The 54976-nt window shown below is 74.2% G+C and carries 54 protein-coding genes and 1 tRNA gene (1 of these 55 only partly in view); 34 read left to right on the top strand and 21 right to left on the bottom strand.

Features of this window, described 5'->3' with window-relative positions:
- The 3 genes from ACIRRH_RS08280 to ACIRRH_RS08270 form a co-directional block, all read left to right on the top strand.
- A protein-coding gene (locus ACIRRH_RS08280) for a threonine/serine exporter family protein (protein ID WP_403063412.1) crosses the window boundary here: on the top strand, window positions 1-1778 show its 3' portion. It extends 22 nt beyond the left edge of the window; the window shows 1778 of its 1800 coding nt (coding positions 23-1800); its start codon lies beyond the left edge, outside the window; the stop codon is at window positions 1776-1778.
- Between the two features lie 89 nt (window positions 1779-1867).
- Entirely contained in the window at window positions 1868-2947 is a 1080-nt protein-coding gene (locus ACIRRH_RS08275; RefSeq protein WP_403063409.1) for a hypothetical protein, read from the top strand.
- 279 nt (window positions 2948-3226) lie between these two features.
- Complete coding sequence (locus tag ACIRRH_RS08270; RefSeq protein WP_403063406.1) at window positions 3227-4477, top strand: C40 family peptidase; 1251 nt, start codon at window positions 3227-3229, stop codon at window positions 4475-4477.
- A 40-nt stretch (window positions 4478-4517) separates the two neighbouring features.
- Here ACIRRH_RS08270 and ACIRRH_RS08265 read toward each other — a convergent pair whose 3' ends face one another.
- Window positions 4518-4841: a hypothetical protein gene (locus ACIRRH_RS08265; protein ID WP_403063403.1), complete on the bottom strand. Its 324-nt coding sequence runs from the start codon at window positions 4839-4841 to the stop codon at window positions 4518-4520.
- A gap of 125 nt (window positions 4842-4966) precedes the next feature.
- Here ACIRRH_RS08265 and ACIRRH_RS08260 point away from each other — a divergent pair, with 125 nt between their 5' ends.
- Complete coding sequence (locus tag ACIRRH_RS08260) at window positions 4967-5488, top strand: GNAT family N-acetyltransferase (protein ID WP_403063400.1); 522 nt, start codon at window positions 4967-4969, stop codon at window positions 5486-5488.
- Between the two features lie 41 nt (window positions 5489-5529).
- On the top strand, window positions 5530-6810 hold the full coding sequence (locus ACIRRH_RS08255) for a GNAT family N-acetyltransferase (protein ID WP_403063397.1): 1281 nt from the start codon (window positions 5530-5532) through the stop codon (window positions 6808-6810).
- Window positions 6811-6878: 68 nt separating this feature from the next.
- Here ACIRRH_RS08255 and ACIRRH_RS08250 read toward each other — a convergent pair whose 3' ends face one another.
- On the bottom strand, window positions 6879-7679 hold the full coding sequence (locus tag ACIRRH_RS08250; protein ID WP_403063394.1) for a TetR family transcriptional regulator: 801 nt from the start codon (window positions 7677-7679) through the stop codon (window positions 6879-6881).
- A 181-nt stretch (window positions 7680-7860) separates the two neighbouring features.
- Between ACIRRH_RS08250 and ACIRRH_RS08245 the strand changes: the two genes are divergently transcribed.
- A complete protein-coding gene (locus tag ACIRRH_RS08245; protein WP_403063391.1) occupies window positions 7861-8439 on the top strand; it encodes a GNAT family N-acetyltransferase in 579 nt (192 codons plus the stop codon).
- Between the two features lie 57 nt (window positions 8440-8496).
- Here the strand turns inward: ACIRRH_RS08245 and ACIRRH_RS08240 are convergent, their stop codons facing one another.
- Together ACIRRH_RS08240 and ACIRRH_RS08235 are read right to left on the bottom strand one after the other, a co-directional pair.
- Window positions 8497-8976 (bottom strand): macro domain-containing protein, encoded by a 480-nt coding sequence (locus ACIRRH_RS08240; protein ID WP_403063388.1) that lies wholly within the window; start codon window positions 8974-8976, stop codon window positions 8497-8499.
- 9 nt (window positions 8977-8985) lie between these two features.
- Window positions 8986-10350, bottom strand: a complete 1365-nt coding sequence (locus ACIRRH_RS08235) for an MFS transporter (RefSeq protein ID WP_403063385.1) — start codon at window positions 10348-10350, stop codon at window positions 8986-8988.
- Window positions 10351-10465: 115 nt separating this feature from the next.
- On the opposite strand from ACIRRH_RS08235, the gene ACIRRH_RS08230 reads away from it, so the two are divergent.
- Window positions 10466-11452, top strand: coding sequence for a LysR family transcriptional regulator (locus ACIRRH_RS08230; protein ID WP_403063382.1), 987 nt, complete (start codon window positions 10466-10468; stop codon window positions 11450-11452).
- 60 nt (window positions 11453-11512) lie between these two features.
- Here the strand turns inward: ACIRRH_RS08230 and ACIRRH_RS08225 are convergent, their stop codons facing one another.
- Complete coding sequence (locus tag ACIRRH_RS08225; protein WP_403063379.1) at window positions 11513-12127, bottom strand: YceI family protein; 615 nt, start codon at window positions 12125-12127, stop codon at window positions 11513-11515.
- A 183-nt stretch (window positions 12128-12310) separates the two neighbouring features.
- On the opposite strand from ACIRRH_RS08225, the gene ACIRRH_RS08220 reads away from it, so the two are divergent.
- The 8 genes from ACIRRH_RS08220 to ACIRRH_RS08185 all read left to right on the top strand — a co-directional run bounded on the left by ACIRRH_RS08220 (window position 12311) and on the right by ACIRRH_RS08185 (window position 20203).
- The gene (locus ACIRRH_RS08220) at window positions 12311-15538 is read left to right on the top strand and encodes an SNF2-related protein (RefSeq protein ID WP_403063376.1); all 3228 of its coding nucleotides are present in this window, start codon (window positions 12311-12313) and stop codon (window positions 15536-15538) included.
- Window positions 15535-15753 carry a hypothetical protein gene (locus ACIRRH_RS08215; protein WP_224283308.1) on the top strand — a complete coding sequence of 73 codons (219 nt, stop codon included), beginning with the start codon at window positions 15535-15537 and terminating at the stop codon, window positions 15751-15753. The genes ACIRRH_RS08220 and ACIRRH_RS08215 overlap by 4 nt, the downstream gene beginning before the upstream one ends.
- Before the next feature lie 33 nt (window positions 15754-15786).
- Window positions 15787-16728: an RNA polymerase sigma-70 factor gene (locus ACIRRH_RS08210; RefSeq protein WP_403063373.1), complete on the top strand. Its 942-nt coding sequence runs from the start codon at window positions 15787-15789 to the stop codon at window positions 16726-16728.
- Window positions 16729-16762: 34 nt separating this feature from the next.
- Window positions 16763-17860, top strand: a complete 1098-nt coding sequence (locus tag ACIRRH_RS08205; RefSeq protein WP_403063370.1) for a MerR family transcriptional regulator — start codon at window positions 16763-16765, stop codon at window positions 17858-17860.
- Between the two features lie 50 nt (window positions 17861-17910).
- Window positions 17911-18714, top strand: a complete 804-nt coding sequence (locus tag ACIRRH_RS08200) for an alpha/beta fold hydrolase (RefSeq protein WP_403063367.1) — start codon at window positions 17911-17913, stop codon at window positions 18712-18714.
- 92 nt (window positions 18715-18806) lie between these two features.
- Window positions 18807-19214, top strand: a complete 408-nt coding sequence (locus ACIRRH_RS08195; RefSeq protein WP_403063364.1) for a helix-turn-helix domain-containing protein — start codon at window positions 18807-18809, stop codon at window positions 19212-19214.
- A 2-nt stretch (window positions 19215-19216) separates the two neighbouring features.
- Window positions 19217-19732, top strand: coding sequence for a hypothetical protein (locus ACIRRH_RS08190; RefSeq protein ID WP_403063361.1), 516 nt, complete (start codon window positions 19217-19219; stop codon window positions 19730-19732).
- Window positions 19733-19849: 117 nt separating this feature from the next.
- Window positions 19850-20203, top strand: coding sequence for a DUF2516 family protein (locus ACIRRH_RS08185; protein ID WP_224283314.1), 354 nt, complete (start codon window positions 19850-19852; stop codon window positions 20201-20203).
- Window positions 20204-20308: 105 nt separating this feature from the next.
- Here the strand turns inward: ACIRRH_RS08185 and ACIRRH_RS08180 are convergent, their stop codons facing one another.
- Window positions 20309-21802: a PP2C family protein-serine/threonine phosphatase gene (locus ACIRRH_RS08180; RefSeq protein WP_403063358.1), complete on the bottom strand. Its 1494-nt coding sequence runs from the start codon at window positions 21800-21802 to the stop codon at window positions 20309-20311.
- Window positions 21803-22037: 235 nt separating this feature from the next.
- Between ACIRRH_RS08180 and ACIRRH_RS08175 the strand changes: the two genes are divergently transcribed.
- A complete protein-coding gene (locus ACIRRH_RS08175; protein ID WP_224285170.1) occupies window positions 22038-22601 on the top strand; it encodes an O-acetyl-ADP-ribose deacetylase in 564 nt (187 codons plus the stop codon).
- A gap of 249 nt (window positions 22602-22850) precedes the next feature.
- On the opposite strand, the gene ACIRRH_RS08170 is transcribed toward ACIRRH_RS08175, so the two are convergent.
- Window positions 22851-23684 carry a class I SAM-dependent methyltransferase gene (locus tag ACIRRH_RS08170; RefSeq protein WP_403063354.1) on the bottom strand — a complete coding sequence of 278 codons (834 nt, stop codon included), beginning with the start codon at window positions 23682-23684 and terminating at the stop codon, window positions 22851-22853.
- Window positions 23685-23900: 216 nt separating this feature from the next.
- Between ACIRRH_RS08170 and mshA the strand changes: the two genes are divergently transcribed.
- Together mshA and ACIRRH_RS08160 are read left to right on the top strand one after the other, a co-directional pair.
- Window positions 23901-25271 carry a D-inositol-3-phosphate glycosyltransferase gene (gene mshA / locus ACIRRH_RS08165; protein ID WP_403063709.1) on the top strand — a complete coding sequence of 457 codons (1371 nt, stop codon included), beginning with the start codon at window positions 23901-23903 and terminating at the stop codon, window positions 25269-25271.
- Between the two features lie 70 nt (window positions 25272-25341).
- Window positions 25342-25878 carry a YbjN domain-containing protein gene (locus tag ACIRRH_RS08160; RefSeq protein ID WP_403063351.1) on the top strand — a complete coding sequence of 179 codons (537 nt, stop codon included), beginning with the start codon at window positions 25342-25344 and terminating at the stop codon, window positions 25876-25878.
- Window positions 25879-25887: 9 nt separating this feature from the next.
- On the opposite strand, the gene ACIRRH_RS08155 is transcribed toward ACIRRH_RS08160, so the two are convergent.
- Window positions 25888-27192 carry an MDR family MFS transporter gene (locus tag ACIRRH_RS08155; RefSeq protein WP_403063348.1) on the bottom strand — a complete coding sequence of 435 codons (1305 nt, stop codon included), beginning with the start codon at window positions 27190-27192 and terminating at the stop codon, window positions 25888-25890.
- A 149-nt stretch (window positions 27193-27341) separates the two neighbouring features.
- Between ACIRRH_RS08155 and ACIRRH_RS08150 the strand changes: the two genes are divergently transcribed.
- Together ACIRRH_RS08150 and ACIRRH_RS08145 are read left to right on the top strand one after the other, a co-directional pair.
- Window positions 27342-28100, top strand: a complete 759-nt coding sequence (locus ACIRRH_RS08150; RefSeq protein ID WP_403063345.1) for a phosphoglyceromutase — start codon at window positions 27342-27344, stop codon at window positions 28098-28100.
- 277 nt (window positions 28101-28377) lie between these two features.
- Window positions 28378-28974: a lytic polysaccharide monooxygenase gene (locus tag ACIRRH_RS08145; protein ID WP_403063342.1), complete on the top strand. Its 597-nt coding sequence runs from the start codon at window positions 28378-28380 to the stop codon at window positions 28972-28974.
- Window positions 28975-29050: 76 nt separating this feature from the next.
- Here ACIRRH_RS08145 and ACIRRH_RS08140 read toward each other — a convergent pair whose 3' ends face one another.
- Both ACIRRH_RS08140 and phoU read right to left on the bottom strand, forming a co-directional pair.
- Window positions 29051-29227: a hypothetical protein gene (locus tag ACIRRH_RS08140; RefSeq protein ID WP_224282645.1), complete on the bottom strand. Its 177-nt coding sequence runs from the start codon at window positions 29225-29227 to the stop codon at window positions 29051-29053.
- A 203-nt stretch (window positions 29228-29430) separates the two neighbouring features.
- Window positions 29431-30120, bottom strand: a complete 690-nt coding sequence (phoU, locus tag ACIRRH_RS08135; protein ID WP_224282644.1) for a phosphate signaling complex protein PhoU — start codon at window positions 30118-30120, stop codon at window positions 29431-29433.
- A gap of 306 nt (window positions 30121-30426) precedes the next feature.
- On the opposite strand from phoU, the gene ACIRRH_RS08130 reads away from it, so the two are divergent.
- Together ACIRRH_RS08130 and ACIRRH_RS08125 are read left to right on the top strand one after the other, a co-directional pair.
- Window positions 30427-31824 (top strand): sensor histidine kinase, encoded by a 1398-nt coding sequence (locus ACIRRH_RS08130; RefSeq protein WP_403063338.1) that lies wholly within the window; start codon window positions 30427-30429, stop codon window positions 31822-31824.
- A 2-nt stretch (window positions 31825-31826) separates the two neighbouring features.
- Window positions 31827-32522 carry a response regulator transcription factor gene (locus ACIRRH_RS08125; protein WP_031069385.1) on the top strand — a complete coding sequence of 232 codons (696 nt, stop codon included), beginning with the start codon at window positions 31827-31829 and terminating at the stop codon, window positions 32520-32522.
- A 102-nt stretch (window positions 32523-32624) separates the two neighbouring features.
- On the opposite strand, the gene ACIRRH_RS08120 is transcribed toward ACIRRH_RS08125, so the two are convergent.
- Window positions 32625-33287 (bottom strand): DUF461 domain-containing protein, encoded by a 663-nt coding sequence (locus ACIRRH_RS08120; RefSeq protein ID WP_403063335.1) that lies wholly within the window; start codon window positions 33285-33287, stop codon window positions 32625-32627.
- 427 nt (window positions 33288-33714) lie between these two features.
- Between ACIRRH_RS08120 and ACIRRH_RS08115 the strand changes: the two genes are divergently transcribed.
- The 7 genes from ACIRRH_RS08115 to ACIRRH_RS08085 all read left to right on the top strand — a co-directional run bounded on the left by ACIRRH_RS08115 (window position 33715) and on the right by ACIRRH_RS08085 (window position 40762).
- Window positions 33715-34197 carry a CarD family transcriptional regulator gene (locus tag ACIRRH_RS08115; protein WP_014136563.1) on the top strand — a complete coding sequence of 161 codons (483 nt, stop codon included), beginning with the start codon at window positions 33715-33717 and terminating at the stop codon, window positions 34195-34197.
- 310 nt (window positions 34198-34507) lie between these two features.
- The gene (gene ispD / locus ACIRRH_RS08110; protein ID WP_403063706.1) at window positions 34508-35263 is read left to right on the top strand and encodes a 2-C-methyl-D-erythritol 4-phosphate cytidylyltransferase; all 756 of its coding nucleotides are present in this window, start codon (window positions 34508-34510) and stop codon (window positions 35261-35263) included.
- A complete protein-coding gene (gene ispF, locus ACIRRH_RS08105; protein WP_049657183.1) occupies window positions 35253-35753 on the top strand; it encodes a 2-C-methyl-D-erythritol 2,4-cyclodiphosphate synthase in 501 nt (166 codons plus the stop codon). Before ispD ends, ispF begins: the two co-directional genes overlap by 11 nt.
- A gap of 141 nt (window positions 35754-35894) precedes the next feature.
- Window positions 35895-36290: a PPOX class F420-dependent oxidoreductase gene (locus ACIRRH_RS08100; RefSeq protein WP_403063330.1), complete on the top strand. Its 396-nt coding sequence runs from the start codon at window positions 35895-35897 to the stop codon at window positions 36288-36290.
- A gap of 95 nt (window positions 36291-36385) precedes the next feature.
- Window positions 36386-37780 carry a cysteine--tRNA ligase gene (gene cysS / locus ACIRRH_RS08095; protein WP_403063327.1) on the top strand — a complete coding sequence of 465 codons (1395 nt, stop codon included), beginning with the start codon at window positions 36386-36388 and terminating at the stop codon, window positions 37778-37780.
- A gap of 137 nt (window positions 37781-37917) precedes the next feature.
- A complete protein-coding gene (gene rlmB, locus ACIRRH_RS08090) occupies window positions 37918-38907 on the top strand; it encodes a 23S rRNA (guanosine(2251)-2'-O)-methyltransferase RlmB (protein WP_403063324.1) in 990 nt (329 codons plus the stop codon).
- Between the two features lie 283 nt (window positions 38908-39190).
- Entirely contained in the window at window positions 39191-40762 is a 1572-nt protein-coding gene (locus ACIRRH_RS08085; RefSeq protein ID WP_403063321.1) for a DoxX family protein, read from the top strand.
- 151 nt (window positions 40763-40913) lie between these two features.
- Here the strand turns inward: ACIRRH_RS08085 and ACIRRH_RS08080 are convergent, their stop codons facing one another.
- The 3 genes from ACIRRH_RS08080 to ACIRRH_RS08070 all read right to left on the bottom strand — a co-directional run bounded on the left by ACIRRH_RS08080 (window position 40914) and on the right by ACIRRH_RS08070 (window position 43550).
- Window positions 40914-41726, bottom strand: a complete 813-nt coding sequence (locus tag ACIRRH_RS08080) for an NDP-sugar synthase (RefSeq protein WP_403063318.1) — start codon at window positions 41724-41726, stop codon at window positions 40914-40916.
- 111 nt (window positions 41727-41837) lie between these two features.
- Entirely contained in the window at window positions 41838-42293 is a 456-nt protein-coding gene (locus tag ACIRRH_RS08075) for a hypothetical protein (RefSeq protein ID WP_403063315.1), read from the bottom strand.
- A gap of 165 nt (window positions 42294-42458) precedes the next feature.
- Window positions 42459-43550 carry an ABC transporter ATP-binding protein gene (locus ACIRRH_RS08070; protein ID WP_403063312.1) on the bottom strand — a complete coding sequence of 364 codons (1092 nt, stop codon included), beginning with the start codon at window positions 43548-43550 and terminating at the stop codon, window positions 42459-42461.
- Between the two features lie 283 nt (window positions 43551-43833).
- Between ACIRRH_RS08070 and ACIRRH_RS08065 the strand changes: the two genes are divergently transcribed.
- A tRNA-Thr gene (locus tag ACIRRH_RS08065) sits at window positions 43834-43907 on the top strand.
- Between the two features lie 62 nt (window positions 43908-43969).
- On the opposite strand, the gene ACIRRH_RS08060 is transcribed toward ACIRRH_RS08065, so the two are convergent.
- The 6 genes from ACIRRH_RS08060 to ACIRRH_RS08035 form a co-directional block, all read right to left on the bottom strand.
- Window positions 43970-45175 carry a sensor histidine kinase gene (locus ACIRRH_RS08060; protein WP_403063309.1) on the bottom strand — a complete coding sequence of 402 codons (1206 nt, stop codon included), beginning with the start codon at window positions 45173-45175 and terminating at the stop codon, window positions 43970-43972.
- A complete protein-coding gene (locus ACIRRH_RS08055; RefSeq protein ID WP_403063306.1) occupies window positions 45172-45981 on the bottom strand; it encodes a response regulator in 810 nt (269 codons plus the stop codon). Before ACIRRH_RS08055 ends, ACIRRH_RS08060 begins: the two co-directional genes overlap by 4 nt.
- Window positions 45978-46826: a hypothetical protein gene (locus tag ACIRRH_RS08050; RefSeq protein WP_403063303.1), complete on the bottom strand. Its 849-nt coding sequence runs from the start codon at window positions 46824-46826 to the stop codon at window positions 45978-45980. Before ACIRRH_RS08050 ends, ACIRRH_RS08055 begins: the two co-directional genes overlap by 4 nt.
- A gap of 131 nt (window positions 46827-46957) precedes the next feature.
- Window positions 46958-47686, bottom strand: a complete 729-nt coding sequence (locus ACIRRH_RS08045; RefSeq protein ID WP_403063300.1) for a class F sortase — start codon at window positions 47684-47686, stop codon at window positions 46958-46960.
- Window positions 47687-47768: 82 nt separating this feature from the next.
- Complete coding sequence (locus ACIRRH_RS08040; protein WP_403063297.1) at window positions 47769-48206, bottom strand: hypothetical protein; 438 nt, start codon at window positions 48204-48206, stop codon at window positions 47769-47771.
- Window positions 48207-48565: 359 nt separating this feature from the next.
- On the bottom strand, window positions 48566-49381 hold the full coding sequence (locus ACIRRH_RS08035; RefSeq protein ID WP_403063294.1) for a hypothetical protein: 816 nt from the start codon (window positions 49379-49381) through the stop codon (window positions 48566-48568).
- A 202-nt stretch (window positions 49382-49583) separates the two neighbouring features.
- Here ACIRRH_RS08035 and ACIRRH_RS08030 point away from each other — a divergent pair, with 202 nt between their 5' ends.
- The 3 genes from ACIRRH_RS08030 to ACIRRH_RS08020 all read left to right on the top strand — a co-directional run bounded on the left by ACIRRH_RS08030 (window position 49584) and on the right by ACIRRH_RS08020 (window position 51922).
- Entirely contained in the window at window positions 49584-50849 is a 1266-nt protein-coding gene (locus ACIRRH_RS08030; protein ID WP_403063291.1) for an MFS transporter, read from the top strand.
- A 168-nt stretch (window positions 50850-51017) separates the two neighbouring features.
- Window positions 51018-51251, top strand: a complete 234-nt coding sequence (locus ACIRRH_RS08025) for a hypothetical protein (RefSeq protein ID WP_403063289.1) — start codon at window positions 51018-51020, stop codon at window positions 51249-51251.
- 122 nt (window positions 51252-51373) lie between these two features.
- Entirely contained in the window at window positions 51374-51922 is a 549-nt protein-coding gene (locus ACIRRH_RS08020; protein ID WP_403063287.1) for a methylated-DNA--[protein]-cysteine S-methyltransferase, read from the top strand.
- Window positions 51923-51950: 28 nt separating this feature from the next.
- On the opposite strand, the gene ACIRRH_RS08015 is transcribed toward ACIRRH_RS08020, so the two are convergent.
- Window positions 51951-53021, bottom strand: a complete 1071-nt coding sequence (locus tag ACIRRH_RS08015; protein WP_403063285.1) for an ATP-grasp domain-containing protein — start codon at window positions 53019-53021, stop codon at window positions 51951-51953.
- A 328-nt stretch (window positions 53022-53349) separates the two neighbouring features.
- Here ACIRRH_RS08015 and ACIRRH_RS08010 point away from each other — a divergent pair, with 328 nt between their 5' ends.
- On the top strand, window positions 53350-54768 hold the full coding sequence (locus tag ACIRRH_RS08010) for a family 2B encapsulin nanocompartment shell protein (RefSeq protein WP_403063282.1): 1419 nt from the start codon (window positions 53350-53352) through the stop codon (window positions 54766-54768).
- The last annotated feature ends 208 nt before the right edge of the window (window positions 54769-54976 follow it).

Here is a 54976-nt window from a genome sequence, read left to right as displayed (position 1 = left end):
GTGCGGGCAAGCGGGCGAGGGGAGGCCGGGCGGTCCGACAGGCGCGGCAGGCACCCCCGAAGCCGGTGCACCCCGCCGAGGCCCCGCCCACCGAGGGCCTGCTCGGCCACCCCGCCCCGCCGGTCGAGCCCACCACCATCGTCCCGCTCGCCCCGCCCGTCCCGGAGACCAAGGGCCTGCTGGCCCCCGAGCCGGCCCCCGAGCCGGTGCCGGCCCCGGGCCGCCCCGAGGCCGAGCGTCCGGTCCGCCGCCGTTCGGTCGCCGAGGACACCCTCACCCCCGAGGAGTGGCGGGCGGCCGGCTACACCCCGCCCACCGGCATCCCGGTCCCGGACCTGACCGCCGGTGCCCCGGGCGAGGCGCCCTGGCCGGACCGGATGCGCACCCTGCTGCGCACCCCGATGTCGGAGCGGCCCGCCTTCGAGCGCACCGCCCGCGAACTGCACCCCTCCGCGGCCGCCACCCGCAACGTCCCGCGCATCCTCGACCTGACGCTGCGCATCGGCGAGCTGCTGCTGGCCAGCGGTGAGGCTGCCGAGGACGTCGAGGCGGCGATGCTCGGCATCGCGCACGCCTACCGGCTGGACCGCTGCGAGCCGCAGGTCACCTTCACCCTGATCGGCATCTCGTACCAGCCCTCGCTGGTCGAGCCGCCGGTCACCGCCGACCGCGTGGTGCGCCGCCGCACCTCCGACTACACCCGGCTCGACGCGGTGTACGCGCTGGTCGCGGACATCACCGCGGAGAAGGTGACGGTCAACGACGCCTACCGCCGGCTCGCGGTGATCCGCCGCAACCGGCACCCGTACCCGGCCTGGTTCCTCGCCCTGACCACCGGCCTGCTGGCCGGCGCGGCGACCTTCCTGGTCGGTGGGCGGATGGACGACAAGGCCTGGCTGGTGTTCGCGAGCGCCTTCGTCGCGGCCGTCCTCGGCGACCGGCTGGCCTCCGCGCTGGCCCGGCGCCGGCTGCCGGAGTTCTACCAGTTCGTGGCGGCCGCCATGCCGGCTGCCGCCTCCGGCATCATCCTCTCGTTCAACGACTGGGGCCTGCGCGGCTCGGTCGTGATCACCGGCGGCCTGTTCGCCCTGCTGCCCGGGCGCGCCCTGGTCGCCGCCGTACAGGACGGCCTGACCGGCTTCTACATCACCGCCGCGGCCCGATTGCTGGAAGTGATCTACCTGGTCGCGGGCATCGTGATCGGGGTGATGGTGATCCTCTACCTGGGGGTCGGCTTCGAGGCGAACCTGCGCCCGGACGAGAGCCTGGCGGGCGTCAGCTACCCGCCGGTCCAGATGGTCGCCGCGATGGTGCTGACCCTGGCCTTCGCGACGCTGCTCCAGACCGACCGCCGCACGCTGGCCCTGGTCACCGTCAACAGCGGCATCGGCTGGGCCAGCTACGGCGCGCTGGTGTACAACGCGGGTGTCAACCCGATCGCGGCGACCGGCGTGGCGGCCGGGCTGGTCGGCCTCTTCGGCCAGCTGATGGCGCGCTACCGCAACGGTTCGGCGCTGCCGTACGTGACCGCCGCGATCGGCCCGCTGATGCCCGGTTCGGCGCTCTACCTCGGGATGCTCGCCTTCGCCCAGGGGCACTCCAGCGCCGGCCTGGTGTCGGTCTTCCGGGCGGCGGCGATCGCGATGGCGCTGGCGATCGGGGTGAACCTGGGTGGGGAGATCGCCCGCCTGTTCATGAAGCTGCCGGTCGGCGCCGAGCGCCCGTCGCTCTACCCGGCCATGCCGCGCCGGGCGGCCAAGCGAACTCGAGGGTTCTGACCGGGCGTCGGCCCGGTGTTGGGGCCGATGTGTGCCCCGGGCCACGTTGCGGCAGGCAGGACGCAGGACCAGGAACGAAGGTAAGACCCATGACGACACTGCTGGACGGCTACCGCGACCACATCGTCGCCACGCACAAGCAACCGCTGTTCCTGCTGCTGGTCGGATTCATCGTCTCCTTCGTATTCATCCGGTTCAGCGTCCGGATGATCCGCGCCAAGGTGCGCTGGTGGCCGGGCAACGTGACCCCCGGCGGGCTGCACATCCACCACATGGTGTTCGGCCTGGGCTTCCTGCTGCTCGGCGGCATCGGGGTGTTCGCCACCTACGGCGGGCACCCGTGGATCAACTGGTTCGGGCTGGCCTTCGGCATCGGCTGCGGCCTGGTGCTGGACGAGTTCGCGCTGATCCTGCACCTGGACGACGTGTACTGGAGCGAACAGGGCCGCAAGTCGGTGGACGCGGTGATCTTCGGCATCCTGTTCACCTCCCTGCTGCTGGTCGGGTACGTGCCGCTCGGCGTGGTGCCCGGCGAGGAGACCAGGTGGGGCCTGATCACGATCATCTCGGTGAACGCGCTGGCCTCGGTGATCACCCTGTTCAAGGGCAAGGTGTGGACCGGACTGCTCGGGATCATGGTCCCCGGCCTGTCCTGGATCGGGGCGGTCCGGCTGGCCCGCCCGAGCAGCCCGTGGGCCCGCTGGCGATACGCCACGCGCCCGCGTCGCCGGGCACGTGCGCTGCGGCGCGAACGCCTGCTGCACCGGCATGCGGACCGCGCCCGCACCTGGCTCTTCGACCTGATCGCCGGGGCGCCCGACAAGGTGCCCGTCAACCACCCGGCCGCGCACCGGGTGGCCGAGCGGATGGCCGCCCGGGCCACCGCCCACCTCGACGCGCACGCGGCCCGGGCGCTGGCCCGCCGTCAGGCCCGGCTGGCCGACCGCCGCTCGGCGGCGGCCGGGGCGGAGGGGAAGGCGCCGGGCGCGGCGGGCCCGGTGTCGGAGCCGGCCGAGGCCGGTCCGGTCCGCTCCCGCCTGGCGCAGCAGCGCCGCCGGACCGTCCGGGCCGGGCGCAGTCGGGCCGTCGTCGCCGGTCCGACCGGACTGGAGAGCCGGCCCGAGCGGCACCACCGGCTGCGGACGCACACCCGCCGGATCAGCCGGTAGTCCGCCGCTGCGCGCTCGCTTCCCGCCTGCCTCGCCGACCTGCTCCTCATGCGCCCCGTCGGAGTTGAGGCGCAGTCGGATCATCCGATAGTCACCCGACCAGCGGAGCACTTTCCGGGCGTGAAGGCCGCCGGAATTGAGAACATGGGCGTCATGTGACCGTTCTGTCACGTGATGGGATGATTCGTCGGACTTCCCGCCGCCCCCGGGCCGCCTTCTGCCCGTACGCCGTGCGCCGTCCGACGCCGTCCCCTCCGGACCCGTGAGAAGGGATGTCGCGTGGCGCGCAGGATCCTGCCGACCCTCCTGTTGTCCCTCACCGCCCTGCTCGGGCTGCTCCCCGCCGTCCAGGCCACCCCGGCGACCGGCGGGCCGCCTGCCGGCGAACCGGCGGCCGGCCGGGCCGGGGGAGGGGCGCCGTACCCGACCACCGAGGAGATCGACCGGGCCCGGGCCGGCGCCGAGGACGAGGCCTCCTCGGCCGCCGCCCTGGAGTCCGCGCTCACCGCCGCCCGGGCCGAGCTGGACCGGGCCGGGCACGCCGTCGAACAGGCCGTCGAGGCCTACAACGGCGCCCGGCTCGCCCTCACCCGGGCCCGCGCCGAGGAGGACGCCGCCGCGCAGCGCGCCGCCGCCGCCGAGACCGAGCGGGCGGCCGCCGCCGAGGACGCGGCCCGGCTCGCGGCCGAGACGTACCGGCAGGGCGCGGGCGCCGAACTGTCCGCCCTCAACGCCCTGCTCGGTGCCCACGGCCCGCGCGAGGCGGGCGACCGCGCCGCCGCGGTCGGCCAGGTCAGCGAGCGCACCCGGCAGATCCTGGACGCCGCCACCTCCACGGCCGCCGCCGCCCGCAGCGCCTCCGCCGCCGCCCGGGCCGCCACCGAGGCCGCCGGGAAGGCCGCCGCCGAGGTCGGCGCGGCCAAGGCCCGGGCGGAGCAGCGGCTGGCCGCCCAGCAGAGCGACGTGGCCGCCGCCGAGCAGCGCCGCGAGCAGCTGCTCGCCGAGCTGGCCGCCGCCCGGAACACCACCGTCGAGCTGGAGCGCCGACGCCGGGAGACCCGGGAGGCGACCACCGCCCGCGGGGCCGAGACCGCCGCCCGCGCCGCCGCCGAGCGGGCCGCCGGGAAAGCGGAGGCCGCGCCGCACGCCGCCCGCCCGTGGTCCGCCGAGGGCGCGGCCGCCGCCATCGCCTTCGCCAAGTCCAAGATCGGCCTGCCCTACGTCTGGGGCGGCGAGGGCCCGGGCGGCTACGACTGCTCCGGGCTGACCATGATGGCGTGGCGCGAGGGGGGCCGACAGCTCAACCACTTCGCCGCCGACCAGTACGCCCAGAGCACCCCGATCGGCTACCGCCAACTGCGCCCCGGCGACCTGGTCTTCTGGACCGACACCGGGCGCGCCGCCGACATCCACCACGTCGGCCTCTACATCGGCGACGACCAGATGATCGAGGCCCCGCGGGCCGGCATGCCGATCAAACAGGCCAGCCTCTGGATCATGGGCACCCCGGACTTCTACGCCCGTCCCTAGGGCCGGGGAGGCCGGGGGCGCTCCGGCGCCGTCCCGTCGGCTACCGGCCGGCGAGGGCCGCCAGGGCCTTGCGGCTGTCGCGCAGTCGCACGACGGACCAGCCCCAGGCGGCGGCGAACGGGAGCGACACGAGGAGGACGGCGAGCGCGCTGCCGATCCGGCCGATCATCTCGGAGTCGCAGGCCTCCGCCATGTGGAAGCCGGTCGGTTCGTAGAAGGCCGGGGAGCCGCAGAGTCCGTCGCCCGGGAGGAAGACCAGCCAGAGCGCCCAGAGCCAGCCGGCGACGGTCAGCCCGCCGGCGGCCTTCGTCATCAGCGACCGGCCCTCGCACTCCTTCGACCGGCGGAAGTACTGGTCCTCCATGGCTCCCCCAGAAAACGGATCGTCCGTACCTGAACCGGCACGAGGATGCCAGCCCGGGCCGCCCGGGCGCCAATGTCGGTGGGCCGCGTTAGCGTGGCCGCCCGGACCGGTGCTGAGGAGGAGTCATGCGACTGCGGGATGTTCGGGCGGGGGACGCCGAGGCGTACGTCCGGATGCGCTGCGACCCGGTGATGATGGCCGAACTGGGCGGGCCGCTGCCCCGGGAGCGGGTGGAGGCGCGGCTGCGCAAGGACCTGGCCGAGGTGGCCGCGGACAGCTCCTGGATCAGGATGATCGTGCCGGACGGCGCCGGGGACGGCGAGGCGGCGGGCACCGTCACGCTCTGGTCGGACCAGGAGGACGGCGCGACGGTCTCCGAGATCGGCTGGATGGTGCTGCCCGAGTACCAGGGCCGAGGCCTGGCCAAGGCGGCCGTGCGTCTGGTGCTGGACGCCGCTGCCGAGGACGGCCGCTGGGGCGAGGTGCACGCCAACCCGGGGACCACCAACGGACCGTCCAACGGGATCTGCCGGGCGCTCGGCTTCCGGTTGCTCGGCGAGCGGGACCTGGACTTCTCGGACCGCCTCCTGCGCACCAACCACTGGGTGGTGGTGCCGGGCGAGCACACCGGGTCGGGCACGGAATAAATCGGATGCCGTGCCCCGGGGGGCCGCCGTACGGTGGCCGCATGGGCAACAGCATCGATCACACGGCCGTTGACACCGTGAACGGACTGCGGATCCGGGCGGTTTCCGAGGACGAGGTGGAGGCCTGGGACCGCGCGCTCGCCCTCGGCTTCCTGCGCCCGCACGTGGGCAGCGCGGCGGATCTGCGCCGTCGGCAGTGGGAGCCGGGCCGGATGCTGGCCGGCTTCGACGGCGACCGCCAGATCGCCACCTTCCGGAGCTTCGACGCCGAGTTGACCGTTCCGGGCGGGGCCGTCATCACCGCCGATGCCATCACCAACGTCACCGTGAGCGCCACCCACCGCCGACGCGGCCTGCTCGGCACGATGATGCGGCGCGACCTCGCGACCGCCGCCGGGAGCGGCACGCCGGTCGCCATCCTGATCGCCGCCGAGTACAACATCTACGGCCGGTTCGGCTTCGGCCCGGCCACCCGCGGCCACGGCTGGAACGTCGACCTGTACCGCACCCGCGGCCTGCGGGGCGGCCTGCCGGTCGTCCCCGGCGGCCGGATCGACTTCGTGACCATGGCCGAGCTGCGCGAACTGGGCGCGGACCTGCACGAGCGGTGGCGGCGCACCCAGCCGGGCGCGATCGACCGCAACGAGCTGTGGTGGCAGCGCACCACCGGTGAGGTCCAGGTGCCGGGCTTCGACTTCAAGGAGCCGTTCGCGGTCGTCCACCGGGACGCCGACGGCGTGGTCACCGGCCTGGCGGTCTACCGGATCGACGACAAGTGGGACGGCAGCTATCCCAACTGCACGCTCACCGTCGAGGACTTCCTGGCGTTGGACGGCGGGACCACCGCCGAGCTGTGGCGCTTCCTCCTCGCCGTCGACTGGGTGCGCAAGGTCGTGGTGGAGAACCTCGGCCCGGACGACCCGCTGCCGCTGCTGCTCCAGGACCCGCGTGCGGCCACCCCGTACGTCGAGAACGCCGACTTCACCTGGCTGCGGGTACTGGACGTCGAGGCCGCGTTCAACGCCCGGACGTACGGGGCCCCCGGGCGGGTGGTGCTGGAGGTCGACGACAAGCTGGGCTACGCCTCGGGCCGTTGGGCGCTGGAGGTGGCCGAGGACGGCACCGGCCGCTGCACCCGGACCACCGACGACGCCGACCTCGCGCTCGGCGCCTCGGCGCTGGGCTCGCTCTACCTGGGCGGCGAGACGGTGCCGCGGCTGGCCGCGGCCGGTCTGGTCACCGAGGCGCGCCCCGGCGCGGCGGCCGCTGCCGACCTGCTGCTGCGCACCCCGCTCGCCGCCTGGAACCCGGACGGATTCTGAGGCCGGGCACGCACGCGGGAGGCCGGTCCGTTCGCGGGCCGGCCTCCTCGTCGTCGTTGTGGCGGGCGTTACTTGACCGCCGTCTTGCCGATGGTGGGCAGGATGAAGTCCTGGATCAGGCCCTTGGCGTCGCGGACGATCGGCCGGAAGACCCGGTAGCGGGACAGGTTGATCACCCGGGCCGCGAGCGGCGTCGAGCGGCGGACGAACTCCCTGGTCCGTTCGGTGTCCGGGGTGCGGTCGAAGACCCAGTAGAGCACCACGATCATCAGGTGCAGCCAGAGCACGTCCGGCAGCAGTTCGACCAGTTCGGCGTCCAGTTTGGGCGCCAGCTCCGAGCCCTGGAGCACGTCGCGGAACAGCTCGACCGCGGTCGCCCGGGCCGGGTGGGACTCGTTGGAGAACGGGCTCAGCGAGCTGGTCGGGTCGGCGGCGGTGCGGAAGAACTGCGCGGCGAACTCGTGGTACGGCGCGGCCGTGTCGAGCCAGGAGGTCAGCGCGATCTGCAACCGCTCGGAGAAGTCCCGGGTGTGGGCCATGCGGCGCTTGGCGTCGGCCGCGTGGTCGTAGGTCATCCGGTCGTAGAACCCCTGGATCAGGAATTCCTTCGCCGCGAAGTAGTAGTACGCGTTGCCCACCGAGACGCCGGCCTCGGTGGCGATGGCGCGCATGGTGGTCTTCTCGTAGCCCCGTTCCTGGAACAGCCGCATGGCCGTCTCCAGGATCAGCGCCCGGGTCGCCTCACTCTTGTCGGTCTTCGGCTGGGCCCTTCCGCCGGGCAGGGGCGCGCCCTCCGGTCCGGGCGCGGCCGGAGCCCCGGCCGCGCCGTTCTCGCCGTCCGTTCGGTTCGTCGATGCCAGGTCGTCCACGGGCACGAGCCTAGCCGGAGACGACGTTCCACCCGGTGTCGGTGTTCGTGGCACCGGATGTCCCCTCCGCATTCGGTGCCACGACGACCCCCTTTGTTTCGAACGCGTTCAAAAGCTGAGCAGAACTGTAGACGTATCGGTTGAACATGTTCAACTCCATTCCCTGTGGGAGGCTGGTCACATGATCAGTTCAGGGCAGACCGTCATCCGGCGCGGCGGAGTGCAGGACGCCGAGTCCATCGCCGAACTGCACGCCCACAGCTGGCGCACCACCTACCAGGGGATCGTCCCGGAGGAGGGGCTGGGCGACGGGATGGTCGCCCAGCGGCGTGAGCTGTGGAAACTGCGCCTGGAGGCTGACTACGGGGAGCCGGGGAACGCCCCCGAGCTCCTGGTGGCCGAACGGGCGGGCGCGATGGTCGGGTTCATCTACCTCGTCCCGCAGCCGGACGGCGGGGTGCTGATCGACAACCTGCACGTGCGCCCCGGACTGAACGGTGGCGGCATCGGTCGCGAGCTGCTGGCCGCGGCCCGCACCCATGTCGCCGAGCGGCACCCCGGGGCCGAACTCTCCCTGGAGGTGCTGCGGGACAACACCCGCGCGATCGCCTTCTACGAGCGCGAGGGCGCCGAGCGGGTCCGGGCGCAGGAGGGTGAGTTCCCCGGCGGATTCCTGCTGCCCGAGTACGTGTACGCCTGGCCGGCCGCGCGCGTGGCGGTCGGGTCCGGCCGGCCGGAGCCGACGGATCGGTCGAAGTAGCCGAAGTAGCCGAAGTGATCGGGTCGGTGGAGTGGTGGAAGGGGTCAGGGCGCCCGGTCAGTCGAGGTCGTAGACGGTCACCGGGACGCCCCGGGCCGTCAGCCGGGCGGTGACCAGCGGTTCGACCCGCTCCCAGCGCCCGCCCGCCAGACCGCAGCCGATCCGCGGCATGTGGACGGAGGCGCCGAGCCGGAGCGCGTCCTCGCCGAGCGAGGCCAGTCCGGTGTCGATCGCCTCGTAGCGCACCGGAACCCCGCTGGAGCGCCCCGTCCGAATGCCGCGCTGGCCGATCAGGTTGGCCACCCAGACGTACGGACCGACCGGCACCAGCTGGACGGCGCCGAGGCCGAAGTCGTTCTTCGCCCGCTCCCGGTGCCAGCGTCGGTACGCGGCCTCGGGCTCGGGCCAGCGTCTGGAGAGTGCGAGCACGAAGCCCTTGCCCCAGCCGCCGAGATCGTTGCAGACGTGCGCGATCACCTTCACGCCCTTGCCCAGGGGCGCGGTGGCATCGCCTCGGACGTAGGTGATTTCCGCCATGCCTCGAAGTTAGACGGTGCCACTGACAATCTGCTCGGCATTTTCCGGCGCCCCGCCCGGCGCCCCGCCCGGCGCCCCGCCCGGCGCCCCGCCTGGCGACTGGCCCGGCGCCTGGCCAGGCGTGCCCGCGGGCACGTTCGCTGACGTGCCGGCCCCGGACGTCCGTCCCGTCAGGTGTCGCCGCCCCGCCAGCGCGATCAGCAGCGCGAGCCCGGCGGCCACGGCGGGCAGGGCGTAGCCGGTGCCCGGAGCGGCCTGCTCGGCGACCGTCCCGGCGAGCGCCGCCCCGGCCGAGATGCCGACCACGATGCCGGACACTGCCGTCGCCATCCCCTCGTTGAACTGCCGCTGCGGCAGCAGCTCCTGGACCAGCGTCATCCCGGTCACCATGGTCGGCGCGGTGGCGGTGCCGGCCGCGAACAGCGCCACGCCGAGCAGCCCGAGCCCGGCCCCGCCAAGCCCGGCGGCGAGCGGCAGCAGCAGCACCGCGGCCATCGCCGTGGCGCAGAGCACGAAGCGGGTGCCGGGCGTCCGGCGTGGCGTCAGCAGGCCGAACAGCAGCCCGGCCACGCAGGAGCCGCCCGCGACCAGGGCCAGCAGCAGGCCGGCCGCCGCCTTGTGGCCGAGCGCGTCGGCGTACGCCACCGTGGTGATCTCGGTCGCGCCGAAGACCATGCCGGTCGCCAGGAAGGTCAGCACCAGCACCCGCAGCCCGGGTGCCCGCAGCGGCGAGCCGTGCCTCTGGTCGGTGGACTCCCGGACGGGCAGCGGGGGTTCGGTGCGCCGCTGGGCGGCGAACAGCAGGGCGCCGACGGTGCCGAGGGTGCCCGTGGCGAGCAGTCCGGCCTCCGGGGCGAGCGCGGTGCAGAGCAGCATCGCGAGCACCGGCCCGGCCATGAAGCAGAGTTCGTCCAGTGCCTGCTCGAAGGAGTTGGCCAGGTGGCGGGCGGCCGGGTCGTCCCGGTACAGGTGCGCCCAGCGGGAGCGGGCCATGCCGCCGAGGTTGGGCGCCGCCGAGCAGGCCGCGGAGCAGAGCAGGAGCGTCCAGTCGGGCGCGCCGAGCCGGACACAGAGCAGCAGCCCGGTCAGCGGAACGGCGTTGTACAGCGCGGCCGGTACCGTCACCCGGGCCTGCCCGTACCGGTCCACCAGCCGCCCGATCAGCGGCATCCCGATCGCGCCGGTGACCAGCCCGACCGCCGAGACCGCCCCGGCCAGCCCGTACGAGCCGCGCCGCTCGGAGAGCAGCACCACCAGTGAGACGCCGTACATCGACAGCGCCAGCCGGCCGAGCAGCCCGGCCAGGGTGAAGGCGGCGGCGCCGGGGGCCGCGAACAGCCGCCGGTAGGAGGCGAGGAAGGCGCGCGAGGGCATCGTGTTCCTGTGAGCAGGGGGAGGAGGGGGTGCCCACAGCCTGGCGCCGTCGGCGGGCAACCGTCCAACACCTGTTTCGCCGCACTCACAACACGCTGTTGTTAATCTGCCGCCCATGCCCCGTGACCTGCACCCCCGACTGCTGCGCGGCTTCGTCGCGACCGCCGAGACCCTGCACTTCGGCCGGGCCGCAGAGCGGCTGCACATCGCCCAGCAGGCGCTCAGCCGGGACGTCCGGAGCCTGGAGGGGCTGCTCGGCGACGCGCTGTTCAGCCGCACCACCCGCAGCGTCGAACTCACCCCGGCCGGGCAGCGGTTGCTGCCCCGGGCGCGCCGGTTCCTGGCCCTGCACGACGAGATCCTCACCGACGCGGCTTCCGGAGCCGGGGCTGCCGCCCGGCCGCTGCTGGTCGACCTCAACAGCGACGTCACCGGCCCGGACCTCACCACCGACCGGGTGCTGGAACGGGCCCGCGCAGACCGGCCGGAGGGCGAACTGCTGGCCCGCTTCCACGGCGGACTGGCCGCGGCCGCCGCCGAACTGCTGGCCCACCGGCTGGACGCCTCCTTCGGCCGCTTCGCCGGGCTGCCCGCCCCGGTGCGCGGTCAACTCGTCCAGCTGCCGGTGCGGTTGGATCGGATCGCGGTGATGATGGCGGACACCCACCCACTGGCCGGCCGCCCCGTACTGCGCCTGGCCGACCTGGCCGGGCACCCCGTCGACATCTGCGCGGGCAACCCGGCCACCACCGAGTGGGCCGACCTAGGCGTCCGACTGCTACGCGAGCACGGCCTGACGGCGGCCGCGCCGTACGTGCCGCCGGTGGGCGTGGACGAGACCGCCCGCTACCTCGCCCGGCACGGCGATCCGATGCTGACCACGGTCGGCGGCCCGCGGATCCCGGGGACGGTGACCGTGCCGCTGGTGGAGCCGGTGCCGCTGAGCCTGGTCAGCCTGGTGCACCGGCCCGGCGAGCGTCACCCGGGGCTGCGGGCGCTGGCCGCGGCGGCGGGCGCGCTCGGTGCCGCCGAAGACTGGTTGCGCCGCCCGCCGGGCAGCTGGCTGCCCGCGGCGGACGCGGCGCTGCTGCCGCTGGGGTAGGTGAAAACCGCCCCTGCCCCGGGGGGAAGGGCAGGGGCGGTGCTCGTGGGGGAGGCCGGCTCAGGCCGCCTTGACGGCGGAGATGTCGAAGCTGAGCTTGACCTTCTCACCGATCAGCACGCCGCCGGTCTCCAGCGCCGCGTTGTAGGTCAGGCCGAACTCGGTGCGGTCGACGACGGCCTTGCCCTCGAAGCCGACCCGCTGGGCGCCGTACGCGTCGGTGGCGCTGCCGGTGTACTCCAGGTCCAGCACGACCGGGCGGGTGGTGCCCTTGATGGTGAGGTCGCCGGTCATCCGGTACGAGTCGCCGCCCACCAGCTGGGCGGAGGTGCTGCGGAAGTGGATCTCCGGGTGGGTCTCGACGGCGAAGAAGTCGCCGGTGCGCAGGTGCTCGTCGCGTTGGGCCTGGTTGGTGTCGATGCTCCCGACCTTGATCGCCAGCTCCGCCGAGGAGTTGCCCGGGTGGGTCCCGTCCAGGTGCAGCTTGCCGTCGTACTCGGTGAAGCGGCCCTTGACGTTGGTGACCATCGCGTGGCGGACCGAGAAGCCGATCTCGCTGTGGGTGTTGTCGATCGTCCAGTCGCCGGTCAGGTGGGCGAGGTCCGGGCCGGCCGGGGTCTGGACGGCGGTCGCGGCGGGGGCGGTGACGGTCTTGGTGCGGTTGAACAGGCCCATGGCTTCCTCCTTGGTTCGAAGCCATTTGTTTAGGCTTCAACTTGTTGCCTCCAGCGTAGGACAACTTCGTTCAACTTTCAACCAGAACTTCCGGGCGTCCCCCGAACGGCTCAGCGGACCGGCCCTGTCGGCCCTCCCGGTTAGGCTGCGAAGGACGGTCCCACCCCGCTCGGAAGGCCCCCGATGTTCGTCCTGCACGCGCTCTGGCGGGCGGACGGGCAGCTGGCGCTCTGGGCCGAGGACGCCCGCGCCCACCCCGCCGTCGCTGAACCGCGCCCGGACCGGCCCGCCCCGCGCGCCCACCCCTACGCCTGCCCGGCCGGCGAGTTGGCCGCCGTGCTCGGCGGCATCGGCCCGGGCCTCGGCTGGCTCGCCGGGCAGGCTCCCGAGCGCTGGGCCACCCTGCTGCTGCCCACCGTCGGCGCCCTCCCCGCTCCCTCGCCCGACCTGCCGGTCACCCCACCGCGCGGCGGTGCGGTCCTCACCCCCTGGCGGGTACCGGCGCTGCTCTTCGACGCAGGGGCCGCCGCCCAGCTGCTCGGCGAGGTCTTCGACCCGGTCTGGGCCGTCACCGGCTCCGACCTGCCCGGCGCCGGGCGGGTCGAGGTGGTCCACGGCCCCTCGTTGCGCTGGCTCACCGGGGTGCACGACCTCGCCTGGCGAACGGTCGGCCAGGGCCGGGTGCTGCCGCTGCCCTCCCTCCCCGCCCGCCCTCGGGCAGGCGGGGCCCACGTCGCCGAAGACCGCCCGCAGGCCCGGTGGCGGCCCGACCTCACCCCGGCCGGGCGCCGCGAGGCCGCCGCCCTGGCCGCCGGCTGCCCGCCCGTCCTGCTGGGGGAGTGGCCGCACGGGCCCGGCAGCGGCGAGGCGCTGCTGGGCGCCGCCCTGGGCGCGCTGGTGGACGCCGAGGCCCGCGCCGCACTGGCGGACACCCCCTTCCCGTCGCCCGGCGAGGCCGGGACCGTCGCCGAGCGCTGGCTGCACGCCCTCGGCACCCCCGACGGCGGGATCGACGGCGCCCCGCCCGAGGAGGTCGCCGAACTGCGCCGCCGGCTCGGCGCCTGGTGCGCCACCGCCGAGCCCGTCGACCCGGCGCTGCGGCTCTGCTTCCGTCTGGTCGAGCCGCCCGGCCCCGACCCGGACGACCCGGAGGGCCGCCCCTCCGACGACGCCTGGCAGCTGGAGTTCCTGCTCCAGGCCGTGGACGAGCCCTCCCTGCTGGTCCGCGCCGCCGACCTGCACGAGGGCGGCGCCGCCCATGCCGCGCTCGCCCGCAAGGCCGACGACCCGGCCGACGTCCTGGTCGCCGAACTCGCCCGCGCCGCCCACCGGTGGCCCGCCCTGGACGGGCTGCGCCACCGCTCCCGCCCGTCCGTCCTGCCGCTGGACCGGGCCGGCGCACTGGACTTCCTGCGCGCCGCCGCGCCCGCCCTCGCCGAGGGCGGCTTCGGGGTGCTGCTGCCCGCATGGTGGCGCCGCCGTCCCCGGCTCGGGCTCGCCCTGCGCGCCACCACCCCGCGCGCGCCCGGCTCGCTCGCGGTCACCAGTCAGGTGGACCGGGATGCCGTGGTCGCCTTCCGCTGGCAGGCCGCGCTCGGCCCGGAGGGGGATCCGCTCACCGAGCAGGAGCTGGCCGAACTCGCCTCTGCCAAGCAGGAGTTGGTCCGGGTGCGCGGCACCTGGCTGGAGGCCGACCCGGCGCAGATCGCCGCCGCGCTCGCCTTCCTCGCGGACCGGCGCGACGGCGTGCTCGCCGCCACCGAGCTGCTGCGGCTCGCCCTCGACCCGGAGGCGACGGTCGCCGGGCTGCCGGTCACCTCGGTACGCGCGGACGGTCCGCTCGGCGAGCTGCTCGCCGGGCAGGCCGGCGCCGCCCCGGCACTGGAGCTGCCGCCGGACTTCCGGGCCGTGCTGCGCCCGTACCAGGAGCGCGGACTGGCCTGGCTGCGGACCATGTCCGGGCTCGGCCTCGGCGCCGTGCTGGCCGACGACATGGGCCTCGGCAAGACCGTCCAGACCCTCGCCCTGCTCGCCTCCGAGAAGGCCGCTGAGAAGAGCTCCGAGAAGACTGTCGAGGAGGGATCCGAGAAGGAATCCGAACGCTCCGAGGGCGCCACCGGCCCCACCCTGCTGGTCTGCCCGATGTCCCTGGTCGGCAACTGGCAGCGCGAGGCCGAGCGCTTCGCCCCCGGCCTGCGGCGGTACGTCCACCACGGAGCCGGCCGCCTCGGTGCGGAGCAACTCGCCACAGTGGTAAGGGGAGTGGACCTGGTCATCACCACCTACGGGCTGGTCCAGCGGGACCTCGCCGCCCTGCGCGCGATCCGCTGGCGCCGGGTGGTCGCCGACGAGGCCCAGCACATCAAGAACACCGGCACCGCGCAGTCCCGGGCGATCCGCGCACTGCCCGTCACCCGGCACCGGATCGCGCTCACCGGCACCCCGGTGGAGAACCGGCTCGCCGAACTGCATGCCGTCCTGGACTTCGCCAACCCCGGCCTGCTCGGGCCGGCCGAGCGCTTCAAGGAACGCTACGCGATCCCGGTCGAGCTGCACCGAAGCCCCGAGCGCACCGCCGAACTCCTGCGCCGCACCGCGCCGTTCGTGCTCCGCCGGGTCAAGTCCGACCCGGCGGTGGCGGCCGAGCTGCCCGCCAAGCAGGAGATGACCGTCTGGTGCAACCTCACTGCCGAGCAGGCCGGCCTCTACCAGGCCGTGGTCGCCGACCTCCTGCGGCGGGTCGAGGGCGTCCGGGGCGTGGAGCGGCGCGGCACGGTGCTGGCCGCGATCGGCAAGCTCAAGCAGGTCTGCAACCACCCGGCCCAACTGCTGCACGACGGCTCGGCGGTGGGCGGGCGTTCGGGCAAGGTCGCCCGGCTGGCCGAACTGCTGGAGGAGGCGCTGGCCGAGGGTGACCGGACGCTGGTCTTCACCCAGTACGCCGAGTTCGCCGCGTTGCTCCGACCGTACCTGGAGCGCCGGCTCGGCGAGGAGGTGCTCCACCTGCACGGCGGCCTGCCCCGGGCGCGCCGCGAGGAGCTGGTCGAACGCTTCCAGTCCCCGGGCGGGCCACGGGTGTTCCTGCTCTCGCTGCGGGCCGGCGGCACCGGCCTCAACCTGACCGCCGCCAACCAGGTGATCCACCTGGACCGCTGGTGGAACCCGGCGGTCGAGGAGCAGGCCACCGACCGCGCCTTCCGGATCGGCCAGCGCCGGGACGTCCAGGTCCGCCGGCTGGTCTGCGTCGGCACCGTCGAGGAGCGGATCGACGAACTCCTCGCCGCCAAGCGCTCGTTGGCCCGGACGGTGGTGGGCGAGGGGGAGCGCTGGCTCACCGACCTGCCGGTCGAGGCGCTGCGCGAACTGGTCGCCCTCACCCGGGAGGACGCCGTGGCCGAGGAGGACGCATGACCGGTGAACCGAAACCGCTGACCGACGAACCGAAGCCGCCCGTGGTCAACGTCGCCGCCTACTGGCGCGGCGACTTCACCCTGCACCCCGCCCCGCCCGAGGAGGACGGCCCGGACGAGCCCTCGCTGCGCCGCCTCGGACGCTCCGGCATCACCGTGCACGGCCGCGACCTCGCCGCCGTGCTCGCCCCCGCCTACGAGGCCTTCCGGAGCTGAGCGCGGTGGCTACCGTGCGGTAGCGTCGCGCGGGTGACCGACACCCACGGGACCGGGCCGACCGGCGGGGCCGCGCCGGCCGACGACACCCGACCGACCGACCCCCGGCTGGCCGACTTCGAGCAGCACCGGCGGATGGTCTTCGGCATCGCCTACCGGATGCTCGGCAGCGTCGCCGACGCCGAGGACCTGGTCCAGGACACCTGGCTGCGCTGGAGCGGCGTCACCGGCCCGGTCGCCAGCCCCGGCGGCTTCCTGGCCCGTACGGTCACCAACCTCGCGCTCAACAAGCTGGACTCGGCCGCCGTCCGACGCGAGTCCTACGTCGGCCCCTGGCTGCCCGAGCCGCTGGTCACCGAGCCGGACGCGACCGACGGCGTCGAGCGGGCCGAGACCGTCTCGGTCGCCCTGCTGGTGGTGCTGGAGAGCCTGTCGCCGTTGGAGCGGGCGGTGTTCGTGCTCAAGGAGGCCTTCGGCTTCTCCTACCAGGAGATCGCCGCGGCCCTGGACCGCACCGAGGCCGCCTGCCGCCAGGTCGGCAGCCGGGCCCGGGCGCACGTGCGCGCCCGCCGGCCGCGATACGACGCTCCGCCCGAGCTGCGCCGCCGGGCCACCGACGAGTTCATGGCCGCCTGCGTCGGCGGCGACCTCAACCGGATGCTGGAACTGCTCGCGCCCGACGTCACCGGCTGGACGGACGGCGGCGGGGTGATCCGCGCCGCGCTGCGGCCGCTCACCGGTGCCGAGAACGTCGCCCGCTTCGTCCTCGGCGTGCTCCGCCAGCTCGGCGAGGGGGCCGGTGCCCGTCCGGTCCTGGTCAACGGCGAGCCCGGCGTGCTGATCACCGTGGACGGAGCGGTCGACTCCGTCTCGGTGTTCGACTTCGCCGAGCAGCCCGACGGCACCGTGCGGATCTCCGAGATCCGCGCTGTCCGCAACCCGCACAAGCTGGCCCACCTCGCCGGCCCGGCTTGACCCTCGACCAGGTCGAGCCCGCAGAGTCACCGGCATGGAGAGCGAGCTGCACAGCATCGGCGAACTGGCCCGTGCCAGCGGCCTGGGCGTCGGCACCCTGCGCTACTACGACGGCGCCGAGGTGCTCACCCCCGCCTGGGTCGACCCGCAGACCGGCTACCGCTGGTACCGGCCCGGCCAGCTCGCCGACGCCCGGCTGCTGGCCCGGCTGCGCCGGGTCGGCCTGCCGCTGGCCGGCATCCGGGCCGTGCTCGGCGCCGCACCCGGCAGCGGTGAGGCCCGGCAGGTGCTCGACGCGCACCTGCGCCGGCTGGAGGACGGCCTCGCCGACGCCCGCCGCGAGCTCTCCCTGATCCACGCGATGATCGACCAGAGGGAGCAGCCGATGACCACCACCCCCGCCGGACTCCGACTCACCGTCCCGGCCGAGGACCTCGCGGCCGCCCTGGACGCGGTCCGCTTCGCGGTCTGCGCGGACCCGGAGCTGCCCTCGCTCGCCGGCGTGCTCTTCGAGCCGGACGGACCGGTACTGCGCCTGGTCGCCACCGACCGCTACCGGATGGCCCTCGCCGAGGTGCCCGCCGCCGGCGACACGCCCGAGCGGCCGGTGGCCGGCACGGTCGTCCCGACCGCGCTGGTGGACGCGCTGCGCGCGCTGCTCGGCGCGGGGGCGGCAGAGGTCGCACTCACCCTCGGCGGCGGACTGGTCCGGGCCGAGGCCGGGGAACACCGGATCGAGGGCGCCGCCCTGGACTTCGACTACCCCGACCACCGGGCCGTCACCCGGCTCGAACCGGAGCACCGGATCACCCTGTCCGCCGCCGAACTGCGCGCCGCAGTGGAGACCGGCACCACCCGCACCCTGCCCTCCGGCCCGGGCGGCGCCGACTGCGAGGTCACCGTCCTGACCCTGACCGGGGACGGCCTCCTGACGGTCGCCGACGACCCGGCCCCCGAGGGCTACCGGCTGGCCGTCAACCGGGACTTCCTGCTCGACGCCCTCGACGCCGGGCGGCCCGAACAGCTGCTCCTCGAACTCGGCGGCCCGATCGCCCCGCTGGCCGTCCGCCCCCCCGGCCGGACGGGCACCTTCTCCGTCCTGATGCCGATCCGGCTGCCCGAGTCCGCCTGAGCGGCCAGGGGCAGCGCCGGGCCGGGCGGGGCCTCTGGAAGGATCACCGGATGAGCCTGCACACCGATCCCCCCGCCACCGAGGTCCACGTCCCCGCCCCCGGCGGCGGCCTGCTGTGGGCGGAGCGCCGCGGCACCGGCAGCCCGGTGGTGCTGCTGCACGGCTCCGGCATGGACTCCCGGCTGTGGGACGCCGTCGCCCCGGCGCTCTCCCGGCACCACGACGTGATCCGCTACGACGCCCGCGGCCTCGGCCGCTCCAGCGCGCCGGAGCAGGCCTTCGACGACGTCGCGGACCTGGGCGCCGTACTGGACCACTTCGGCCTGCGCAGCGCCGCGCTGGTCGGCCTGAGCATGGGCGGGGAGACCGCGCTGGACTTCGCCCTCGCCCACCCCGGCCGGGTCGCCGCGCTCGGCCTGGTCGGCGCCTCGGTCAGCGGCCACGACTGGCCGCCGTCCCCGGAGACCACCGCCTACGCCGAGGCCCGGCGGCGCGGCGACGCGGTGGCCCTGGCCGAGCTGGAACTCTCCGTCTGGGCCGCCATGGGCCGCGACGCACCGGGCGGCGAGCTGATCGCGGCGATGGTCGAGGAGAACGCGGCCCGCCGGATCGTCAGCGAGCACCACCTCGCAGGCGCCCCGGCCCGGGCGGCCGAGCCGCTCCTCGGCACCGTCACCGCGCCCACCCTGGTCGTCCACGGCGACCGCGACCACCCGGAGATCGCGGCGATCGCCCGGCGGCTCGCCGCCGACATCCCCGGCGCCCGCGGCCACCTCGTCCCGGACGCCGACCACTACCTCCCGCTGCGTTCCGCCGAACGGCTCACCGAGCTCCTCCTGCGTCATCTGGCCTGACCACCCGCCTGCCGGGCCCCGCCCGCCCCGACGCGTTTGCTGCCGCTAGCACCCTGCTTGCATGTGCAAGCAGGGTGTTGCAGGCTGTCCGCATGGCCTCACTGAACGTCGGCTCGCTGGGCGAGTACATCCGCGAGCAGCGCCGGAACGCCCAGTACTCGCTGCGGCAGCTGGCGGAGGCCGCCGGCGTGTCCAACCCGTACCTCAGCCAGATCGAGCGCGGGCTGCGCAAGCCGAGCGCGGAGATCCTCCAGCAGATCGCCAAGGCGCTGCGGATCTCGGCGGAGACGCTGTACGTCCAGGCCGGGATCCTGGAGGAGCGGCGGGGCGAGGGCCTGGAGCTACGGGCCTCGATCCTGGCCGATCCACTGATCAACGAGCAGCAGAAGCAGGCGCTGCTCGCGGTCTACGACGCCTTCCTCAAGGAGAACGCCGCGTCGGCCTCCGGGGCGACGACCGACGGCCCAGCCACCCAGAACATCCACCGGGAGGACCGGTAACCATGCCCATCACCGACGAGATCAAGAAGACCCTCAGCGACCCGACCCCGCTGTACGCCCTGGCCGGTGCCGGGGACCTCGCGTACGAGAAGCTGTGCGAGGTGCCGGGCCGGGTCGAGGCGCTGGCGGCGGACCGCAAGGGCGCGCAGGAGAGGGCCACCGCCAGGCTCCAGGAGGCGCAGTCGCTGCTGACCGGGGCGCAGGCCAAGGTCACCGAGACCGTCACCGCCCTGCCCACCGACCTCAAGGTCCTGCAGGAGCGGGCCCAGGGCTTCGCCCTGCAGCAGGTGGCCCGCGCGGTCGAGCTGGCGGTGAAGGCCAAGGAGACGTACGACGAGCTGGCCGAGCGCGGCAAGGTCGTGGTGGACAGGGCCCGCCCGGGCGCGTCGGACGAGGCCGACCGGCCCGAGCTGACCACGGAGCCCGTCGAGGCCGAGCCGGCGGCGCAGAGCGACGCCGAGTCCGCTCCGAAGAAGTCCGCCAAGGCCGGCAGGGACGCCGTCGACGCCGCGGAGTGAGCCCGTGTGCCTCAGGGCACATCCGGTGACCGTGGGACGTTGGCCTCGTTGCGGACGGTCGTCGTGCCAGGATGGACGGCGGGCGCAGCGCCGGAGCCGAGAGCAGAGGAGATCGAGATGGTCGGAGTGTTTCAGATTCTGGCCTTTTCCTACCTGAACCCGATCTGGTGGGCGACCGTCGCCATCCTCGCCTACAAGCTGTTCGCCCTGGCCGACGCGGCCACCCGCCGGGAGGACGCCTACCGGGCGGCCGACAAGAAGACCAAGGGCTTCTGGGTGGCGATCCTGGCGATCTCCTTCGGCTGGGACTTCCTGTTCGGGGTGAACTTCTTCACCGGCATCGGCACCCTGGCCGGTCTGGTCGCCTCGATCGTCTACGTGGTGGACGTCCGCCCGGCGATCCGGGCACTGACCGGCGGCGGTGGCGGCCGGGGCGGTCGGAGCAACACCGGGCCGTACGGCCCCTGGTAGGAACGGCAGCGGACAACGCGGCGGCCCGGGCGGGAAGTTCACCCGCCCGGGCCGCTCTGTGTCCGCCCGCCTGCGTGTTCGCCTGCGTGCCCGCCTGTGCGTCCGTCAGCCCAGGATCAGCTGCACCGGGTTGCGCTCCAGCAGCAGCACCGCGACGTCGTCGGTCAGCGCGCCGCCGTTCAGCTCCTCGACCTCGGCGATGGCGCTGTCGACCAGCCGCCCCCGGGTCAGCCCGGCGGCCTGGTGGTCGCCGATCAGGTCCGCGAGCCCGTCCTGGCCCAGCCGGCGCGACCCGGCCCCGACCCGTCCCTCGATCAGTCCGTCGGTGTAGAGCAACAGCCGCCAGCCGACCGGCAGTTCGACCTCGTGGGCGGGCCAGGCGGCCTGCCCGTCGTGGCACGGCAACAGGCCGAGCGCGGGCCCGGCGAGGTCGGCGGGCAGGGTGATCGGCCCGTGGTCCCGGCCGAGCAGCAGCGGCGCCGGGTGCCCGGCGAGGTAGAGCCGGGCCCGCTCGCCGGCGCCGAGCGCGTCGAGGCCGCTGCCGGCGGCGGGCTCGATGACCAGCATGCAGAGCGTCGCGAAGATCTCGTCGCTGCGCCGCTCGTGCTCCAGCACGTGCTGGAGGGTGGTGAGCAGGGCCTCGCCGGTGAGGCCCGCGAAGACCAGGGTGCGCCACGCTATCCGGAGCGCGACGCCGAGCGCGGCCTCGTCCGGGCCGTGGCCGCAGACGTCGCCGATCACGACGTGGACGGTGCCGTCGTCGGTGCGCACGGCGTCGTAGAAGTCGCCGCCGAGCAGTGCGCGGCGGCGGCCGGGGCGGTAGCGCCGGGTGAAGGAGAGCCCGGCGCCGTCGAGCAGCGGGGTGGGCAGCAGGTGGCGCTGGAGGCGGGCGTTCTCCTGGCCGCGCAACTCCGCCTCGACCAGGCGGCGCTGGGACTCGTCGGCGCGCTTGCGCTCGACGGCGTAGCGCAGGGCGCGGGCGAGCAGCGGGCCGTCCGTCTCGTGCTTCAGCAGGAAGTCCTGGGCGCCGGCCGCGACGGCGGCCGCGCCGAGTTCGGCTCCGGCGGCGTCGGTGAGCACGACGACCGGGGTGTGCGGGGCCCGGCGGAGCAGCTCGTGCAGGCCCTCCAGCCCGTCCGAGGAGTCGGACGGGTGCGGCAGGTCGGCGGGCGCGGTGAGGTCGAGCAGCACGCAGCCGAACTCGGGGGTGCGGGAACGCCCGCGCCGGGCCCAGGGCGCGGGCGGGGCGAGCAGTTCGGTGGCCTGGTCCAGCCCGCGGGCCCAGTGGATCTCGATCGAGGTGCCGCTGTCGGCCGCCGCGTCCTTGATCAGCTGGGCGTCCGAGGCGTCGTCCTCGATGACCAGCAGCCGCAGCGGCGCGTCGTCGGCCGGCCCGTCCGCCCCCGCAGGGCCTCCCGGCTCGGAGATGTGGGACGGGTGGGAGGCGTGCGCGGCCCGCGAGCGGGGGTGGGGTATCGGGGGAGCCGCCGTGGCCGGTCCGGTCGTGGCGCGGTTGCGGGCATGACCGACGGGGGCGCCGTCATGGGCGCCCGCCAGGTCCGCGGCACCAGGTGCCCGCCCGTCTCCCGTTGCGGGCATCGGTGGTTCCTCCCTTTCCCCGACTGCGTAACGGTCGGCGTCCGTCCGCAGTGCCCGCCTGGCACCGCGCGCCGGGGAACTTCTCGCGACCATAACGTGATCTCCGGGGATTTCTCTGGCCGACCGGCGCCGTTGTGGTTATTGCCACGCCGGTGGCGGTGTGGTGACTGGACTGGGACGACGACTCGGTTCCCGTCCCGGCGGCGGCCGGGCGGTCCGGGGGAGGGAGCTGGTGATGGTGGCACGGATCACCCTGGTGGAGGGTGACATCACGGAACAGCCGGTGGACGCGGTGGTGAACGCCGCCAACTCGTCCTTGCTGGGCGGTGGCGGGGTGGACGGCGCGATCCACCGCAGGGGCGGGCCGCAGATCCTGGAGGAGTGCCGCCGGCTGCGGGCCTCGCACTGGGGCAAGGGGCTCCCCACCGGTCGGGCGGTGGCGACGACGGCCGGGCGGCTGCCGGCCCGGTGGGTGGTGCACACCGTCGGGCCGGTGTACCGGGCGGAGGAGTACGAGGAGCGGGCGGAGCTGCTGGCCTCCTGCTATCGCGAGTCGCTGCGCACCGCGGCGGCGCTCGGCGCGCGCACGGTGGCCTTCCCGGCCGTGTCGGCCGGGATCTACGGCTGGCCGCCGGCGGACGCGGCCCGGATCGCGCTCGGCACCGTCGCGGAGGTGCTGGACGGCGGTGACGCGGAGGCGGGGGCGGAGCTGGCGGAGGTGCGGTTCGTGCTGTTCGGGTCGGAGATGTACGAGGTGTTCGAACGGGTCCGGCGGGAGCTGTCCGAGCAGGACGGCTGACGACGGGGCTGGGCGTGGTGCCGACCGGGCGGTGTGTGATGGCGCCGCTCGGCCGGGTCCATCGTGGCGTGCCGAGGCGTCAACACGCCAGAGATATTCGATAACTCGTTCGAGTGAATGCGTCGGGTCGCTCACCAGCTCCCGCGCACACCGGCGGCCGTGCGCTCCCGCCCGCCGGCCCCGCGTCGAGCGCGGGTGTCGCCCGTACGCCCGCCGCCGCCCGGTACGGCCCCGCCGCCCCCGCGGCGGCTACGGCGCGAGCGCCGACCAGGGCACCGTGACCTCGCCCTGCCGCCACCGCCCGCGCGCGTCCACCAGCGGCCAGCTGCCCGCCAGCGCCGTGCAGGCCGCCACCCAGCGCTGCCGGGCCCCGAACGCCCCGTACGGCGCGGCCGCCGCCCAGGCCCGGTCGAACTCGGTCAGGAAGGCGTGCACCGGCCGCCCCGGCACGTTGTGGTGGATCAGCGCCTTCGGCAGCCGCTCGGCCAGGTCGGAGGGCTGGCCCAGGCCGCCCAGCCGGGCCGCGAAGGTCACCGTCCGGGGTCCCTCCGGGCCGAGCGCGACCCAGACGTGCCGCCGCCCGATCTCGTCGCAGGTGCCCTCGACCAGCAGCCCGTCCGGGGCGAGCCGTGCGCACAGCCGCTCCCACACGCCGGCCACCGCCGACTCGTCGTACTGCCGCAGCACGTTGGCGGCCCGGATCAGCTGGGCCGGCGCGCCGCCGTCCAGCGGCACCTCGAAGCCCCCGCGCCGGAAGGTGAGCAGCGGCGGCTCGGCGTACGGCACCGCGGCGGCGACCCGCTCCGGCTCGATCTCGACCCCGACCACCCGGACGTCCGGCCGCACCGTGCGCAGCCGCCCGGCCAGCTCGACGGCGGTCCACGGCGCGGCGCCGTAGCCGAGGTCCACCGCGACCGGCGGGCGCTCGGCGCTGCGCAGCGCGCGGCCGAGGGTGTGGGCGATCCAGCGGTCCATCCGGCGCAGCCGGTTGGTGTTGGTGGTGCCCCGGGTGACCGTCCCGACCGGGCGCCCGGTCCGTCCGCGGGCGGGCGCGGCGGTTGCGGGGTCGAAGGAGGCAGCCATGCCCAGAAGGGTAGTCGGGCCGCCGGCGGCACCGTGCTGACCTGGGGCGACGGCGACCGCTCCGGCCGGTGGGCCGGGGCGGGAATGCCGGACGCGGTCCGTGTGGTTGGCACACTGGTGGTGATGTGTGCCCGGACGGGGCAGCGCACACCGGACAACGGGCGGCCCGGCGCGGACCGCCTCGACGGGCCGCACAGAGGAGGCTTCAGCCAGGTGATCCAGCACCCCGTCCGTTCGGTACGCCGTGCCCAGCCCGCCGCCCCCGCGCGCGGCCGGCTCCAGTCGCTCGTCCCCGGCCGCCGCCGCCCGCGCCGGATAGCGATGCTGAGCGTCCACACCTCGCCGCTGCACCAGCCCGGCACCGGGGACGCCGGCGGGATGAACGTCTACATCGTCGAGCTGGCCAAGCGCCTGGCCGAGCTCAACATCGAGGTCGAGGTGTTCACCCGGTCGATCTGCTCGGACGACGCGCCGACGGTCGAGCTGGCCCCGGGCGTACTGGTCCGCCACGTCACCGCCGGGCCGTACGAGGGCCTGGTCAAGGAGGACCTGCCGGCCCAGCTGTGCGCCTTCACCCACGGGGTGCTGCGGACGGAGGCGGGCCACCGCCCCGGCCACTACGACCTGGTGCACTCGCACTACTGGCTCTCCGGGCAGGTCGGCTGGCTGGCCGCGCAGCGCTGGGGGGTGCCGCTGGTGCACACCATGCACACCATGGCGAAGGTGAAGAACGCCGCGCTGGCCGAGGGTGACACGCCCGAGCCCGCGGCCCGGGTGATCGGGGAGACCCAGGTGGTGGAGGCGGCCGACCGGCTGATCGCCAACACCACCGAGGAGGCCGCCGAACTGGCGCTGCACTACGCCGCCCGGCCGGACCAGCTGGCCGTCGTCCACCCCGGGGTCAACCTGGACGTCTTCCGCCCCGGCGGGCCGGGGACGCCCGCCGCTGCGCGGGCCCGGCTGGGCCTGCCGCAGGACGCTGCGGTGCTGCTGTTCGCCGGCCGGATCCAGCCGCTGAAGGCCCCGGACGTGCTGCTGCGGGCGGTCGCCGCGCTGCTGGGGCGCCGCCCGGAGCTGCGCGAGCGCCTGGTGGTGCCGGTGGTCGGCGGGCCCTCGGGCACCGGGCTGGCCCGGCCGGAGAGCCTGCACAAGCTCGCCGCCCAGCTGGGCATCGGCGATGTGGTGCGGTTCCACCCGCCGGTCGGCCAGCCGCAGCTCGCGGACTGGTACCGGGCGGCGACGGCGCTGGCGATGCCCTCGTACAGCGAGTCCTTCGGGCTGGTCGCGCTGGAGGCGCAGGCCTGCGGCACCCCGGTGGTGGCGGCCGCGGTCGGCGGTCTGCCGGTCGCGGTGCGGGACGGCGAGACCGGCACCCTGGTGTCCGGCCACGACCCGCTGGAGTGGTCGTACGCACTGGAGCCCTACATCACCGACCGGGGCCTGGCGGCCCGGCGCGGCGATGCGGCGGCCCGGCACGCGTCCGGCTTCGGCTGGGACGCCGCCGCGGCGACCACCGCCGAGGTGTACGCCGGCAGCATGGCCCGCCCGGCCGGCCGACTGGCCGCGGCCCGTCGACGGCCGGCCTGAGGCTGCGCCCGCCCGGTACCGGCCGGCCTGAGGCTGCGCCCGCCCGGTACCGGCGAGTAACGTCACCCTCATGGCAATCCGCACCAAGGACGAGGCCCTGACCCTCCTGCGCACCGCCCTGGACGACGCCGGGGTGGCCTGGGAGCCGGCCGCCGCCGACCCGTACACGCTGGTGGCGGCCCTCCCGGGCACCCGGAAGCTGAGCACCGCCTGCGCCCTGCGGGTCGGCGACCACACCCTGTCGGTGAACGCCTTCGTGATCCGCCGTCCGGACGAGAACCACGAGGCCGTCTACCGCTGGCTGCTGGAGCGCAACACCCGGCTGTACGGCGTCGGGTACGCGGTCGACGCGCTCGGCGACGTCTACCTGGCGGGCCGGCTGCCGCTGGAGGCGCTCACCCCGCAGGTCGTGGACCGGCTGCTCGGGACGGTGCTGGAGAACGCGGACGAGCCGTTCAACACCCTGCTGGAACTGGGCTTCGCCACGGCGATCCGGCGCGAGTGGGAGTGGCGGACCAAGCGCGGGGAGTCCACCCGCAACCTGGCCGCCTTCGCCCACCTGGCCGCGCCGCAGACCACGCAGGCGGACGCCCCGGACGCCGGCTGACCCGTCCGGTCAGGCGCCCGTCGGAGCCTTCCCGGCCTGCTCCACCGCGGGCGCCGGGACCTCCGTCACCGCGGGCCGGCGGCGCCCCGCCGCACCGGTGCGGCGGGCCAGCACGACGTACCCGAGCGCGGTGACCGTCCCGACCGCCCCGCAGGCAGTCCAGAGCACGGCCGGCCCGGCGTGCTGGAGCAGCAGCCCGCCGCCCGCCGGGCCGAGGAACGAGGCGAGCGACCAGGAGAGGCTGTGCACGCCCTGGTAGCGGCCGCGCCCGTGGGTCGGCGCCAGCTCGGCGACCAGGCCCATCATCACCGGCGTGTTGAGGATCTCGCCGACCGTCCAGACCGCCACCGAGAGCGCGAACAGCCAGGCCGAGGAGCCGGCCAGCGCGGCCAGCCCGAAGCCCCAGCCGGTGAGCAGGCAGCTGGTGATCAGCAGCCCGGTCCGCGAGCGGCCCTCCATCCACCGGGTGAGCGGGATCTGGAGGACCACGATCAGCAGCCCGTTCAGGCCGATGACCAGGCCGTACTCGCTGGAGGTGATGCCGGAGGCGCCCATGTCCACGGCCAGCGTGGTGCTGCCCTGCTGGAAGACCAGCGCGAGCAGCAGGGTCAGCCCGACCAGCGCCATGAAGGGGGCGTCCCGGAACACCGACAGCAGACTGACCTGCGGTTCGGCGGAGCCCTCCGCCTGGTCGGGGGAGGCCTGCGGCCTGGTCTCCGGAATCCGGACGAAGATCACCACCGCGCAGACCAGGGTGGTGAGCGCGTCCAGCAGGAAGAGCGTGAGGTAGCCGTGGGTGGCGATCAGGCCGGCCACGGCGGCGGAGAGGCCGAAGCCGATGTTGATCGCCCAGTAGTTCAGCGAGTAGGCGCGGACCCGGTCCTCGGCCGGGACGAGGTCGGCGATGATCGCCGAGGTGGGCGGGCGGGTGGCGTTGTTGCACAGGCCCACCAGGAAGGCCACCGCGGCGATCGCCACCTGGCCGTCCGCGAAGCCGAGCACGGCGGTGAACAGTGCGGTGCCGAGCTGGGCGGCGACCAGCGTGGGCCGGCGCCCGATCCGGTCGGCCAGCACGCCCGCGAGGATCGCCGCGACGGCCGAACCCAGGCCGAACAGCGAGGCCACCAGGCCCGCGTAGGAGGCCGAGTACCCCCGGTCGACCGTCAAGTACAGTGCCAGGAAGGTGACGACGAACGCGCCGAGCTTGTTCACCAGCGTGCTCACCCAGAGCCACCAGAACTGCCGCGGCAGCCCGCCCACCGTCTCGTGCACGAGTCTTCGGAGCCGGGGATTGGAGGCCAGGGTGACGAGCATGTGGGGGCTCCCGGGGGTGGGCGTCCGCCGAGCGGTGCGGCAGGCCCGGTCAGCCGACGCGTGTAAGTGTCAGATGCGCGGAGCACACATTACACATCGGCCGAAGGTCCCCACCAGGGGTTTTCCGCCCCCCCACTAAGCTGGGGGCCATGGCTGACACGACGTACCGACTCATCCTGCTCCGCCACGGCGAGAGCCAGTGGAACCAGAAGAACCTGTTCACCGGTTGGGTCGATGTCGACCTCAACGAGAAGGGCGAGAAGGAGGCCGCCCGCGGTGGCGAGCTCCTGGCCGCCGAGGGTCTGCTCCCCGACGTGGTGCACACCTCGCTGCTGCGCCGCGCCATCCGCACCTCCCAGATCGCCCTGGACAAGGCCGACCGGCACTGGATCCCGGTCAACCGCAGCTGGCGGCTGAACGAGCGCCACTACGGTGCGCTGCAGGGCAAGGACAAGGCCCAGACCCTGGCCGAGTTCGGCGAGGAGCAGTTCCAGCTGTGGCGCCGCTCGTACGACACCCCGCCGCCGGTGCTGGCCGACGACGCCGAGTACTCGCAGGCCGCCGACCCGCGCTACGCCGAGATCCCGAGCGAGCTGCGTCCGCGCACCGAGTGCCTGAAGGACGTCGTCGAGCGGATGCTCCCGTACTGGTACGACGCCATCGTCCCGGACCTCGCCGCCGGCCGGACCGTCCTGGTCACCGCCCACGGCAACAGCCTGCGTGCGCTGGTCAAGCACCTCGACGGCATCTCCGACGAGGCCATCGCCGGCCTGAACATCCCGACCGGCATCCCGCTGGTGTACGAGCTGGACGCCGACTTCAAGCCCGTCGCCAAGGGCGGCCGCTACCTCGACCCGGACGCCGCCGCGGCCGCCATCGAGGCGGTCAAGAACCAGGGCAAGAAGTAAGCCCAGAAGCGAAACGGCCCCGCCGCCCCGGCAGACCGGGCGGCGGGGTCTTCGTTCGCTTCGGTCGCCTCTGGGTCAACCCGCCTGTCCGGCACGAGAGTTGGGCAGGTGGCGGCAAAATGGTTCAGACCATTGACGGCTCAGGTGGTGACTCCTACCGTGAGGGCACCGGACTGGCGCAGACATGCCAGGATCTCCCCGTCCGGGCCGCCGCACCCCCACGCGCGCGCGTCTGCGCCCCCGGCGCACACTCCATCCACCCCCACGGAGGAGCACCATGCGCACACGCCACATCGTCGCGGCGGTCGCCGCCGCGCTGGCGATCCCGTTGACCCTCGCCTCCCCGGCCTCGTCCCACGGCTGGATCTCGACCCCGCCCAGCAGAGCCGCGCTCTGCGACGTGCACACGAGCGCCGTCCCCTGGGACTGCGGTGACATCCAGTGGGAGCCGCAGAGCGTCGAGGGTCCCAAGGGCTTCCCGTCCCTCGGCCCCTCGGACGGCACCATCTGCGCCGGCGGCAACTCGCGCTTCGCCGAGCTGGACGACCCGCACGGGGGCGCCTGGCCGACCACGCCGGTGACGGCGGGCCAGCCGCTCACCTTCACCTGGACGTTCACCGCCCGGCACGCGACCACCGACTTCCGGTACTACATGACCAAGCCGGGCTACGACGCGAGCCGGCCGGTCACCCGGGCCGACCTGGACCTGACGCCGTTCCTGACCGTCCCGTACGGCGGGAAGCAGGTGCCGAGCACGCTCAGTCACACCGCGACCGTGCCGAGCGGGCGCACCGGACACCAGGTGGTCGTCGCGGTCTGGACGATCTCCGACACCGGGAACGCCTTCTACTCCTGCTCCGACGTCCGGTTCTGACGCCCACGGGAACGGACGAGGTGCACGGCCGCCGGTGGGCCGTGCACCTCGGGGGACTCCTCGGTCGGCGGACCGCTCAGTGGCCGCAGCAGCCGCCGTCGGCACCGCCGCACTGGCAGGGTGCGCCGGACTGGCAGCCGCAGCCGCAGCCCGGGCCGCAGCCGCAGCCGGCCGCGAGGACGGGAAGCAGCTTCGGGGCGAGTGGCTCGACGGTGTCGTGGGCGGTTGCCGGTCGGGTCGGGTTGGCCTTCATCGAGCTTCCCTCCTAGTGACGGGCACAGTCCTGTGCCCCCGATGTCGAGTGAAACCGCCGGACGGAGGGGGCGTCAACGGGCGCGCAGTGGTGGGGCGCACGGAAGACCGTGCGCCCGCACCACCCTCGTCTCAGGTTTACTCGCCGCCCCTCGGGGGAGCCGTGAGCCGTAATGCCGCGCCCGGCCGGGCCCGCACCGGAGGTCAGTCGACCGGCGCGGCCTCGGCGGCCTCGGTGGCGGCCACGAACTCGGCCACGTGCTCGCCCGTCACCAGGTACACCACGCGCTTGGCGACCGACACCGCGTGGTCCGCGAAGCGCTCGTAGTAGCGGCCGACCAGGGTGATGTCGACGGCGGTCTCGATGCCGTGGTGCCAGCGCTCGTCGATCAGGTGCGACAGCAGCTCGCGGTGCAGGGTGTCGATCGCGTCGTCGTCCTGCTCCATCTCCAGCGCCTTGTCGACGTCCTTGGTGGCGATGACCAGGCCGGCCTTGGCCACCAGGCGCTGGGCGAGCTGGCCCATCTCCAGGACGGTGGAGTGCAGGTCGCGCGGCACGGCGGTGTCGGGGTAGCGCATCCGCGCGACCTTGGCGACGTGCCGGGCGAGGTCGCCGCAGCGCTCCAGGTCGGCGCTCATCCGCAGCGAGGTGACGACGATGCGCAGGTCGGTGGCGACCGGCTGCTGGCGGGCCAGCAGGTCGATGGCCCGGTTCTCCAGCTCGTGGTGCAGCTCGTTGATCTTCTCGTCGGCGGCGATCACGCTCTCCGCCAGCGCCAGGTCCGCGTCGAGGAGGGCGGTGGTGGCGCGGCCCAGGGCAGAGCCGACAAGCCGGGCCATCTCGACCAGGCTGTCGCCGATCGCATCGAGTTCCTCGTGGTACGCGTCGCGCATGTTCTCTCCTCAGTAGCTGTGTCGGTGGCGGTGCCGACCGGCCGGCCCGTCCGACCGTCGTTCCGGTGTCCGGGTGACCGCTGCTGGTGGCGCGCATCGTACGCGCACACCCGAGCCGGTGGCCGCTGTTGGGCACACCGATCTCTCCCACACGGGCTGCCTGGCCAACTTTCCGCCGTCAGGGCGACGACGCACGGCCGCTACGGTGAATCGGCAGCTACCTGAAGGTGAATTCTCGGCAACGCGTGGTCGATGCCTTGATCCAGCGCTTGGGGACTGCCCTGGCCGTGCGCTTACGCTGGCCACATGGACGTGAACGTGGCCGCCGCCGCTGCCTGTGCCATAGCCGGGCTCGGCGTCGGCCTCACCGCCTCCATCGCCTTCCGCTGGAGCGAGCGCGAGCAGGCCAGGGGCAAGTACGGCGGAACCGGCGGCAGGAACCACGGCCGGTACCAGTCGCTGGGCACCGGCAACCCCGAGCCGCCGCTGCCGCCGGGGGTCGACACCGTGCTCTCCGTGCTCCGCTCCTGCGCGATCGTGCTGGGCGAGGGCGACGAGGTGGTCAAGGCCAGCTCGGCGGCGTACGCGATGGGCCTGGTGCGCGGCGGCGCCGTCGCCGTGGACCAGATGCTCGCGCTGGCCCGCTCCACCCGCCGGGACGGCGAGATCCGCCAGGTCGAGCTGGAGGTGCCCCGGCCGGGCGCGGCCCGCGCGGCGGAGCCGCTCGCGGTCTCGGTCCGGGTGGCCCCACTGGGCTCCCGGCTGGTGCTGGTGCTGGTCGAGGACCAGACCGAGCGGCGCCGGGTGGAGGCCGTCCGCCGGGACTTCGTGGCCAACGTCAGCCACGAGCTCAAGACCCCGGTCGGCGCCCTGTCACTGCTCTCCGAGGCCGTCGCCGACGCGTCCGACGACCCGGAGGCGGTGCAGCGCTTCGCCGGCCGGATGCAGGTCGAGGCGACCCGGCTGGCCAGCCTGGTCCAGGAGATCATCGACCTCTCCCGGGTCCAGGACGACCGGCTCATGGTCGACCCGGAGCCGGTCGCGGTGGACGAGCTGATCGCCGAGGCGATCGACCGCTGCCGCCAGCAGGCCGCCGCCAAGCAGATCCTGATCGCGGCGGGCGGCATCGCCGGCCTCTACCTGCACGGCAACCGCGGCCAGCTCGCCGCCGCGCTCGGCAACCTGGTCGAGAACGCCGTCAACTACAGCCCGCCCCGTACCCGGGTGGCCATCGCCACCCGCCGGATCTCCAGCGCCGCGGCGCTCGGGGAGGCGGACGGCGAGCTCATCGAGATCTCGGTCACCGACCAGGGCATCGGTATCTCCGAGAAGGACCGCGAGCGGGTCTTCGAGCGGTTCTACCGCGTCGACCCCGCCCGCTCCCGGGCGACCGGTGGCACCGGCCTGGGCCTGTCCATCGTCAAGCACGTCGCGGCCTCGCACGGCGGCACCGTCTCGGTGTGGAGCGTCGAGGGCCAGGGTTCGACCTTCACCATCCGCCTGCCCGCCGGACAGGCACCCGCGCAGGGCGAGCCCGACGACGCGTTCGGCGACGAGCCGGACCACGTGCCGGCCGGCGGCCTCGCCGGACCCGCCGCCGCACCCCGAACCCTCACCACGGACCGTACGGACCGTCCGCTCCCCGCCGGGGAGCGGAAACAACACCTGTCAGACACAACCCCTCAGCTTGCCCCGGAGGCCTGATCGTGACCCGAGTACTGGTGGTCGAGGACGAGGAGTCGTTCAGCGACGCCCTCTCGTACATGCTCCGCAAGGAGGGCTTCGAGGTGGCCGTCGCCGCCACCGGCCCCGACGCCCTGGAGCAGTTCGAACGCAACGGTGCCGACCTCGTCCTGCTCGACCTGATGCTGCCGGGCCTGCCCGGCACCGAGGTCTGCCGCCAGCTCCGGGTGCGCTCCAACGTCCCGGTGATCATGGTGACCGCCAAGGACAGCGAGATCGACAAGGTCGTCGGTCTGGAGATAGGCGCTGACGACTACGTCACGAAGCCGTACTCCACCCGCGAGCTGGTCGCGCGGATCCGCGCGGTGCTGCGCCGCCGCGGCGAGGACGGCGGCGCGGGCGACAACGGCGGCGGCCCGGGCGCCCTGGAGGCGGGCCCGGTCCGGATGGACGTGGACCGCCACGTGGTGACCGTGGACGGCGCCAAGGTCGACCTGCCGCTCAAGGAGTTCGACCTGCTGGAGATGCTGCTGCGCAACGCGGGCCGGGTGCTCACCCGGATGCAGCTGATCGACCGGGTGTGGGGCGCGGACTACGTCGGCGACACCAAGACCCTGGACGTCCACGTGAAGCGCCTGCGGGCCAAGATCGAGCCGGACCCGGGCGCGCCGCGCTACCTGGTCACCGTCCGCGGCCTGGGCTACAAGTTCGAGCCGTAAACCGTCCCGACCACGCGGAAGGCCCCCGCCGGCAGTAGCCGGAGGGGGCCTTCGCGTCGCCCCGACGGGCCCGGGCGGGCCCGCCGGGGGCGGGGTACGGCGTCAGTGCGCGGCCGGGACGGCCGGGGTGGTGGTGGCGCCGGCCGGGACGGCGGCACCGGTGGTCGGCGCGCCCGGGGTGGCCGGGGCGGTGGCACCGGGGGTGGTGGTCTTGGCGGGGGTGGCGGTCGCCGAGGGGGTCGGCCCGAAGCCCTTGTAGAGGCCGCGGCCGTGCTCGCCCGGGTCCGGGCTCACCGCGGCCTCGGTCTCGACCTTCTGGCCGTCCTTGAAGGTGAAGGCGGTCGGGGCGAAGCCGCCGACGGAGACGGTCGCGGAGGCGACGGTGGCGGACGGGTTGCCCTGGCCGCCGATCGCCACCGAGCCACCGGCCGGGACGACGATGCTGGACAGCGGAGCGCCGGCGGCGTCCGTGAAGGTGGCAGCTGCACCGTTGCCGACGGTGACCGACTTGAGCTCGGCCGGGGTGTCCGCGGTGTTCGCGATGTTCACGACCACGTTGGCGGGACCGGTGTAGTTGCCCGCGGTGCCCTCCCCGGTGACGACCACGATGTTGTTCAGCCGGAGGTTCGTCCCGATGGTTGCCGCAGCGTTGTCGGGCTTGATCTGCAGGGTGTCCGGCGCGTTGCCAGCAGCGCAGGAGGACAGCGAGGCGATGGCGATGGCGGCGATGGCGGCGATGCTGCCGCGTCGAAGGCTGCGGCTCACGGCGGCGGCTTCTCCTAGGTCACGTGTCGGTAGGTCAGGTCTCAGATTATCGACCTCACTTATGTGCTCCTCACGGGGTGGTCCCCGTGTCGCACTCCCGAGGGCCGCCGGAGGCCGTCCGGCGGTACGTCCGACATGTCCAGGTCACTCGACGGACAAGGTTCGACCAAGATCGAATAACGATTCGGCCGCGACCCGAAAAGGGGTGAAAGCTCAAGATCCAATCATGGTTGCGGGGGTGTTGCGCAAGGGTTTCGCCGAACCCCGGAACCGCCTCCGACCTGCGGGAAGCCCCTCTCGAACACTGGTCGCAGCACGTCATGGGGGTGCTTGTCAAGCCCCGAGACCGGCCCTGACCTGCGAAAACGCCCTTCGGGTGCGCCGAGAAGCGTGTTATTCTGGAAAGCCACGGAAGGGGTCCTGTCACATGACGTTCAAGGTTGGCGACACGGTGGTCTACCCCCATCACGGGGCCGCGCTGATCGAGGCCATCGAAACTCGCCAGATCAAAGGTGTGGACAAGACCTACCTGGTGCTCAAGGTGCAGCAGGGAGACCTGACGCTCCGCGTGCCCGCCGAGAACGCGGAGTTCGTCGGTGTGCGCGATGTAGTCGGCCAGGAGGGTCTGGACCGGGTCTTCGAGGTGCTGCGGGCACCGTACACGGAAGAGCCGACCAACTGGTCCCGTCGCTACAAGGCGAACCTGGAGAAGCTCGCCTCGGGTGACGTCATCAAGGTCGCCGAGGTCGTCCGCGACCTCTGGCGCCGCGAGCGCGAGCGCGGCCTCTCGGCCGGCGAGAAGCGGATGCTAGCGAAGGCGCGCCAGATCCTCGTCAGCGAGCTCGCGCTGGCGGAGAACACCAACGAGGACAAGGCGGAGACGCTGCTCGACGAGGTCCTCGCCTCGTAGCGCGCGCCACCGCAGTGCGGTCGGGCTGCCGCCCAACGCTCACAGCGCCCGGTGCCGGCGCGCCGCTCCTCGGACGAACCGTCCGGGAGTGGTGCAGTGGCACTCCGGGCGCTGAGGCGTGTCCGGACCACGCCCCCGCCCCAGCCGGTCCAGGCCTGCAAGAGCGTTTCTGCACCCGTTGTTGTGCACCCGCTGTTGCGCGGGACTTGCGGAGCTGTGCGGCGGGCGGTGGACCGTGGTTCTTCGGAAGGGGCCCGGTGCGCCCGCCGGGCACGCCATGGCCATACCCACTTCGCCGAAGGAGTGAAACCTGAACGCGTCAGGAGCAGTTGCAGCAGCAGTGGTGCCCGCCGCCGGACGCGGTGAGCGGCTGGGGCCCGGGGCCCCGAAGGCCCTGCGGGAACTGGGAGGCGTGCCGCTCCTGGTGCACGCCGTCCGGGCCCTGGCCCGCAGCCGGGCGGTCGGCCTGGTCGTGGTCGCCGCGCCCGCAGACGGGGTGGCCGAGGTGGTCGCCCTGCTGGACAGCCACGGGCTGGACGGCAAGGACATCCGGGTGGTGGCCGGCGGGGCGACCCGCCAGGAGTCGGTCCGGCTGGGCCTGGCCGCGATCCCGGAGGAGGTCGAGGTCGTGCTGGTGCACGACGCGGCCCGCCCGCTGGTCCCGGTCGAGGTGGTGGACACCGTCGCGGCCGCCGTCCGGGCCGGGGCGCAGGCGGTGGTGCCCGCGGTGCCGCTGGCCGACACGGTGAAGCGCGTCGAGCCGAACCCGGGCGGCCCCGAGCCGGTGCTCGACACGCCCGAGCGCGCCACCCTGCGCGCGGTGCAGACCCCGCAGGGCTTCGACCGCGCCACCCTGGTCGAGGTGCACGCCAAGGCGCTGACCGAGGAGGGCGCGGGCACCGCCGACGCGCCGCCGGTCACCGACGACGCCGGCTTGGTGGAGCGCTACGGCGGCCGGGTCGTCGTGGTGCCCGGCCACGAGGAGGCGTTCAAGGTCACCCGTCCGCTGGACCTCGTGCTCGCCGAGGCCGTACTCGCCCGCCGGAGGGCCACCGATGCCTACTGACCCGCAGACTCCCGTGATCCCCCGCGTCGGGATCGGCACCGACGTGCACGCCTTCGAGGCCGGCCGCCCGCTCCGGGTGGCCGGGCTGGACTGGCCGGACGCCGAGGTCGGGCTCTCCGGGCACTCGGACGCCGACGTCGCCGCGCACGCCGCCTGCGACGCGCTGTTCTCGGCCGCCGGGATCGGCGACCTGGGCGCCCACTTCGGCACCGACCGCCCGGAGTGGGCCGGCGCGTCCGGGGCGAAGCTGCTCGGTGAGGCGGCCCGGCTGGTCCGCGAGGCGGGCTTCGAGATCGGCAACGTCGCGGTCCAGGTGATCGGCGTGCGGCCGAAGATCGGCAAGCGGCGCGCCGAGGCGCAGGCCGCGCTCTCCGAGGCGGTCGGCGCCCCGGTGTCCGTCTCCGGCACCACCACCGACGGCCTGGGTCTGACCGGCCGGGCCGAGGGCCTGGCCGCGATCGCCACCGCCCTGGTGTACGAACGGCGTTGAGCCCTCACGGGTGAGCAGGCGGCGGCGACCCGCTGCTGACGGGTGTTCACCAGGCCTCTCTCGGGCCCGAGTCGCTAGGGTGCGGTTCGGGCCCGTACGGGTTTCCGCTCGGGCCGGACCGCCGACGAGAAGAGGTAATCCGTGACTGCCCAGCTCTCCGACCGTGCCAAGGCCCTGCTCGACGCCAAGAGCTTCGCCGTGGTCTCCACCATCCAGCCCGACGGCAGCCCCCAGTCCTCGGTGGTCTGGGTCAAGCGGGACGGCGACGACATCCTGTTCTCCACCGTCCAGGGCCGCCGCAAGCAGCTCAACCTGGTGCGGGACCCGCGGGTCTCGATCGTGATCAACCCGGCGGACAGCCCGTACGAGTACCTGGAGGTGCGCGGCGAGGTCACGATGACCACCGAGGGCGCCCGGGCGCTGATCGACGAGCTGGCCGCCAAGTACATGGGCCAGGAGAAGTACACGATGGACGGTCCGGACGACGTCCGGGTGATCGTCCGGCTCGCCCCGAGCAAGGTGCTCGGCCGCATCTGACCGCGGCCCGTGGTCCACCGTTTCCCCGGGATCACGCCCCCGTTGTCCCGGGGAATGTGGCGGGGCACCCCCCACCGCCCACTACGCTTGACGCTGTGAGCATTCGTCTGTACGACACCAGCACCCGCCAGGTACGCGACTTCGTCCCGCTTGTACCGGGTTGTGTCTCGATCTACCTGTGCGGCGCTACCGTCCAGTCGGCGCCACACATCGGGCACATCCGGTCCGGGCTCAACTTCGACGTCATGCAGCGGTGGTTCGCCTACCGCGGCTACCAGGTGACCTTCGTCCGGAACGTCACCGACATCGACGACAAGATCATTACCAAGGAGCGCGAGCTCGGCACCCCGTGGTGGCAGATCGGCTACGAGAACGAGCGCGCCTTCAACGACGGCTACGACGCGCTGGGCTGCCTGCCGCCGACCGTCGAGCCGCGGGCCACCGGGCACATCCCCGAGATGATCGAGATGATGCAGGGGCTCATCGCCAAGGGCCACGCCTACGCGGCCGACGGCAACGTCTACTTCGACGTGCGGTCGTACCCCGACTACCTGGCGCTCTCCAACCAGAAGCTGGCCGACCTGCGCCAGCCCGAGGGCGAAGGCGAGACCGGCAAGCGGGACCAGCGGGACTTCGCGATGTGGAAGGCCGCCAAGCCGGGCGAGCCGAGCTGGGAGACCCCGTGGGGCCGCGGCCGTCCGGGCTGGCACCTGGAGTGCTCGGCGATGGCCCACAAGTACCTGGGCGCGGCCTTCGACATCCACGGCGGCGGGCTGGACCTGATCTTCCCGCACCACGAGAACGAGATCGCCCAGTCCAAGGCCTACGGCGACGACTTCGCCAACTTCTGGGTGCACAACGCCTGGGTCACCATGGCCGGCGAGAAGATGAGCAAGTCGCTGGGCAACTCGGTGCTGGTCTCCGAGATGGTCCGGGCGTGGCGGCCGATCGTGCTCCGCTACTACCTGGCGGCCCCGCACTACCGCTCGATGATCGAGTACAGCGAGGAGTCGCTGCGCGAGGCCGAGGCCGGCTTCGGCCGGATCGAGGGCTTCATCCAGCGCGCCGTCGAGCGCTGCGGCACGGTCGACGCGGCGCCCGAGGTGCCGCCGGCCTTCGCCGAGGCGATGGACGACGACTTCGGCGTGCCGCAGGCGCTGGCCGTCGTGCACACCGCCGTCCGCCAGGGCAACAGCGCCCTGAACGCGGACGACAAGGAGAGCGTGGTGGCGCGACTGGCCGAGGTCCGTGCGATGCTCGGTGTACTGGGCCTCGACCCGCTCGACCCGCACTGGGCCGGGGCGGAGCGCGGCGAGGACCTCCACGGCGTGGTCGACTCGCTGGTCCGTCTGGTCCTGGACCAGCGGCAGGCGGCGCGCGAGCGCAAGGACTTCGCCACCGCGGATGCCATCCGCGACCAGCTCGGCCTGGCCGGGCTGGCGATCGAGGACACCCCGTCCGGCCCGCGCTGGACGATCAACAGCCAGTAACCCCATCCGACGATCGGGGTGATGGGTGGGCCGTACCGGACCGGTGCGGCCCTCCCGCATGACGTAGCGCATGCCGTCGGCCGCCACCGGGCAGACCGGGACGGCCGGGGCATGCCGGACAGACAGGAAGTACAGCCATGGCCGGCAACAGCCAGCGCAGGAACCGCCGCAACCCCGGATCGAAGAAGGGCGCGTCTGTCGGTACCGGCGGGCACAGCCGGAAGGGCCTCCAGGGCAAGGGCCCGACCCCGCCCGGCGAGGCGCGCAAGGGCCACCCCAAGCAGCGGGCCGCCAACGCCGCGATCAAGCGCGAGCGGGACGCCAAGTCGCGGGCCGGCATGCGCCGGGCCGGTGCCGGTCGCGGTGGCCGCGGCGGCGCGGGCAGCGCCGAGCTGGTCTTCGGCCGCAACTCGGTGGTCGAGGCCCTGGTCGGCGACGTGCCGGCCAACGCGCTGTACGTCCAGCAGTTCATCGACACGGACGACCGGGTCCGCGAGGCCTTCCAGGCCGCCAACGACCGTGGCATCCCGCTGATGGAGGCCCCGCGCGCGCAGCTGGACCAGATGACCGGCGGGCTCAACCACCAGGGCCTGGTGCTGCAGGTGCCGCCGTACGAGTACGCGCACCCCGAGGACCTGCTGGAGGAGGCCGCCGACGCCGGCCAGGACGCGCTGATCATCGCGCTGGACGGGGTCACCGACTCGCGCAACCTGGGTGCCGTGGTCCGCTCGGCCGCCGCCTTCGGCGCGCACGGCGTGGTCATCCCCGAGCGCCGCGCGGCCGGCATGACCGCCGGCGCCTGGAAGACCTCCTCCGGCGCCGCGGCCCGGCTGCCCGTCGCCCGGGCCACCAACATGACCCGCGCCCTGGAGGCCTACCAGAAGGCCGGTCTGATGGTGGTCGGCCTGGCCGCCGACGGCGAGGCCGAGATCGGCGACCTGGAGCTGCTGACCGGCCCGGTGGTGATCGTCGCGGGCAGCGAGGGCAAGGGCCTGTCCCGGCTGGTCTCGGAGACCTGCGACATGCGGGTCAGGATCCCGATGTCCGGCCTGACCGAGTCGCTGAACGCCGGTGTCGCGGCGGGCATCGTGCTGTACGAGGCCGCGCGGCTGCGTGCCAAGCGCTGAGCGCTTCGCGCTGAGCACGGCCGAGCGCTGAGCACGGCCGGGACGCGGGACGCAGGCGATCTTCCGAATTCCCCGCAATCCGAGTGAAAGGCGATCGGGCCCGACCGGGCCCGATCGCTTTTTTCATGATCACTTCAAGTGTGCGTCGGACACCCACCCGGGAGAGTGTCCTAAGCGGCCGTCACCCGGTTAGACGGGCGTGGACACCAGAACACCTCGGCGCCCCCTGTTCGGCGACGGCAGCACAGGGATAGACGCGGGCCCCGGCCTCAACACCGTCAAGGTGGAGTCGGACCCTTCGCGGCTCAGCAGCACCCAGGCGAGTTTCCGGCTCCGGCTCGGCGCCCCGATGGCGCCGCTGATCGAGGCCCCGGCCGGACTGCTGTCCACCGGCGCCGCGTTCGGCGACCCGTACGCCAACCAGGGCCTGATCAGCCGTCCGCTGGTCACCCCGCGGGTCGTCGTGCCCGCCCCCGGCGTCCCGGCGCTGGCCGGGGCCGGGGCCGGCGGCGCACCGCGCCGCAAGGGCCGGGTCACCGCCGTCACCTGGACCGGCCAGGCGCCCCCCGGGGACCTCGCGGCCACCCGGCTGCTGGAAGCGGTGCGCCAGGGCGGCACCCCGGCCGGCGGTGTCCGGCTGGTCGAGGCGGACACCCAGGTGCTCCCGTCCCTCGCGGGCGCCCGGGCCCTCCCGCGCCAGCCCCGCGAGGGCACCGGCACCGCCACCGACGCGGGCGTCGGCCCGGTCGGCGAGCCGCACGGCTGGACCCCGAGCGGCGAGCTGCCCGAGGTCTCCGCCGCGGACGCCGCGGGCAGGCAGCCCTGGTACCCGGGCCGCCGGGTCGACCTCGGCCTGGTGCTGCTGCCGCTGCGCGCCGTCCTCGGCTCGCTCTCGGTCTACGCCGGGTTCAGCAAGCTCTGCGATCCGGTGTACTTCGACGGCGGAGAGCGCGGCTCGATGATGCGCTGGCTCTCCTCGCTGCACCCGTGGAAGGTCGCCGAACCGCTGCTGGCCTTCGCCATGGCGCACCCGGTGGGCGCCGGGCTGGTGGTGTCGTTCACCCAGATCGTGGTCGGCGTGCTGACCGTCCTCGGCCTCTGGCAGCGGCTTGCCGCCGGCGCGGCGATGGTGCTCTCCGCCGCGCTGCTGTTCACCGTCAGCTGGCGGGCCGTCCCGGTCTACGACACCCCGGACCTGATCTTCCTCGCGGCGTGGAGCCCGCTGGTGATCGCCGGGGCGCCGTTCGCCTCGCTGGACGGGCGGCTCGGCCTGGAGGCCTGGCGCCGGTTCGGTGCGGACGCGCCCGCCGCGCTGCGCCGCCGGGTGCTGCGCCGCGGCACCGTGGTCACCACGGTCGTGGTCGGCGTGACCCTGCTGCTCGGTTCGATGTTCGGCGCCGCCGTTCGCACCGGCGCCCGGGCGCACCAGGCGCCGGACCGTCCGGCCGGCGACTACGGCACCCCGGTCTGGCCGTCCGGCGGCCCGTCCGGCACCCCCGGCGGCAAGGGCACGTCCACCACGCCCCCGCCCGCCGCCCCGCGCCCGGCCACTCCGACGCCGAGCGCGACCACCCCGCCGCCCACCAAGCCGGCCACCCCGACGCCGAGCGGCAAGGGGCACTCGGGCAGGGCGGAGGCCGGGTCGGGCGCCTCCCCGGCCGCGTCCGCGCCGTCCGGCGGCTCGGGCGGCTCCGCTCCCGCGTCGCGCAGCACCCCGGGCGCCGGCGGCGCGGGGGCCGCGCCCAAGCCCAGCCCGAGCTCCGGCGGGCTGCTCGGCGGGGTGCTGGGCAGCGCGTCGCTGGCCGACCTGTCCGGCGGCGGGGCCTCCCACCCGGGGGCGCCGACCGCGACCTGAGAACCCCGGTGACGCCGGTCGGCCGGGTGCTCCGTGGGGGAGCACCCGGCCGACGGCCTGTCCGCGTGCGGTTGTCCGGGTTTTCGCTTGTCCGGGGCTTTCGGTTGTTCGTGGCGCCGGTTACCGGGGTGCCGGTTGTTCGTGGTGCCGGTTACCGGGGCGCCCGGCCGGCGCCGGAGGCGAGTTCCTTGGCCGCTTCGGTGAGGTCCTTGGCGGTGTCGATGGCCCGCCAGTACACACCCTGCGGCAGCTGGTAGCCCGCCAGCCGCTTGCCGCGGGCGAGCTGGGGGAAGGTGGTGCGCTCGTGGTCGCCCACGTCCGGCAGCAGCTCGGCGAACTCCGGGCTGAACACGTACAGGCCGGCGTTGATCAGGAAGGGCGAGGGCGGGGCCTCGATGAAGTCCAGCACGTTGCCGAACTGGTCGGTCTCCACCGCGCCCCAGGGGATCCGCGGCCGGGCCAGCGCGAGCGTCGCGACGGCGTCCCGCTCGTGGTGGAAGGCGGCCATGTCGCGCAGACTGAAGCGGGTCCAGATGTCGCCGTTGGTGGCGTACCAGGGCTCGTCCGGGCGGGGCAGCGCCTTGGCCGCGTGCTTGAGGCCGCCGCCGCGCCCGAGCGGCTCCGCCTCGATCACCGTGCGCACCCGCAGCGGCAGGTCCGTCCTGTCCAGCCACTCCTCCAGCACGTCGGCGAGGTGCCCGCAGGAGACGACGACGTCGGTGACGCCCTCCTCGGCCAGCCAGGCCAGCTGGTGGCCGAGGATCGGCGTGCCCGTCCCGGGGATCTCGACCAGCGGCTTCGGGCGGTCGTCCGTGTAGGGGCGCAGCCGGGAGCCCTGGCCGCCGGCCAGGATGACGGCCTGCGTGACGGCCTGGGCGACGGGCGTCGTGGCCGGCCGCGGCGGACGGGACTGGGGGAGCGAGGCGGACGGGAGGCCGGCGTCGGGGCCGGAGTCAGCGGTCATGGCTGAACAATAAGGCGGCGGACGGGAGGCGTCCGCCGCCTTGGGAGACTTGGGCCCTTGGCTTGCTCGGCTTCCTCGGGTCCGTCGGCTGTCTCGGCTTCCTCGGCCTGGTCAGCCGACGACGCCGGCCGCGAACGAGCCGTCGCAGACCGGACGGGCGAAGGAACGGGCCCGCTGGACGTCGCCCTGGTACTTGCGCACCGCCGCCTTGCCCAACTCGCCGGCGAGCGAGGTGCAGTAGGGCGTCAGCGAGGGCTGCTCGCGCATCGACCGCTCCAGCAGGTCCAGCGCGGCGGAAGGGTTCTTCGCGCGCAGCTCGTCCAGCAGCACCACCCGCAGCGACTCCTGCGGGGCGAGCCCGTCCGCGGGCTTGGCCGCGGTGCCGGCCGCGTTGTTGGAGCGCCCGATCCCGGCGCCGTCGCCGCTGGACGCCGCCACGACCTGCTGGTCGAGCCCGGTCGGCGGGGCCCACGGGACCCGGGTCACGGCGAGGGTGCCGGTGGTCACCAGGACGACCGGCAGGGTCAGGGCGACGGTCTGGCCGATACGGCGCACAAGCTGCTTCACCCTCAGGAGAGTAGCGGTGAGTGCGGGCGGGATCGCCCTCCGTTACACCATCGAGTGACACGGTGTCCGGGTTCGTCCCCGCGCCGTGTTGACGCGGGGGTGTACGGACGGAGCCCGCCGGACCGCGAGGGTCCGACGGGCTCCAGGGTGTGGCGCAGGGTTGCGTCAGTTGCTCAGGCGCAGGCCGGAGCTGGTGGAGAAGACGTGGGTCTCGTTGGCGATCGGCACGACGTGGATGGTCTCGCCGCGGGCCGGGATCTGGCGGCCGGGCACGCGGACGACCAGCTCGTGGTCCTTGCCGCCGATCTGGCTGGTGCCGTAGACGAAGCCGTCCGAGCCGAGCTCCTCGACCACGTTGACGGTCACCGCGACGCCCTCGATGCCGCCCGACGGGACGACCTCGAAGTGCTCGGGGCGGATGCCGACGGTCACCGTCTTGTCGGTGCCGGCGCCGGCCAGGTCCTCGCGGGAGATGTTGACGACCGAGCCGCCGAACTTCACGCCGCCGTCCACCAGCGGCACCTCGACCAGGTTCATGGCCGGCGAGCCGATGAAGCCGGCCACGAAGAGGTTGGCGGGCTTGTCGTACATGGTGCGCGGGGTGTCGACCTGCTGGAGCAGACCGTCCTTGAGCACCGCGACCCGGTCGCCCATGGTGAGCGCCTCGGTCTGGTCGTGGGTGACGTACACCGTGGTGATGCCCAGGCGGCGCTGGAGGCCGGCGATCTGGGTACGGGTCGAGACGCGGAGCTTGGCGTCCAGGTTCGACAGCGGCTCGTCCATCAGGAAGACCTGCGGCTGGCGGACGATCGCGCGGCCCATCGCGACGCGCTGGCGCTGACCGCCGGAGAGCGCCTTCGGCTTGCGGTCCAGCAGCGTGGTGAGGTCGAGGATCTTCGCGGCCTCCTCGACCTTGGTGCGGATCTCCGCCTTGTTCACGCCGGCGATCCTGAGCGCGAAGCCCATGTTGTCGGCGACGGTCATGTGCGGGTAGAGCGCGTAGTTCTGGAACACCATGGCGATGTCCCGGTCCTTCGGCGGCAGGTGGGTGACGTCGCGGTCGCCGATCCGGATCGCACCGGTGTTGACGTCCTCCAGACCGGCCAGCATGCGCAGGCTGGTCGACTTGCCGCAGCCCGAGGGGCCGACCAGCACGAGGAACTCGCCGTCCGCGATCTCCAGGTCCAGCGCGTCCACCGAGGGCTTGTCCGCCCCGGGGTAGACGCGGGTCGCCTTGTCGTACGTGACAGAAGCCATGGTCGTTGTTCTCCTTCACCGGCAGGAACGTGCCGGACGATCCGAGTAAAGGGGGTCTGTTGTGCTCCGCCGACCCGCCAGTGGTCTGAACCACTGCACGAACCGACTCCCGGCGACGCTACCTGCGCATCCGCCGCTTGTCAGCCCCCACCCGACCCGATTTCGGCATCGGTTCCATCACGCCCACCCATCCCACCAACCCCCGGATATCCCCCCATCCCGTCACCCGGGCCCGGTAGACTGCCCTCCGGTGCCGCCGTGATTCATCGCGGACGGCCACCGTGCCTCCTTAGCTCAGCTGGCCAGAGCACCGCTCTTGTAAAGCGGGGGTCGTCGGTTCGAACCCGACAGGGGGCTCAGCGCAGGTGGGAAGGGCCGGTCCGACGGGTGTCGGGCCGGCCCTTCCCTGTTGGTCGGGGTCAGTCCGACGGCAGGACGAGGGTGGCCAGCGCGCCGCCGTCGGGGTGGTTGGCGAAGGTCAGGGTGGCGCCGATGACGCGGGCGTGGCCGGTGGCGATGGTGAGGCCGAGGCCGTGGCCGCGGCCGCGTTCGGGGGCGTTGGTGCGGAAGCGCTGCGGGCCGTGCCGGAGGAGGTCCTCGGGGTAGCCGGGGCCGTGGTCACGGACGGTGATCCGCAGGCCGTCGACGTGAAGGTGGACCGGGCCGGCGCCGTGGCGGTGGGCGTTGAGGATCAGGTTCCCGAGGATGCGGTCCAGCCGGCGCAGGTCGGTGCGGACCTGCCGGTCGGCGGTGATGTCGACGGTGACGTCCAGGCCGGTGAGGGAGACGGTGCGGCGTGCCGCGCGCTCCAGCGGGACGGCGGACAGGTCGGGGGACTCGGCGTCCGCGTCCAGGCGGGAGACCTCCAGCAGGTCCTCGACCAGGCCGCGCAGCGCCTGGACCCGGTTCTGTACGAGCTGGGTGGGGCGCCCGGGCGGCAGCAGCTCGGCGGCGGTGACCAGCCCGGTGAGCGGGGTGCGCAGCTCGTGGGCGACGTCCGCGGTGAAGCGCTGTTCGTCCTCCAGCCGCCGGTGCAGGGTGCGGGACATCAGGTCGACGGCGGCGGCGAGGTCGGCCACCTCGTCCTTGCCGTCGACGAGTTCGCCGATCCGGGTGTCCGTCCCGCCGGCCGCGATGCCCCGGGCGGCGGTGGCCGCGGTGCGCAGCCGGCGGCTGATCCGGTCGGCGACGAGCACGCCGGCCAGCACGGTGGTGAAGACCGCGGCGACGACGGTGAGCAGGATGATTTGGTCCAGGTCGGCGATGGCCTGCCGGTCCTGGGCGAAGTCGACCCGGACGGACAGCACCCCGTCCTGCACCGGGCCGGCCGCCCACATCGACTCGCCGGTGCCGTCGGCGGCGAGCAGCGAGCCGTGCCGGCCGCCGTCGACGAGGGCGCGCAGCCGGCCGGGCAGGGCCGGGTCGTTCACGGTCGCGCCCCGGCCGGTCGGCGGGCCGTCGCGGCCGTAGTCGGCCAGTGCGGAGTCGAGGGCGGTGAGCGCGGAGGAACGGGCCTGGTCGACGTGCTGACGGATCATCGCCTGGTGGACCAGCAGGCCGACGGCCACCGCGACCAGGACGGCGATGGTGGCGACGGCGGTGGCGATCTGGCGGCGCAGGGTCATGCCGGGCGCCGCAGCTTGTAGCCGAACCCGCGGACGGTCTCGATCCGGCCGGAGCCGATCTTGGCGCGCAGCCGCTGCACGTGGACGTCCACGACCCGGGTGTCGGCGCCCCACTCGTAGTCCCAGACGCGTTCGAGCAGGGTGGAGCGCTCCAGCACGATCCCGGGCGCGGCGGTGAACTCCAGCAGCAGCCGCAGTTCGGTGGGGGTGAGCGGGACGAGGCGGCCGTCCACCCGGACCTCCATGCTGTCGGTGTCCACCTGGAGGCCGTCGAAGCTGCGCACGGCGACGGGGGAGGCGGGCGAGGAAGGAGGGGAGGAGGGGACGGCGGGGGAGGAAGGGATGGCCGGGGAAGCCGACGGGGCCCCCGGCGGCAGTGGGGAGTCGACCGCAGGGGTGACCCGGATACGGCGCAGCACCGTACGGATCCGGGCGACCAGGACGGCGCTCTCGAAGGGCTTGACCACGTAGTCGTCCGCCCCGGCCTCCAGCCCGGAGACCACGTCCACCGGGTCGGTCCGGGCGGACATCATCAGGATCGGCAGCTGGCTCTCCTCCCGGATCCGGCGGCAGAGGCCGACCCCGTCGAGCAGCGGCAGCATGACGTCCAGCAGGAGCAGGTCGGGCCGGACGGCGTGGAAGGCCTCCAGTCCCTCCAGGCCGTCGGCCGCGGTGGTGACCGGGAAGCCGTAGCGCTCCAGGGCCATCCGGGTGGCCTCGCGGATCACCTCGTCGTCCTCGACCAGCAGGATGTGCGGGTGGGCGGGAGTGGCGCCGGGGGCGGCGGGGGTGCCTGCGGGGGTCATCGCTTCGCTTCCGGGAGCACGACGGGGGCGGTGGGCTCGGAGGACGGCCGGACGGGGCGCGGGGCCGGCGGGACGACGGCATCGGGGGCCGCCTTCTTCGGCGCGGACGGGGTGGGGCGTGCCGCCGGCGGGACGGGCTCGGCCGCGGTGGCGGCCGGCCGGCCGGTGTCCGTGCCGGTGGGCGGGAGCACGCCGACGCCTCTGTCCAGGCGCTCCTTCAGGGCGAGCCTGGTCCCGTCCCACTGGTAGTGACTGCTGGTCAGGACGTAGACACTGGTCGGCTCGTACAGCCACAGGTCGGTGTCGATGGTCGCGGCGGTGAAGGTCGGCTGGACCTGCACCCGGAGGACGGGCAGCAGACGGTCCTCGACGAGTGTGTAGACGTGCAGCACGACCGGTCCGGGGGTGGTGACGACGGTGATCAGCTCGGGCTGTCCGTCCCCGGTGAGGTCGCGGAACTCGGGGGCGCGGACCTCACACCCGGCGCAGGAGCCGAGCGCCTGGCGCTCCTCCGGGCTCACCTTCGGATCCTTGGCGAGGACGGTGCGGACGTCGACCGCGGTGATGTCGCGCCCGGGGACGGTCAGGTCCGGTACGGGCTGCGGCGGCTCCTGGGTGACGCCGGCCGCGGGCGTGGCCGGCGGCGGGGAGGTGGGCAACTGCGGCCAGAGCGCCCGGGTCGCCGGCGGCGGCGTGACGGCCTGGGCCGGGCCCCGGTCGCTCAGGCCGCCGGGAGTGGCCCGGCCGAAGGCGAGGGCGGCGAGGGCGAGGACGACGACCAGGCCGGCCAGGGTGGCCACCGGGACGGCGCCGGGCCGGCGGCGGGGTGCTGGTGTTGCTGCCACGGTCGGTGCTCGTCCTCCTGGTCTGCGGCGACGCCGGGGTTCGTCGCTCCCGTCACGGCCCCGGGTGGTAGGTCGCGCGGACGGCGGTCGATGGTTCCGCGACGGCACTCCGTACGGCCGGTACCGGGTCGTCAGGCCAGGTCCGCCAGCACGATGATGTTGTCCGTCCAGTGGCCGTCCGAGCCGATCCGCCCGCCGCAGGTGATCAGCCGGAGCGCGGGCGCGGGCGTGTCGCCGTACACCTGCTCGGTCGGGAAGCGGTCCTTGGCGGCCTGGAGCAGCGTGCGGACCTTGAAGTCCACGGTGCTGCCGTCCGCGCGCCGGATCCGGATCAGCTCGCCGGGCCGCAGTTTCGGCAGCTGCTTGAAGACCGCCGGGCCGTGCACGGTGTCGTAGTGCCCGATGAGCACGGCGGGGCCGGGCTCGCCGGGGGTGGGGCCGTTGCGGTACCAGCCGACCTCGTCGCCCCGGTCGGCCGGCGGCACCTCGACCGTGCCGTCGGCGTTCAGGCCGAGGTCGGCCACCAGTGCGTCCACCCCGACGGAGGGGACCAGCAGGCGGGTCGGCGGCGAGGGCGCGAACGGCTTGGCGGCGGCGGGAGCGGTGGGCGCGCTGGGCTCGGTGCCGGTCGTGCCCGGGGCCGCCGCGGGGACGTCGGCGCCGGCGCCGTGCCCGGAGGTCTCGACCCGCACCACCGGGGTCTCACGGCCGGACAGCGCGAGTGAGGTGCCGAGCACCAGGCAGAGCAGGCCCGCGGTGCCGAAGGCGGTGCGGCGCAGGGGGCCCGGCCCGGGCCGGGCGGCGCGTCGGCGCCCCCGCCGGTGTCCCTTGGCGCGTCGGCGGCTGCCGGTCCCCGCCACCGGGGCGGCCCCGGCGCCGCTTCCCCGACTGGCCGGGTACGGGGAAGCGGCGCCGGGGTGCCCGGCGGACTCGGGACCGGTGTCAGCCGCGCGCACCGGAACGGCGGCGCAGGACGGCGAAGCCCAGGGCCGCGGCGCCGACGGCCGCGACGGTGCCGCCACCGGCGAGCATCAGGCCCGAACCTTCGGAGGCGGCGGAGCCGTCACCGGCCTGCGCGGCGCCCTTGGGCACCTCGCGGACCTGGGGCTGGCCGGCGGGGGCGACCGGGGCCGGCGTGACGGCGCCCTTCGGGGCGGGCGCGGCCGGCGCGGGTTCGGCCTTCGGGGGGACCGGGACGGCGGTCTTCGCCGCCGCGTCGCTGCCCGGGGTCGCGTGGGTGGGGGCGGTCGCTACGGGCTTCGGTGCGCTGTCGGCCCAGGCCTGTCCGCCCGTGACGGTGGCCAGCAGTGCGGCGCCGGTCAGGGCACAGGCCGCCAGGACGCGGCGGGCGGGCGAGTGGTGGGTGCGGCTCCTGCTCATACGGGGTGTCTCCCTCTGCATCGGTCGGTGCGTGGTGGCTGCCGGTCCGCGGTGCGGTTCGCGGGACCCGGCGTGCCGGTGTCGCGGGACGTCCGTCGTCGGCGCCGGACGCGTACGTCCTCGTCGCGGACGCCCTCCGGCCGGTTCGGCCGGGGCGTCGTGGATGACGGTAGGAGCGTCGTGTCGCGGTCCTCGGCCGGTCGTGTCACGGCCGCCCATCGGCTGCGTAACGGCGCGTCGGAGCCCTCCGCGGCTCGGCCGGCGGCCACTGCTCGACGCCCTCCCGCCCCGGCTGCCCGCCCTGCCCTCCCGCCCCGCCTGCCCGCCCCGCCCTCCCGCTCGGCGCCTTCCGTTCCGTCCTACCGCCCCGCCCGCAGCCGGCGGAGTGTCCAGCCCGGGCCGAGCGGCCGGGTGTGGGCCGTGAAGAGTTCGGCGGCGCGGCGGTAGGAGAGGCGGGCGTGGCCGGTGTACGGGCAGTGGTCGCGGGCGGGGGTGCCGGTGGGGGCGCGGCGGTCGGTGAGGAAGAGCGGGCCGGTGGCGCGGCCGGCCACCAGGAGGGGGAGCAGTCGGGCGGTGCCGGACTGCCAGTGCACGGGGGCGCGGTCCGGGTGGGGGAGGGTGCGGCGGCGGGGCAGGTCGAGGTGGTCGGTGTCCAGGGCGAGGACGGTCTCGATCGCGGCGCCGGACTCGTGCAGCAGGTGCCAGAGCGCCTGCTCGCGCAGCGGCGCGCGGAGGGCGAACAGGGCGCGCAGCTCCTCGGGGGTCAGGGGGCCCGGTGCCGCGGCCGGGTCGGGCAGCGGGCGGGGACGCAGGCCGGCGGTCGGGTCGCCGTCGATCCAGCCCCGGGCCCGCCACCAGGCCACGGCCGCGCGCAGGGTGGAGAGCTCCCGGTTGAGGGTGCGCGGGTCGGTGTCGGCTCTGCGCCGGGCGACCGCGGCGCGGAGCCGCTCGGCGGCGTCCGGCTGGTCGAGCAGCGCGAGCGGCAGGAGGGGCGGCCGGGCCCGCCGCCGTTCGGGGCCGGTGGGGGCGGGGCGGTCGGCGAGGGCCCAGGCCCAGGTGTCCAGCGCGATCCGGTAGATCCGCCGGGAGCCGTCGGCGAGCCCGGAGGCGGCCAGGTAGCGCTCGACGGCGACGGCGTACTCGACCGGCGGGAGTCCTGCTGCAGTTTCTTTCACGACCGCCCTCTTTCGCAGTAAATCAATCCCCTCAAGCCGTTCGAACCCTAGCCGCAATTCGCAGTAAATGGCAGGTGGGAAGCCATAGTGACTGACATTTACTGCGGCAGATGGATGGCCGCAGGAAATTGACCCCAAAAGGCTCAACTTTTTCTCCGCAATCCCTTGAACCGCTCCCCGTCGGACCGCAGACTTGCTGCACATGGCAGTGCAGACCGAACGGATCCCGGCCCGCAGAAGGCGTCTGGGAGACCGTCTCGCCGTGCTCGGCGAGCGCGAGTTCACGTGGTTCTTCATCGGGTACACGACCTCCCTCGTGGGCTCCTCGATGGCGCCGGTCGCGGTCGCCTTCGCGGTGCTCGACGGCGGGGGCGGCGGCAGCGACGTGGGGTGGGTGATGGCGGCCCGGATCCTCCCGGTGGTGCTGGTGCTGCCGGCCGGCGGGGTGATCGCCGACCGGCTCGGCAGCCGTCGGGTGATGCTGGGCTCGGACCTGTTGCGCGGCCTGGTCCAGGCACTGTTCGCCGGGCTGCTGGCGGTCGGGCACGCGCCGGTCTGGGCGATGGTCGCGCTGGTGGCGGCCTGGGGGATCGGCGAGGGGCTGTTCATGCTGGCCTTCGGCGCGGTCGTGCCCGACCTGGTGCGCCGCAAGGAACTGATGGCGGACGCCAACACCCTGCTGGGGCTGGGCCGTTCGGTGTCCAGCGTGGTCGGCCCAGCCACCGCGGGCCTGGTGACCGCCGCCTGGGGCCCGGCGACGGTGCTGTTGGCCGACGCGGTCACGTACGGCGTCGGCGCCTTCGCGCTGGCCATGCTGCGACTGCCGGTGCGGGCGGCGGTCGGCGGGGAGTCGATGATTCGGGACGTCCGGGCCGGCTGGTCGGAGTTCGCCTCCCGCCCGTGGCTGTGGATCACCACCGTGCAGATGGGCCTGTTCAACCTGCTGGTCTGGGCCCCCTTCCTGGTGCTCGGCCCGCTGCTCGCGCAGCAGGACCTCGGCGGCGCCCGTGCCTGGGGCCTGGTGATGGGCGGCTACGGCGCCGGCGCGGTGCTGGGAGGCCTGCTGATGCTCGGCCGGGCGCCCGCCCGTCCGCTCGCGGTGGCGTCGGTGGCGGCGCTGGGCTGGGCGCTGCCCTCCGGGGCGCTCGCGGCCGGGGCGGGGCTGCCCTGGGTGGCCGCCGGCGCGCTGGTGGCCGGGGTCGGCTCGGCGGTCTGCGGGACGCTCTACAGCACCACCACGCAGAAGTGGGTGCCGGTGGAGCTGCTCGGTCGGATGACGGCGTTCGGCGTGCTGGGTTCCTTCGCCCTCGGCCCGCTCGGGCTGGCGGCGGCCGGTCCGCTGGCGGACCGGTTCGGGGCGGGCGCCGTGCTGCTGGTCGGGGCGGTCTGGCAACTGGTTGCCGGGGCCGTAGTGTTGGCCGTACCGGCGGTGCGGAACCGCCGCTGGGAGGAGGGCCCGGACAGCTGACCAACCCCTCGGACGGCTTCGGGGCGCACCCCCGGCCCACCGCGCACCGCGCCCGGCCGGCCCCGGAGCGCGACCGGCTGCCCCTCCCGCGCACGTACGCCTCCGCGACGGGCGGGGCGGCCGACCCGGTCGTACCGTGGAGGGCGGGGGTGACGGAGGAGGTCGATCATGCCCGGCTCGCTCACCATCAGCCATCACGAGTCCGCGGTCACCCTGGACCACACGGACGCGGAGCGGCTCGCCACCGTGCTGGCGGAACTGGCGTACCTGCTGGAGATCCCGGGACCGAACCGGATCAACGACGAACAGCTCACCGTGCTGTGCGAGGGCCGCGCCCCGGACCGTGCCGAGCTGGTGCACTGGTGCGCGTCGAACGCCCGCGGGCTCAAGGGGCAGCTCTGACCGGAGTGACCGCAGCCGCCCGTGCCGTCGGCGGCCCGCCGTACCATGGCGCACGGGGCGGGGACGCCTCCCGGGCGCCGGGTGGTCGGCGGGCCGGTCCGGTGGAGGGTGGGGGCCCGAGCGTGCCGCAGTCCTGGTCGATGTCCTGGCTGACCGTGCCCACGCCGCTGCCCAGCGGGCCGATGCGCATCGCGGTGACCCCGCTCGGCGTGGCGTCGGCCGGTTACGGCGGGCCGAGCGGGGGCGAAGTGCCGCCCTGCACCGACGAGTCGAAGATCGCCGCCGTCACCGAGCGGATCGGCGCCTACCTGGCGGGCCGCACCCGCGAGCTGGGCCTGCCGATCGACTGGAGCCTGAGTTCCGGCCCGCACCGCGCGGTGCTGCAGACGCTCTGGCGCGAGGTGCCGTACGGCCGGACCATCACCTACGGCGAACTGGCCGCCCGCAGCGGGGTGTTCGAGGACGTCGCGGAGCCCGGCCTGGCCGCCCGCACGGTCGGGCAGATGATGGCCGCCAACCCCGTCCCCCTGCTGGTGCCCTGCCACCGGGTGGTGGCGGCGGACGGGATCGGCGGCTTCGGCGGCGGCCGGGTCGGGATCGAGGTGAAGCGCTGGCTCCTCACCCTGGAGGGCGTGCTGGAGCCGACCCTCGACTGGAACGGCCCGCTGTAGCGGCGGGGTTGCCGCTCGCGTCGGTCCGTCACACCCGGGCCCGGACCGGCGACGCCCCTCGCGGCGCGCGGTGCGGCAGGACCGGCTGGATGCCGGGCACCAGCGTGTACTCGATGCCGCGCACGTCCGGTTCCGTCCCCGCGGGCTCCGGCGGCTCCCCGAGTGCCAGTCGCACCGCGTCCCACGGCAGGTTGAGGCCGCACAGCCGCAGCTGGTGGAGCCCGGCGGCGGGGCGGGTGTTGACGTCGATGACCACCGGCCGGCCGTCGAAGCTGCGGAACTGCACGTTGGACAGGTACGCCATTCCGGTCGCCCGGACCAGCCGCCGGACGGGCTCCAGGTAGCGCTCCTCGGTGGTGAAGCCCCGGCGGCGGCCCTCCTTGGTGCGTCCGACCGCGGTGAGCGGGTCACCGTCCCGGTCGGCCAGGCAGTCCACCGAGACCTCCGGTCCGTCCAGGTACGGCATCACCAGCAGGTCCACCGGCTCGCCGTCCGGGCTGCCCCCGGCCAGTGCCGCGGCCACCTGCTCGACCTGCACCCGGTGGTCCCAGCCGGCCAGCCGCCGTGCGCCGTACGGCTCCCGGGTGAGCACCCGGAAGCCCGCGCCGCCGGTGCCGGCGGTGGGTTTGAGGCAGGCGGTGTGCCCGGTGCCCTCGATCCGCTCGACGGCGCCCCACAGCTCGTCGGGGGTGCGCACCCGCCACCAGGGCGGGGTGGGCAGTCCGGCCCCGGCGATGGCCGCGTAGCCGTCGGCCTTGCTGGTGAAGGCCGCTATCGCGGTGGCGGGCGGGCAGAGCAGCTCGGTGCCGATCGCCTCGAACTCCGGCCGGGCGAGGGCGATGGCGAGCTGGTGCAGCTGCGGGACGAAGACGTCGATGGCGTGCCGGGCGCAGTAGTCCAGGGCGTAGCCGACGTAGCCGTCCGCGGCCAGGTCGGCGGGCTCCGGGGTGCCGTGGTCGGCTGCGGCGAGCACGGGGGAGTCCGGGTCGCCGTGGGTCGCGTGGACCACCACCGGGCGCGGGGCGGCGCGCAGTTGCTCGATGAAGAAGACGTTCTCGGCGTAGGTGCGGTTCAGCCAGACGCGTACGGGTGCACTCATGTGACCGCTCCCAGCAGAGAGTTGACGAAAGGTCAGGGCACCCTGGCGGCCTGTTCGAACGGCTCGGACGGCGGGGCGCCGGGTGCGGGTCGAGCCGAGGGGGTGCGGGCCGGGGCGCGGATGGGGGAGGATGGGTCGCGGCACTCCGATTTTGTTCGAATGAATAGTCGAACAGATATCGATCAGGTGATCTATTCGTACTATTTGTTCGGCCATTCCGAACCACTCGAACGAGTGATTGCGGGGCGCCATCGAATGGGCCCACGATGAAGCTGCAACACGCATGTGCAAGGCGACACTTCATCGGGATATGCGAAGGGCTCCCCTCATGTCGACCGAAACCAATGCTGGTATTCCTGCGCCTGGTGCGCGATCGGAGATCCGGCAGCAGCAGAGTCTGAGCACGGCGGGCGCGCGGAACCTCGCGACGACCACGAAGTCCGCTCCGCAGATGCAGGGCATCAGCCCGCGCTGGCTGCTCAGGAAGCTGCCCTGGGTGCAGGTGTCCGGCGGCACCTATCGGGTCAACCGCCGCCTGCGCTACTCGGTCGGCCGCGGCCGGGTGAGTTTCGTCAAGACCGGCACCGAGGTGCGGATCGTCCCGCCCACCCTGGCCGAGGTGCCGGCGCTGCGCGGTTTCCAGGACGAGGCCGTGCTGGAGGAGCTGGCCTCGCGCTTCGTGCAGCGGGACTTCCACGCGGGCGACGTCCTGGTCCGCGCCGGGGCGCCGATCACCGAGGTCTTCCTGATCGCGCACGGCAAGCTCGACCGGCTGGGCACCGGCAAGTACGGCGAGGAGACGGTGCTCGGCTCGCTCGCGGACGGCGACCCCATCGGCGACGAGGCGATCCGGCAGGACGGCGGCGACTGGCCGTACACCGTCCGCGCCGCGACCTCCGGCACCGTGCTGACGCTGTCCTGGCCCTCCTTCCAGGAGCTGCACGACCGCTCCGAGGCGCTCCAGCTCCAGGTCATCGAGTACCTGAACGGCTTCCAGCAGGCGCAGAACAAGCACGGCGAGGCGGAGATCGACCTCTCGGCCGGCCACCGGGGCGAGTACGAGCTGCCCGGCGCCTTCGTGGACTACGAGCTGAGGCCGCGCGAGTACGAGCTGAGCGTCGCGCAGACCATCCTCAAGGTGCACACCCGGGTCGCCGACCTCTACAACCAGCCGATGAACCAGACCGAGCACCAGCTCCGGCTCACCATCGAGGCCCTGCGCGAGCGGCAGGAGCACGAGCTCGTCAACAACCCGGAGTTCGGCCTGCTCAGCAACGCCGCGTACGAGCAGCGGTTCCAGACCCACTCCGGCCCGCCCACCCCGGACGACATGGACGAGCTGCTCAGCCGCCGTCGCGGCACCAGGATGTTCCTGGCCCACCCCAGGGCCATCGCCGCCTTCGGCCGGGAGCTCAACAAGCGCGGCCTCTACCCGGGGACGGTCGAGGTCGAGGGCAAGCAGATCCTGTCCTGGCGCGGGGTTCCGGTCTTCCCGTGCAACAAGATCCCGATCGTCGGGAGCACCAGCTCGATCATCGCGATGCGAATCGGCGAGGACAACCAGGGCGTCATCGGTCTGCACCAGACCGGAATTCCGGACGAATACCAGCCGAGCCTGTCGGTGCGGTTCATGGGAATCGACGACAAGGCCATCATTTCCTACCTGGTGAGCGCCTACTACTCCGCCGCGATCCTGGTGCCGGACGCGGTCGGCGTCCTGGAGAACGTGGACATCGCGCAGTACTGACGGTGCGCGGGGCCGGTCGCAGAGCCGTGGGGGGCGGGCGGGGGGGGCCCCCCCCCCCCCCCCCCCCCCCCCCCCCCCCCCCCCGCCGGCCCCCCCCCCCCCCCCCCCCCCCCGGGGGCCCCCCCCCCCGGGGGGGGGGGGGGCCCCCCCCCCCACGGCTCTTCGAGGCCCACCATGCGGTCACTGCGGCCCAGCACCCTCCCGGGAT

Source organism: Kitasatospora sp. NPDC101235, assembly GCF_044767505.1.
Lineage (GTDB): Bacteria > Actinomycetota > Actinomycetes > Streptomycetales > Streptomycetaceae > Kitasatospora.
This window is presented reverse-complemented; position numbering and strand designations above follow the sequence as displayed.

What these genes read in the sequence shown, in the direction of transcription:
- ACIRRH_RS08160 (WP_403063351.1), top strand. Translation starts at nt 25,342, where the DNA reads ATGGCAATCCGCACCAAGGACGAGGCCCTGACCCTCCTGCGCACCGCC.
- ACIRRH_RS08255 (WP_403063397.1), top strand. Translation starts at nt 5,530, where the DNA reads ATGGGCAACAGCATCGATCACACGGCCGTTGACACCGTGAACGGACTG.
- ACIRRH_RS08240 (WP_403063388.1), bottom strand. Translation starts at nt 8,976, where the DNA reads ATGGCGGAAATCACCTACGTCCGAGGCGATGCCACCGCGCCCCTGGGC.
- ACIRRH_RS08170 (WP_403063354.1), bottom strand. Translation starts at nt 23,684, where the DNA reads ATGGCTGCCTCCTTCGACCCCGCAACCGCCGCGCCCGCCCGCGGACGG.
- ACIRRH_RS08185 (WP_224283314.1), top strand. Translation starts at nt 19,850, where the DNA reads ATGGTCGGAGTGTTTCAGATTCTGGCCTTTTCCTACCTGAACCCGATC.
- ACIRRH_RS08140 (WP_224282645.1), bottom strand. Translation starts at nt 29,227, where the DNA reads ATGAAGGCCAACCCGACCCGACCGGCAACCGCCCACGACACCGTCGAG.
- ACIRRH_RS08260 (WP_403063400.1), top strand. Translation starts at nt 4,967, where the DNA reads ATGCGACTGCGGGATGTTCGGGCGGGGGACGCCGAGGCGTACGTCCGG.
- ACIRRH_RS08040 (WP_403063297.1), bottom strand. Translation starts at nt 48,206, where the DNA reads ATGAGCAGGAGCCGCACCCACCACTCGCCCGCCCGCCGCGTCCTGGCG.
- ACIRRH_RS08080 (WP_403063318.1), bottom strand. Translation starts at nt 41,726, where the DNA reads ATGACCGCTGACTCCGGCCCCGACGCCGGCCTCCCGTCCGCCTCGCTC.
- ispF (WP_049657183.1), top strand. Translation starts at nt 35,253, where the DNA reads ATGCCTACTGACCCGCAGACTCCCGTGATCCCCCGCGTCGGGATCGGC.
- ACIRRH_RS08175 (WP_224285170.1), top strand. Translation starts at nt 22,038, where the DNA reads ATGGTGGCACGGATCACCCTGGTGGAGGGTGACATCACGGAACAGCCG.
- ACIRRH_RS08070 (WP_403063312.1), bottom strand. Translation starts at nt 43,550, where the DNA reads ATGGCTTCTGTCACGTACGACAAGGCGACCCGCGTCTACCCCGGGGCG.
- ACIRRH_RS08025 (WP_403063289.1), top strand. Translation starts at nt 51,018, where the DNA reads ATGCCCGGCTCGCTCACCATCAGCCATCACGAGTCCGCGGTCACCCTG.
- ACIRRH_RS08235 (WP_403063385.1), bottom strand. Translation starts at nt 10,350, where the DNA reads ATGCCCTCGCGCGCCTTCCTCGCCTCCTACCGGCGGCTGTTCGCGGCC.
- ACIRRH_RS08055 (WP_403063306.1), bottom strand. Translation starts at nt 45,981, where the DNA reads ATGACCCCCGCAGGCACCCCCGCCGCCCCCGGCGCCACTCCCGCCCAC.
- ACIRRH_RS08195 (WP_403063364.1), top strand. Translation starts at nt 18,807, where the DNA reads ATGGCCTCACTGAACGTCGGCTCGCTGGGCGAGTACATCCGCGAGCAG.
- ACIRRH_RS08030 (WP_403063291.1), top strand. Translation starts at nt 49,584, where the DNA reads ATGGCAGTGCAGACCGAACGGATCCCGGCCCGCAGAAGGCGTCTGGGA.
- ACIRRH_RS08225 (WP_403063379.1), bottom strand. Translation starts at nt 12,127, where the DNA reads ATGGGCCTGTTCAACCGCACCAAGACCGTCACCGCCCCCGCCGCGACC.
- ACIRRH_RS08200 (WP_403063367.1), top strand. Translation starts at nt 17,911, where the DNA reads ATGAGCCTGCACACCGATCCCCCCGCCACCGAGGTCCACGTCCCCGCC.
- ACIRRH_RS08215 (WP_224283308.1), top strand. Translation starts at nt 15,535, where the DNA reads ATGACCGGTGAACCGAAACCGCTGACCGACGAACCGAAGCCGCCCGTG.
- ACIRRH_RS08115 (WP_014136563.1), top strand. Translation starts at nt 33,715, where the DNA reads ATGACGTTCAAGGTTGGCGACACGGTGGTCTACCCCCATCACGGGGCC.
- ACIRRH_RS08060 (WP_403063309.1), bottom strand. Translation starts at nt 45,175, where the DNA reads ATGACCCTGCGCCGCCAGATCGCCACCGCCGTCGCCACCATCGCCGTC.
- ACIRRH_RS08230 (WP_403063382.1), top strand. Translation starts at nt 10,466, where the DNA reads ATGCCCCGTGACCTGCACCCCCGACTGCTGCGCGGCTTCGTCGCGACC.
- ACIRRH_RS08155 (WP_403063348.1), bottom strand. Translation starts at nt 27,192, where the DNA reads ATGCTCGTCACCCTGGCCTCCAATCCCCGGCTCCGAAGACTCGTGCAC.
- phoU (WP_224282644.1), bottom strand. Translation starts at nt 30,120, where the DNA reads ATGCGCGACGCGTACCACGAGGAACTCGATGCGATCGGCGACAGCCTG.
- rlmB (WP_403063324.1), top strand. Translation starts at nt 37,918, where the DNA reads ATGGCCGGCAACAGCCAGCGCAGGAACCGCCGCAACCCCGGATCGAAG.
- ACIRRH_RS08015 (WP_403063285.1), bottom strand. Translation starts at nt 53,021, where the DNA reads ATGAGTGCACCCGTACGCGTCTGGCTGAACCGCACCTACGCCGAGAAC.
- ACIRRH_RS08245 (WP_403063391.1), top strand. Translation starts at nt 7,861, where the DNA reads ATGATCAGTTCAGGGCAGACCGTCATCCGGCGCGGCGGAGTGCAGGAC.
- ACIRRH_RS08275 (WP_403063409.1), top strand. Translation starts at nt 1,868, where the DNA reads ATGACGACACTGCTGGACGGCTACCGCGACCACATCGTCGCCACGCAC.
- ACIRRH_RS08220 (WP_403063376.1), top strand. Translation starts at nt 12,311, where the DNA reads ATGTTCGTCCTGCACGCGCTCTGGCGGGCGGACGGGCAGCTGGCGCTC.
- ACIRRH_RS08145 (WP_403063342.1), top strand. Translation starts at nt 28,378, where the DNA reads ATGCGCACACGCCACATCGTCGCGGCGGTCGCCGCCGCGCTGGCGATC.
- ACIRRH_RS08010 (WP_403063282.1), top strand. Translation starts at nt 53,350, where the DNA reads ATGTCGACCGAAACCAATGCTGGTATTCCTGCGCCTGGTGCGCGATCG.
- ACIRRH_RS08190 (WP_403063361.1), top strand. Translation starts at nt 19,217, where the DNA reads ATGCCCATCACCGACGAGATCAAGAAGACCCTCAGCGACCCGACCCCG.
- ACIRRH_RS08265 (WP_403063403.1), bottom strand. Translation starts at nt 4,841, where the DNA reads ATGGAGGACCAGTACTTCCGCCGGTCGAAGGAGTGCGAGGGCCGGTCG.
- ACIRRH_RS08130 (WP_403063338.1), top strand. Translation starts at nt 30,427, where the DNA reads ATGGACGTGAACGTGGCCGCCGCCGCTGCCTGTGCCATAGCCGGGCTC.
- ACIRRH_RS08205 (WP_403063370.1), top strand. Translation starts at nt 16,763, where the DNA reads ATGGAGAGCGAGCTGCACAGCATCGGCGAACTGGCCCGTGCCAGCGGC.
- ACIRRH_RS08180 (WP_403063358.1), bottom strand. Translation starts at nt 21,802, where the DNA reads ATGCCCGCAACGGGAGACGGGCGGGCACCTGGTGCCGCGGACCTGGCG.
- ACIRRH_RS08150 (WP_403063345.1), top strand. Translation starts at nt 27,342, where the DNA reads ATGGCTGACACGACGTACCGACTCATCCTGCTCCGCCACGGCGAGAGC.